The following is a 57671-nucleotide window of genomic DNA, read 5'->3' on the forward strand; positions in this document are numbered from 1 at the left end:
TAAAATCTAAAATCTAAAATCTAAAATCTAAAATCTAAAACCTAAAATCTAAAATCTAAAATCTAAAATCTAAAATCTAAAATCTAAAACCTAAAATCTAAAATCTAAAATCTAAAATCTAAAATCGATTGAGTGTGTTAGCTTAAAGTCATTACAGCCAATATTAGCCACAGTCGCCCCCAAACAATCATGCTGCCCCACGAGTTGCAAAACATTGCCCCAGAACCGACTCCCGCGGCCGAAATTTTTCAGAGACACCAAATTGTCCGCGAGTTTTACGACGAAATTAAGTACCGTCAAGAACTAGAACTTCACTGCCAGTGGTATTACGCTACAGCCAAGCAGCATCAGCAGGAATTGCAGAAAATGCAGGGAGATTGGAATATTTTAGGTTGGTTCAGCCGCAGACGGTCGAAAAATTAAGGAGTGAAAACAAAAAATGGTTTGTAGTAAGGACTTTAGTCCCGTCGATCGACTAAAAGCCACAGAAAAAACTGAACTCCTCACTACAAACTCTACAACTGTTATATGACCAAGAATTTCTTCATGTGGTACCCGCCACGTGATTTATCTCGCGCAAGTCAATCGAAAGCATCTCAAATCTAAAATCCTTGCGTCCCCCGAATTTATCTCGCGCAAGTCAATCCAAAATCTAAAATCTAAAATCTAAAATCGAATGACCCCCGCCCAAAAACGGATAATTGCTTTCCGACAGGAGTCGCGACGATCACAAAATTTTAGATATTAGTTCAAGCTTCCAGATTCATCTGTGGAGTAAATCTAAAATCTAAAATCTAAAATCGACTGACGGGATTTGATTTTGTCTTTGGGCTGCTTCAACTTTTGAGACAGCTAGACTTCCGAAGATATCAATTCGACCTCATCCTCTTTGAAGTGAGCTCGAAATTTTTTGTCAAATTGTACTAGAACCGGCCAATTAGCACTGACCGGTCTGCCGTGCCATTCGTGAACGATCGCCACGACTTCTCCTTCCATACCCTTAATATCAAATGGTTGACTGCGATTTTCAGGGTGGTGGTAGACAACAACAGAGTTTTTAATGCAAACGCGATCGCCAACTTTCATAAATTTAAACTTAGTGTTCTTTCTTCCCAACTATACAAAGCGTGCAAGTGCAGAACACCTGTACGCTTTGGCGACAGTCTTTTTATCTTCCCACAAGTAGAGCGAAAACTTAAACAAACTTGGCGGTTATCTGTCGGTGCTTTGATCGCCCGCCGCGATCCCGGGAAGCCACAACACAGATATATTCTCGGTGGAACCCGTAGGCCCGATAGGCCTTTAAAGCTTGATCGGGCGGATTCTCAAGGGCGGGAATTGATGCAGGCTAATCACGAAACGATTAACTTAACTGATTTAACCAACACTCAACATCAACAGCCAAGGTTTGACCCAACTCCAGCAACTGCCGGATCGAAGACAACTCCCAGCCGCCGCCTGAACCCGCAATCTCCAAGGCAACAGCAGCCACCGCATTTTCGCCCGCCGAGGCCTCTTGCCGTTGCAGCCAGCCCAAACACAGAGGCACAATTTGACTGTACAGAGAATCGAAATACAGTTCCTGCGATTTGTCCAAGCACAAACCCAGACTCAGCCGATCGCCCACAGCAATCAAACGCTCGATCGTGCGGATCTCAGCTTCCAACTGGACAGGCGAGCGATCTTCCACACCCGATCCTGCTTGCAGCAGCCTGTCTAGCGATCGCCAAACCATCTTTTCCAAAATTTCCTTGACTTCGGGAACGTTCAACCGACAGCGGAGATGGCCGGCTTCAGTGGCGATCGCCTCAATTTCGGCCAGCAGCGGTTCCACATCCTCGGTTTCCAATTCCAGGGCCTTGGCCGCCGTCAAACAGCGATGTCCCAAAGCCACCTCAGCAGCCACCTGCAACTCTACCGGCACCGGCAACTCGTCGCGGTGGAACGCCATCATCACCCCGTAATTTTCGCGGTAAACCTGAGTGTAAAGCTGATCCAACCGAGTCAAATTTTCCTGACTCAGCAACTGCACGATCCGGTGGCGTTCCTCAGCGAATAAATCCCGCAAGCTAAAGGACTGATCCCCAAACAGCCGCACCATTTCCAGAATCGCGTGGGCTGCCGAAGCTTCTTGCATAACTCCAAACAGCCGCTCTTTGAGCATAGTGTACGATCGGCGGCTGCCAAAAGGCTGAATGCAGCAGTGGAAGTCCCAGCCGCCGAGGTGCAACGCAGCAAACACAAAAACCTCTGTTTCCCGCGTAATTTCCGAGGTTAACTGCAATTGACCCACAGCCAGAGTCATCGAGCCCATGCGCTGAATTTGGAAATCTTCCTGCTGGGCCTGATAGCAGTAAACTCGCTGTTCGCGGGGATATTTGGCAAACAGAGAACTGATCGCGTAGTGGGCGGCCACCTGTTTGAGACTAATTTGGGCTGTTACCACGAGTTTGCGGTAAACTTCGGCCCCTGTTTGGAAATACTCAACGTTGCTGGGTACGAGGGCTAGTCGATCGACAAAATCCTTTTCTAGCTGCACCCCGGTAACTTCCCCCGCCAATTCGAGCGCCCGGGCCGCGTAGCGCAGAATTTGCACGCCTTCTGGCCGCGAGATTTCTTCAAAAAACCAGCCGCAGCTAGTGAACATTAACAGGGTGTGGCGCTGCATTTCCAGCAGTCGCAGGGCGTCCACCTGTTCTCCGGCATCGAGGGGGCGCACTTGATGGCGTTGGAGGAAACTGTCAACATTACTGGGGGATCGATCCCGGATCACCTCAATATATTCATCTCTGGCTTTCCAGGGATCGCACAACAGCTTGCGCCCTGCTTCTTCGTAAATCGGAATCAGTCGATCGCGCAGCCAATTGAGAGTATCCCGCAGAGGGCGGCGCCATTTGAGGTGCCATCCGCCGCCACCACCGCAGCCGCAATCATCTTGCCAGCGATCGACCCCGTGAGAGCAACTCCAGGCCGTCACAGGTTTGAGTTCAACTTCCCAAGCGCTCGGATTTTGACTTAAATAATGAGCAAAATTCGTCACCGTCCAACCGCGGCGGGGAAACTCTTCTGTGAAGGCGTAGGCGAGGCATTTTTCCGTACTGTTTTTGTGGTGGCCGAAAGTTTCGCCGTCCGTCGCCACGCAGATTAATTGAGCCGGTCTGTGGTCTCCCCGCACTGCTTGACCCAAGCGCCCGGCCAAGTGGTGGCTGCTGCTGAGAACGTCATTGAAGCCCATATCCCGCGAGATCGGGCCATCGTAGAAAAAGATATCGATGTAGGGAGTGTTGGTAGTTGGGGCTGCAGAATTTTGGGAGTGCCCGCGCCCAAAATAGTGAGTGCTCAGCGGCGAGAGTTGGTGGTCAGCCATCAACCGCATTTCCGGTTTCAAATAGCAGCGGTACGGGCGAGTCGGATCGATTTGACCCCCGCCGACTTCGTGCCATTCGGAATTTTCCGCTGGTTCCCCTTCTTGGTTTTGCCCGATTAGCGGGCGGCAGCGTTCGGCTTGGGAGGGGGCTAAGACAATGAAGCGGATGCCTTCAGCGACTAAAACTTCGAGGGTGGCGTAGTCTACGGCGGTTTCGGCGAGCCACATTCCTTCGGGATCGCGATCGAACCGGGAGCGAAAATCTGCGATCCCCCAGCGAATTTGGGTGTATTTGTCTCGCTCGTTAGCGAGGGGCATGATGATGTGATTGTAGACTTGGGCGATCGCGTTGCCGTGACCGTTGAGTCGCTGACAGCTTTTGCGATCGGCTTCCAGAATCCGCTGGTAGACTTCCGGGTCGTAGCGTTCCAGCCAGCTCATCAGGGTCGGCCCGATGTTGAAGCTCATATACTCGTAGTTGTTGACGATCCCCGCGACTTCGCCCCGATCGTTGAGTATGCGGGCAAAGGCGTTCGGGCGGTAGCACTCGATGTCAATGCGTTCGTTCCAGTCGTGGGCTGGAGAGGCGCTGGCTTGGCGTTCGATCGCGTCCAGGTAAGGGTTTTCCCGGGGTGGCTGGTAAAAGTGACCGTGAACCGTCACGCACACCCCAGTTGCAGTCGCCGCACTGCTTTGGGTTGCAGCCGTTACGGTTGACGAAGACAAAGGTAGCACATCGGATTGAGTAGTAGAAATCGAAACCATGCGATCGAATCCTCAAGTAGTTAAAGACAATAAAACCAGCCTATTTAGAAACTGAAACCTTACGCAGCAAGAGTTACAGCTAGGCATCTGTTCGGGCTAAATTTTGGCAGATAAGTTTTGATACATTTGTAGTATTGCTAGCAAAGCATTCGTTCCAAGATGCCAACCGTCGATCCCTGGTTTGTTTGCCAATGCTTTGCTGTTGAAAGAGTTAAAAAAGGTAGCTTTTGCTGCTTTTTGGCACTTGCGACCCATTTCGGGTTCGTGCTTGCAGGGCTGCTCATTGAGATTTTGATTTACATTGCTGGATCTTAAAGTCTTATTCATTAAATAGCAAGTTTTCGCCGGAAAAATTTAAAATTTGGCGATAAATCTTGGCGATTGTGGATATCGGTTTAATGCCCGATCGATTTATAGAATAATAGTTTAGCCAGAGTTTCGCATCATACTTTAGGTGCTTTTTACCTAAGTTCTGGAGAAGTTAGGCCAGTTGGGTTAGGGCGGGGCAGATTTCCTGCAAATGTACTTTCCAGAAGAGTTGTAACAATTGTGCGGAGTCAAAAGGCAACAAAAAAGCAAAACGGTAACTGTTATATTTTAACCCCTGAGAGGTATGTGGGGGCGGAGGCGGAGGCATTGGAGGATGAGGAGGGTTTGGACGAGAAGAGGCTGCATTTGACGGCGAAGTTGGAGAGGCAATTTGCCGAGAGTGCCAAGTTAGAGGCGATGATTCTGGAAAATCTACCGGGGTGGAGTTAGGGGAATTGAGGAATTGCTGAAGTCCAAGCCCTCCGATATCCTGAGAATTGCGACTCACCCAGCCGCGTTAAATGTGCGCGTTTTAGGTTCGGTTGCCAGGGGTGAAGCAACAGCAGATCGCGAGGTAGATTTTTTAGTAGAATTGGAACCAAAACGCACGTTTTAAGCAATATTAAAGAATATATTGAGCGGATTTAGTCTTACGAAATTCGGGTAAAAGACGCCGAAATAATTGTATAGGAGACAATCTAATGCCAGAACTCAGCAGATTTTTAGGCATCATCATCACGACGTACTATAACGACCACCCGCCCCCGCAATTTCATGCCCGCTACAATCAACAAAAAACCATCATTGATATCGAAACCCTCTCAATCCTAGAAGGCAAACTTTCCCCTCGCATCTTAGGATTAGTGGTAGAGTGGGCTGCCCTTCATCAAACAGAGCTCATGCAAAATTGGCAACTTGCCAGACTTCAAACACCATTAGAACCTATTGCACCTTTGGAATAAACAATGCTCAAAGATATTAGCTCAGTTCAACCATTAAAAAATTATCAACTTCACATCAAATTTGAAGATAACCAAGAGGGAGTAGTTGACATTAGCCAATTAATCGAATTTACCGGAATCTTCGCCCCCCTGCAAGACTTGACTTACTTTAACCAAGTCAAACTAAATCCAGAATGGGGGACAATTTACTGGGAAAATGGAGCTGATTTAGACCCCGATGTTCTCTACTCCATTGTCACCAACCAACCGATACAAATCAAGGAAACCATAACCAACCTGATGTAATTTTATCTACGAGCTAAAACCAAACAGGTTAACAAGAATAATCGCTACGTAAAAAGTGGACATTAACCAACAAAAAGAACAATTCAGCAACATCTACCTGCAAGCTGTCACCACCGTTGCCGGCTATTCCCTCTACAAACCCTTCGTAGACGATGACAGCGTAGACTGGGGAGTAGCTGCGAAAGGCGGGATAGGCCCCATTAGAGCGCCTCGCTTAGAATTGCAGTTAAAATCTACATCAAGAGACATCCAAGACGATCGCTCCATCCGCTACCCCCTCAAACTCAAAAACTACGACGATTTAAGAATGGATGACTTCGCCATTCCCCGAATTTTAGTTGTCGTTTTAATCCCAGAAACACCCGAAGACTGGTTAACCCAGTCGGAAACAGAACTCTGCATCAGAAACTGCGGATATTGGATCTCGCTGCGGGGAAAGCCAAAAACACAAAACACAAACGCTGTCACCGTTACCATCCCTAGAACCAACCAATTTACAGTCGCCGCCCTTCAGTCAATTATGGAGGGAATTAGCCAAGGAGTTCAACCATGAAAGTCACCGTACAAGATAGCCAAACTCTCGAAACAATCGAGCTAAATCAACTGAGAAATTACTTACAAACTCACGGCTGGCATGAAGACCAACCTTTCTTAGATAATGCCACACTTTGGCACAAACCAACAGCCGATGCAGAAGACTTTGAAATATTGCTGCCTAACCGGGAAAACCTGGGAGATTATGCAGCCCGCATCCGGGAGGCAATCCAAACGCTAGAAAACGCAGAAAATCGCCCAAAAATTGAAATTTTAAGCGAACTGCTTACCAGCATTCCCAACATGACTATTCAGGGAATTGTTATGCAAATTCACACCCCCAACACAGACCAATTAAGCGGCGAAATAACCTTAATAGGGGTCATTGCTGACAAATTGCGGAAAATTCAAACTTCTCTCGCAGACAAAGATTATATCTTGGCGATTAAAGCTTATCAAGAACGCTTACCGATTCTCTGTAGCGGTGACTTAATCAAAGACAACAACGCCTTCATCCTCAAAAACCCCCACAACTTAACTCTCGATGAATTGTGGTAAGACTAACAGATTTTGTCGAAATCTATATTAAACACCTTCCAAACAAATATCAAGTTCCCTAGCAAAGGCCTCTGGCGCATCCAGCATCAGCCAGTGTCCAGTATCGGGGATCGTAGTTGTCGTCAGTGTGGGACGGAGGATGTGGAGGCTGAAGGGAAAAGTGTTTGAGGGAGCAATAATCGCGTGGGCCCGTGTTCCAGGGGCTGCTAGGTAGCGATCGAGAGCATTAACTGCTTCAAAGGCAAACATCCCGCGAGACATTCCAGACAGACAATCCTGTGGAGTCGCCGCCAAGCAAGCGAGAATCCGATCGCGCGTATCGGCCCTGCTTCCTGTCAGCGCCTCATTGAAGCTGGTTTCCACAGCAGCCCGCCAATCCTCCGTCTCCAGAGCCCTCTGGTAGGGAACGATGCGTTCCTCGTGCACATCTGCAGGCACCTTGGTAAAGTCTCCAGGTGGGTCTGCCAGAATCAACTGCGCGATGCGGTGCGGTGCGGCTGCTGCTGTGGCGAGGGCAATACAAGCACCGAAACTGTGCCCGACGATCGCCACTCGATCGAGTCCCAGCCCATCCAGTACCGCCAAAACATCCGCTGCACAGGAGGCGGGCGCATAGTTGCCGTCCTCCGGCGGTGCAGAATCACCGTGTCCCCGCATATCAAGGGCGATCGCCCGTCGGGTACGGGCGACACGGGCAAGCTGCGCCTCCCAGATGCTCGCAGAAACCGTCATACCGTGCACGAACACCACCGGCAGCGCCTCGGATTCCCCAGCGGTGACAGGGGGGCTGGCTTCGATGATGTGAATAGTGCCGATCGGTCCTTTGATATTTGTCGATCGCATAAAAACTTCTCCTAAGTTTTATAGTCCTAGACGCACGGGTAGTCAGAAACCGGATTTTTCGCAAAAATACTCGGTTATATCAAATCCGTTAACATCGGAATTATTATCTCACTCTTCTCTTTCTCTGTGTCCTCTGTGCCCTCTGTGGTTTAATCATTCCGATACAACCGGAATTGATATTAGACATCGCAGAAAAGGTAAAAACCCGGTTTCTTGGGTTTGGACGGGTAAGTCAGGTTCCAATTTCCTCATTTTACACAACCAATTTTACCTCTGTTACTCCTTGACGCAATTCATACTGTCCTTTTACCCAAAATTGTTTAATTTTTTCACCCAAAAACGGAGCAGCTTGCATCATCAATAAACGCAATAATCCATTTTTTCGTAGTTGTTCGCCTTTCCACGCTTCTTGTGCTTGAAGTTGTTGGGCGCGAATAATTTCGGGTTCGCGTTCTGCCTGAATCCGCGATAATGCTAAGTCAATATCCTCAGAATTAGCCCCTGCTTTCAATAAAGGTACAAGGTGATTGGCCGCAACAATTACATCGCGCAAAGCCATGTTAATTCCTTGAGCGCGAACCGGAGACATGGGATGTGCCGCATCCCCCAAAAGTATGATTCCTGGTCGATGCCAGCGCGGACAGCGACCAACCACAACAGATAATCGCATCGGAGATTCGATCGTATCGGCACAGTTGCGGAAATGTTCTGCCATCCACGCAGGCGATCGCGATGCGAAAGTTTCTGCCCAGTCTGTGTGTTTCCGATCCGTTTTGTCATCTGCCGATAACACCCAAGCCAGATGAAGTTTTCCTGATTCTGCCCCATGAAAGACACTGAATCCGCTACCGCCATTCAGGATAGAATAAAATACATTATCCGCCACAAACCGAGGATGAGCGGCAAGTTTAAACCACAGAACATCTATACTATTCTGCTGTTTTACTAACTCTAATTCTGCACGCTGTCGTACAACCGAGTTTCTACCATCTGTACCAATCACAAGTGCTGCAGGAATTTCTCGCCCATCTCCTAGCTTTACACCCGCAATGCGATCGTTTTTGTACAGTAAATCTTTTACGGGAACACCTGGGATAAATTCAAACTCTGGATGCAACTGAGCTTCTGAAATTAGTGTTTCTAACAAAGGCGGTTGCGATACCAGTGTACAAGGTCGATTTGACCCCATTGGCTCATCAACTCGAAATAGTTGCCGATCGCCCACAATGAACTCCCAGGCATCAATTTGTCGGTGTGGAACACCTTCTAGGATTGTGGATAAGCCCATTTGGGCGATCGCATCCAATCCGCTGGGCATTAAGCCTTCACCGCGAAACACTCGGTAGGAATCTTTTGCCGCCTCAACCAAGGTAACAGCAATACCTCGTTTCACCAGCAGTAAGGCAAGTGCCGCACCAGTTGGCCCCGCTCCGACAATTACAACTTGTGTCATTTGGTATTTTCCATTGCTTGTTGCGGATATTGAGATGCAAACAGAGGTGGTTAAAGGGTGCGCGATGATCTATTAGACATCTCCCATAATTATTATCGTGGAACAGGCATCCTGCCTGTTCAAAACCTGCTTTTTTGGAGAAGTCTCTTAATCCCAGCTATTTTTGGAGTGCCTGTTGAAAAGTCTTAACTGCATCAACATGATTCACCATATTGATGCAGCGCAACAACAAATCCAAATCGATCCCTTTCACCTCCTCACTACTGGAAACCTTTTCATAATGAAGTGTATTGCCCTCTCCCCGCAGGTGATAAACCTCTAACAATCCATCTTCCCAGAACCACACTTCCTTTATCTTCAGCCGCTTGTATGCCTCCAGTTGGTTGATGCCACCACTGGAAAACACGACCTCGATCGCCAAATCGGGTAGCCTGCGACCAGGAGCAAGTTTATAAGATTCATCCGCCTCTCGCTTGACTTTTCCCGTTTCACTTTCCAGAGTCATTGAACCAGTTGGAGTAAAGTCAAACCCCGCCATCAGCAGGTACAGTTCCACCAATGCACCAATTCTTGCTTTAACGGTTTCGTGGGGTTCTCCAGGCATTAGTTTAATCTCCAGAATTCCATCCAGGAAAGAAAGTCGATATCCTGGACGGTCTAACAATTGCTCAACTGCTTTGAACTCTCTCCAAGTGAGTCCCTCAAACAGAAGGGGCGATTCTTTTCTGGGTGGTGCGATGATTGCTGCAGTCATTTGATTCTCCAGTCTATTTCCAGATGAGAAACGATCGGGTTTGCAGGGCGATTTGTTTATTATAACTTTAAGTAGCATCCTCCACTGTAAATCCGATTTCTTGCCCGTAGGATAGTTCCAGCGTGTGACAAGCGAATTTCTTCATGTGGTACCCGCCACGTGATTTATCTCGCGCAAATCAATCCCAAATCGAAAATCGAAAATCACTTATTGCCCCCGCATTTATCTCGCGCAAGTAAATCTAAAATCTAAAATCTAAAATCTAAAATCGATTGACCGTCCGGGTCTCGCAAAAAAGCCCAGTAGCCGATCGGATATCCAGAATCTTTTGGTTCTTCAAGCAATACGCCTTCTTGACGTGCTTTGTCGCAGAGTTCGTCCATATATTCGCGGCTTTTGCAACCTACTCCGAGGTGTGCAAAGGGAGACAGAACGGGATGTACGGAGTCTGTTTGAATTAGCACAATTACAAAAGGGCGAGTGCGATCGGAGAGCCAGACCACAGCAACACCAGTTTCTGCATCGATGCGGCGGTGAACGACCTGCATTCCAGCATACTTGGAGTAGAATTCGATAGTGCGATCGACATCAGAAACGGGCAGTGCGATGTGTGTGAGACCGATATCACTCATATGTTATGTTGCTCCCGTCATATTAGGTTTAAAATCAAGAATTGCCAGTTCCAATATCATAATTTTAATGAGATGCTCGCCACTTTGCCGCTTTCATATCGATTTGTTTTTTGAAAAAATCTAGTTTTTTTGATAGGGCTGATAATTATTGGCTCCTGTTGTCATTATCTAAGGTGAATCCCGCCTAAATTTTTTCTGAATAGCAGCATTTTCTATATCGGTACGAAATATATCGAGCATTCCTATAATTTCTCTGTGTAGCTCTAGATATTCATCCCTATCAAACACCGAATCCTCACCGTGGGCAATTTCGTTCCTTGTCTTTAAAAGCTGGGTATCAATTAATGGCGATTTAGTAGAGTATATTGAAAAGTCAATTCCTAGAGTATAAGTTATTTCTTTTAAAACCTCAGAGTTTAAATTCGATCCAGTAGATATTGCATCTTTAGGTTTAGGTAGGATAGATCTCTGATTTAATTCGGAAAGAAAAAATTCACAAACAGGTATATACAATGATGGCTTATGTGTCTCTTTTGCCTTTTTAAGTTTTTCTTTCATAGCCAAAGCTAAAAAATTACTAGAAAGCTTTTGATACGTAAGCTTTTGTGAGATAACATATTCTAGATAAGAGTTTGCTGCTAACTTGACAAAACCTTCCCAATGGGAATAGAGAATACATACTCCACTCCGAACTAATACTTTATGTCTTTGGTCAGAAACATTTTTCGCTTCTATCAAAGATTTCATTTCTGACAGTTCCTTCTTTCGCCAAGCAAGATCCGTTGCCAATCTATCGATTAATTGTTCCGGTGTTTGGATGCTCATGAAGGGGAAAAGACCTCTCTACCAAGCGGAATAAGATACGGTAAGCGTCTTGCTGCATTCACTCCAGCTCCCGACCATTGTTTATAAGTTGGATGTGACCAAATACTTTTTATACGATTAGGTAATTGGTCTGTTGGAACCGGATTTTGATAGTTGTATCCAATTCCTAATGCTATTACCTCATATGCCGATAAGAGAAAGCCTCCCAGGAATTTATCATTCTCCGATTTATATCGCTTGAAGCTGTCCTCTCCCATAGCTTCATTAAGCATACTGAATGCCACATCAAACGCTGTCTCTATGTGGGTGCTGTCCAAATCTTTTTTAATAGCCATTTCATACATTCTAGCCGTTAGAAACTCGCTAACATCACCGCCCAGCGTTAGAAGACTTGCATAATCTATATCGAAGAAAAGAATAAAACGCAATACTAATTCCATATCATACTGTTCTTCATAAAGTCTATCGCTCAAAGCAATGCAGCTTTTAAATGAATGGCGATTCGCAAGTGAACGCATTAAATTATATAAATCTTTATTCAACATTAAAAGAATGCAATTTCTTACTTCTTGCGGTGTAGCAATCGATCCTCCTGTATTCAGCCGCTGAAAAAGCTCATATTTAATCATTTCATCACTTTCTTTTGCAACAATATTGACGGATATTTTGGTTCTTTTTATCAATAAACGCTGCGCCTGAGTTAAAGAGTTATCTTTATCGTCAGGATCGTTCCATTTTTTACCTTTTAACGAAGGTAAGTAAGTTGTTTCTTGTAAGGCGATAGCAGAAAATGTATCTTGCTCTTGATTGTCTGGTTTCAAAATACCTACAAATTCATATATGGTTGAGAGTCTCTGCAAACCATCGATCACATCCCAAATCCCATCATCTCTTTGACTGACAAAAATTGGTGGGATCGGTATACCTAAAAGAATTGATTCTATAAACCTGGATTTTTGAAAATCCGACCAACGAAAAAGCCTTTGAAATTCTGGGTGAATATCGATTTCCTTACTCTCATAAAGACTGATCCACTCGCCAATAGACATTGAGTAGCTATCTGTCCGAATTTCTTGCCTTGTTCTTTCAATCTCTTCTTGTAGAGGCATGGCTGAAGCAGTCCTAAGTATTATGTATAGCTATACTTGCAGAATGGCAATATTTAAAGATTATATCACGCTTACGAACATCTGAAAAAACGATCGCCCAGAAATAGTCAACTTTGCTCTCAAGACAATGCGGAAGCTGATGCGATCGATCGGGTAGAATACAAAAATCCATTGAACCGATCGGCTAAACAAATCGCTCTCTTAGTTTGTCACATCCGTGAAAGCCGCAATGCAGCGATCGCCCGTTAGCGAAGCTTGCAGAAGAGGATCGCCCACCCCCAGCTTTAAGCGAACACCCAAATCCCTCACCCTCACCCTTTTTTTCATTTGGTCACAGGCTATGATTGACGGTTGGCAGCTTTTGAGAATCTAAATGCTAAACACAAATACAATTATTTCCAGCCTGCTGTTATTTATCCCAGTTTCCATCGCCGGACACTTTCTCGGCTGGGAATCCTCCACCATCTTTATCACCTCGGCTTTAGCCATCATCCCTCTAGCCGCGTGGATGGGGACGGCCACCGAAGAAATCGCCGTCGTCCTCGGTGCCAATTTGGGGGGTTTGCTGAACGCTACCTTCGGAAATGCCACGGAACTGATTATCGGCATCGTCGCCCTCAACGCCGGACTAATAGATGTTGTCAAAGCCAGCATCACCGGTTCAATTATGAGCAACCTGCTGCTGGTGATGGGATTGGCGATGCTGCTGGGCGGCTTGCGCTACAAAGAACAAGAATTTCAGCCGACAGTCGCCCGGTTGAATGCTTCAGCGATGAACTTAGCCGTGATTGCCATTTTGGTGCCAACTGCAGTTAATGCCACCTCTATTGGCATCCCTCCGCAAACTATGCAGAACCTCTCTAGCGCTGTTGCTATAGTCCTGATTGTCGTCTACGTGCTGACGCTGCTGTTTTCGATGAAAACCCACAGTTATCTGTACGATGCAGGGGTGGCAGAAATAGAAATGCTGGAAGATTTAGCCGAAAATAACTTAGCACCAGAGGGTCCTGACCACAAAGTCAATCTGCCGCTGTGGATTGGGGTGCTGTTGGCCTGTACCCTGATGGTAGCTGTCGAGTCGGAACTGTTGGTGGGTACTCTGGAAGAAGCGACGGCGCGTTTGGGGCTGACATCACTGTTTACCGGGGTGATTTTAGTGCCGATTATTGGCAATGCAGCCGAACATACGACGGCGGTGACGGTGGCGATGAAAAATAAAATGGATTTGTCGGTTTCTGTGGCCGTGGGTTCGAGTTTGCAAATTGCTTTGTTTGTTGCGCCGGTGTTGGTTTTGGCAGGTTTTGTCTTGGGCCAACCGATGGACTTGAATTTCAACCCGTTTGAACTTGTAGCGGTTGCGGTGTCGGTGCTGATCGCCAATTCTATCAGTTCTGATGGCAATTCTAACTGGCTAGAAGGTACTTTGCTCTTGGCAGCTTATACGGTTTTGGCGCTGGCGTTCTACTTCCATCCGGTAATTGAGGGACTTGTTTAAAAGGCTTTCTTGTGCTGAAGGAAGAGGGAAGAGGTTCGAGGGAAGAAGGCAGATTTTTTCACTCCCTCACTCGTTCACTCTCCCACTCTCACTTCTTTCTTCGAGAGTGGTGGTTGCGATCGTACAATTGAAATGTGGATGCTCTCTCGTTATTATTTCTGGTCTGTTTGTACATTATGTGCTGCGATCGGGGATTTGTGACCTCGATCGGCTGTGACAAATAACAAAACCTTTGGCCTCAAGCCGATCGTTCGATCGCACTGCCCCGGTTATACAAAAACACGGGATGCTGAAGTCAAGCAAGACTAAAGCCTCCCTCGACTTCAGAGACGTTGGAAGATTTCAATCAAGGGTGCTCATGAGTCTTTTACTAGGTGTGCTACGATCGTCATAAGTTGAAAATTGAGTTGGACTCAGTAAACGACGGTCGATTTAAAACTGACCAGCCTATAAAAAGGTCGAACGGGATACCACGATTCGTTAAATTGGTTGAAAATAATGGTTAAACAATGGCTAAAAGCTTCGACAATAATAAATAGTTGTAGAGACTTCAAAAATAGGGTGCTGCTCCACCCGAATTTACGCCTGTGGACAAGTAAGAGCCGACTCTCTTGGCAGAAGCAGGAATCAGACCCTCTAGAAAATACTTCTAGTTGAATGGTGAAACTTAGATAAGTTTAGCCAACTTTTGTAGAGCAGTGTCAAAGTAAAACTTGATAGAGCAACCTCAATCAGGGTTATGTGGCTTCTGTGAGTTATTGCCTCAATCCCAAATGCCCGAATCCCTCCGATCCAGCCAACTCTGGCAAATCCGCGTGTATCCACTGCGGGTCAGAACTTTTGTTGCAAGGTCGATATCGGCTAGTCGCGCCTCTCGGAGGCGGCGGCTTTGGCAGAACATTTGAAGTGGACGACAACGGCGCCCGAAGAGTGCTCAAAGTCCTGCTCAAAGAACATCCCAAAGCTGTAGAACTGTTTAAGCAAGAAGCTGACGTATTGGTCAGGCTCAGACATCCAGGTATTCCAAAAGTCGATCGCGACGGTTATTTTATATTTACGCCAGCTCACAGCACAGAGTCTTTTCACTGTCTGGTGATGGAGAAAATTGCTGGGGCCAATTTGCAAGACTGGCTGAAACATCGGGGCCGCCCGATCAGTCAAGAACAAGCTGTAAACTGGCTCAAACAACTGTCGGAAATTTTAGACCAAGTTCACCGCCTCAACTATTTCCATCGGGATATCAAGCCGCACAATATTATGTGCAAGCCAAACGGGCAGTTAGTGCTGATTGACTTCGGGACTGCTCGGGAAGTTTCGGCGACTTATTTCGCTAAGGTGGGCCAGGGGCAAAATGTGACTGGTATTGTTTCCCCAGGCTACACGCCGCCGGAACAAACAAATGGCAAGGCTGTTCCGCAGTCGGATTTTTTTGCTCTGGGGCGCACTTTTGTTTATTTGCTGACTGGAAAGCCGCCGACTGCGTTTCCAGAGAACCCGCGCACGGGCAGATTAATGTGGCGCAAAGGAGCTCCTCAAGTTTCCGACTCCGTGGCTAATGTGATCGATTATCTGATGGCGCCTTTTCCGGGGAATCGACCTCAAAGTCCCCAGATGGTTTTGCAGTGCTTGGAGGAAATTAATCTCGACGGCGCAGAAACTCAGGTGCCGACTCAGTTGCCGACGACGGGGCAAACTAAAATTCGCACAACTGCCGGGGAGGGTGGGGCGAAGAAACAGAGCTCCATAAACCGCCTCAGACCTCTGAATTCGGGATTGAACAAGACCCAGAAAGATGTTTTTGATTGGAAAAAGAAGTTGCTGGCGGGCACGGCTGTTTTGATGGTGAGTATTGGCGCGTCTCAAATTTACGGTTCGCTGCGTTACGGGGTGTTTCCGGCAAACCCCGTGTGGCTGCTTTCGACTTTACCTACCACTCATTTTTTGCAAAGAAGTTTGGATAATGTCGGGAGTGTAAATGCGATCGCCCTGTCGCCTGACGGTCAAACTTTGGTAAGCGCAAGCTTTGGGACGATTAGAATTTGGAATGTGAGGACGGGACGCCTGGTGCGGACTCTTAATTCGGTGCATTCTAAAAAATCGGTCAACACGCTGGCGGTGAGCCCGAACAGCTCGATTTTGGCCAGCGGCGGCGGCGATAATAATGTGATTCTCTGGGATTTGAAGACGGGGCGACGGATGCGGACGATTGCCGCTCACAAAGCAGCCGTCAATGCGATCGCTTTTAGCAGGGACGGTCAAACTCTCGCTAGCGGCAGCGATGACAAAACTGTTCGCTTGTGGAATGTCAGAACCGGCAGCAGGTTGCGGACTTTGAGCGGCCACGCGGGGGGAGTAAACGCGATCGCTTTGAGCCGGGATGGTAAAACTCTCGCTAGCGGCAGCCAGGACAAGACTGTGCGTTTGTGGAATCTCGGTACCGGAGAAGTCAGAAGAATTATCACAGGTCACGGGGGCCCGGTTAATGCTGTGGCTTTTAGCCCCAACGGGCAAATTGTGGCTAGTGCTAGCACCGACAATACGATCCGTTTGTCGAACGTACAAGACGGGAAGCGCACCCGCACTTTTAAAGGGCATTCGAGCTGGGTGAGGACGATCGCCTTTAGCCCGGACAGCCGCACTTTGATCAGCGGGGGCGGAGATATTATAGTTTGGGATTTGAAGACGGGAAAAGAAAGAAGCAGTCTTTCGGGTCACAGTCAGTTTGTGAGTTCGGTTGCTATTTCCAGAGATAGCAAGACTTTTGTGAGCGCCAGTCCCGATCGCACTATTAAGATTTGGCGAATGCCATAGTCCTACTATTTTAGATTTTAGATTTTAGATTTTAGATTTGAGATTTGGTAATGACTGATTTTGTAAGGTTTGAAGTAATGGCTTATAGTTGCATTGTTTTTTTGAGTGGTATCAATAGTCATTAGGAATGAGAATTAAATAACTTCCACTCTTGAAAGTGGGATGGGCTCTTATAGCCCATCCAAAAAAGACGGGCTATAAGAGCCCATCCCACAATAACAATTAAAATTGTAAGTTATTTAATTCGCGCTCCTTAGTTAGTATTCCTCACTCATCAGTCTTATCAAATAGGGTGACTCGGAATTTACCCTGCAAGCTAGAGTCCCGCTCGTGAGCTCTCATCGAGAGCAGGACGCTCGCACGATCGGCATCATTCGGATGTTAGCCTATTTGATATTAGTGATTCAAAACCCATACCAATTACCCACTAGGAATTCGCAATTTGCACTTTTCACATAAATTTGGTATTATCCCAAAATTCCCCGCCCGTTTTGGGCAAATTCATCAACTGTTTGCTGGGATAATTCGTGAACTGCGATCGCCTGCAACACATCAAAAGGCAATGTTAAATGATGGGCGCCAGCTAATAATGTCTTCACCGCTTCTTCCGGCGATTTAATGCTAGCTGCCAAAATCTCAGTATTACTTCTGTGCAACACATTTGCCATATCCCGCACTAAGGCAAAACCGTCTCCCAACAATCTGGTGGCGCGATTCACGTAGGCGATCGCATATTTAGCCCCCGCTTCTGCTGAAACAACGGCCTGGGCCGCACTGTAAATAGCTGTCACCGCGCAAGGAATGGACGGTGACAAATGCGCGACTGCTTGAAAACCAGCCGCCGTTGCGGGAACTTTCAACACTGTTTGCTGTCCAATTAATTCAAAAGCCGCTTTTCCTTCTGCTACCATGCCATCAACATCAGATGCCATTAGCTGATAATACACTTCCCCTGGAATCAGTTGTGCCAGTTGTTTAAGGGTTTGCTCAGGAGATAACTCACTTTTTGCCAAAAGTGTCGGATTAGTAGTAATTCCCGCTATCCATCCGAACTTGCTCGCCCGTGCGGCTTCCGCTACAATTGCAGTATCAACATAAATTGCCATCGGCTCTACACCTTCAGTTTGTTAATAATTTCCAGACACTTGCTTGCAGATTGAGATAAATCCGAGCAAAATTAATTGTTAAGCTTTAACAATATCAGAATCTTGGAAATATTACTGTTAAGTAAATATAACAATTCAGTGATGTGCATCATCAGTAGTAGTGTGTGAGTTTTGAATTTAACAGGACTTAGGCTCAGAAATCCCGTTTCTTACAAAAAATTCGTTGACGACGACATATCTGTGAACAAATCGGCTTTCTGAGGAAAATTGGCTAAGTGCTATTTAAGATAGCTAACAACTGACATCCCAATTTTTAAGTCAGTTGGTAACTGCGATTGTCGGGTACGGAAAACTTGACAATTCCCGCATCCAGGATACCCGCCACGTGATTCATCCGTGGAGAAATCAAAAACCTGTATCCGAGAAACTTGCCGAACGTATTTATCTCGCGCAAGTCAATGCTTCAATCTAAAATCTAAAATCTAAAATCTAAAATCGATTGACTCGCCAAATCCCGGATACAAATAAATTACATTTGTATTAAGGGTTATGTATGCAATAACTCCAGGATGTGACTCAGAAAATGACCGAAGAAAAAAATCAGCAGCCACAAGTCAGCCTTGAGACATCTTCTGAACAACCTCAGTTGGAAAAACCAGCAGAAACTGCTGAAGAATTGTCGAAAAATCTTAAGTCTGAAACTCTGTCTCAATTGGTTGAAAATAACGCCGAAGAGCGTTTGAAGGCTCTAGGCCGCTTAATGATGGTGAGCCTAACTTGGTCGCTGGCGGGGCTTTCCAAACGCGAGTAAGTTATGGAACACTACCGGAACGAGCGAGTTATGATTGATGAGTTGTGTCGGGACTTTGGTTTAACTCAAAACTTACAACTCCCGGACTTAGGAATGAGAATTAAATAACTTCCACTCTTGAAAGTGGGATGGGCTCTTATAGCCCATCCAAAAAGGACGGGCGGGACGCCCATCCCACAATAACAATTAAAATTGTAAGTTATTTAATTCGGGATCCTTACCTGATGTCCGGTTAGTTGTAATAAAATTTGTTTTTAGTCAAGACTTTAGTTTTTGTTTTAAGGACTAAAGTCTTCAACATATCACTCATATCATGTCCGCTCGATTAACCATAATATCCTGGTCTGGGCGGGTTTTTGAGATTGTCCTTTGTTGGCAGGTATTGTTGGCTCACGGGCCCCTACAAAAATCACGGTCGCTCGACTGGACATGATATCATAACTTTTCTTGAATTCCTTCAAACGGCCCCAAAAAAGTCGGTTCGGGACGGGTAACGCGCACTTCCCAAAGCGCTTTGATGACTGCCAAAAATTCGCGGAAAGTGTAGCGAATCATGCCCTTTTGGCGAAATTTGCCCCAATCGGGCGTTCCTAAGCCGATCGCCTTTATGCCCAACCGGCGACAGGTATAAACAGCGCGGGCTAAGTGAAAGTTTTGGGTAACTAAAACAGCCTGCGTTATGCCAAAAATCTCTTTCGCCCGGTAGCAACTTTCATAGGTACTAAATCCGGCATAATCGAGAACGATATTATTAATCGGTACGCCCTGGGCTTCGGCGAAGTCCTGCATTGCTTGGACTTCGTTGTAATCGACGGTGCTATTGTCTCCTGTCATCAAAAGTTTGTCCACTCGCCCCGCTTTGTACAAATCGACGGCTGCTTGCACTCGATCGGCTAACATGGGGCTTGGAGTGCCATCTTCCCAAAGTCCGGCACCAAAAACTATAGCAATGGGTTCAGCAGGCACGTTAGCTATATCGCTGTGGCGGTAGTTGCGGGTAACAAATCGGACGTAGTAGTTGAGCGCTAGGGGTGTGAGCACTGAGGTTAATATTAACAGCCCGATGGCAAGGCGCCATTGAAATATAAAGGATTTAGGCAACATAAATTCAAGTTAACTTCCTATATAATTACACGAACAGGCCGCTTCGCGGGTCTAATAATTGTCTTGTTCCCGAATTTACATTATATTATATTGACAAAAATATGATTCAACACCAGCCAAACTTTGAATTGCTGGAATCACTTTTATGGGAACCCAAAAACGGCTATTTTTTGCTAGACAGACATCTTCAAAGATTAGAGCGATCGGCTGATTATTTTAATTTTCCCCTATCGCTAACAGAAACAAGCAAAGCTTTACAAGCATTAAGTATGACTTGCGGGTCAGTCAAACACAAAATACGGTTAACAATATCTTGTGAGGGAAACATAACGTTACAAGCTCAGACACTAGATAGCGGTATCTTAAAAATCGGTGCATCTGTGGGAATTGCCCGCCAACCGATCGATTCTCAAAACCCATTTCTTTACCACAAGACAACTTACCGAGTACCTTATACAATGGCTTTGGAGTCGCAGCCCCAATATCAGGATGTCTTTCTGTGGAATCAAGATGGAGTTATCACCGAATCCACGATCGCCAATATCGCGATCGATACACCCGCAGGTTTAATCACACCTCCCCTCAAGTGCGGTTTATTACCGGGGACGTTTCGTTCTCAACTTTTAGAGGAGGGAAAAATCAGAGAAGAATTAATTACCTTAGATGATTTGCAAAGAACCAAAACTATATTTCTCATTAACTCCGTTAGGGGTTGGATACGCCTCAAAAAAGAGGCAAGCGGAGATATTTGGAAAGTTGTAAATAATGGCTGAGATAACGCTTTAAATCGATTTTAGGAGGGGGCCAATTGTGCACCTTACTACAGAATTGACATTGTGCGTAATTCCTGAAAGTGTTAACCAGAGTGCAATCTATTATGAAACAAATACAACCTTGGCATTGGCGACAGCTTCCCCTAAATCAGCGCAGCGGATCGGAGATTTTTCAAATTTTATTTCTCGGTAAAACCGCCGGTGCAGGCTCAATATCGGAGTGTTTCCCCCGCGAGATGGCTGTTCTGCTAGAAAGTCCAGTTACATCTTCTACTAACTTGGCACGATATTCTATTTGTGCAGGTTCTCCCCGGATAATTGACGGTCAATCTCAGCTATGGACACCGCCAGTCGGGGAAATTTTACCTTTTTTGCGCGCTCTTTTGGACTCTCAAGAGCAAAATTTAGCAGTGAATGTACCGCCGGAAATTCCTTTTACGGGGGGTTGGTTGGGATGGCTAGGTTATGATTTAGCATGGGAAATCGAACACCTGCCCCAACTCAATACCGATCCGCTTCCTTTCCCGGTTAGCTGTTGGTACGAACCAGAATCTTTTGCGGTTTTAGACCATCAAACGCAAATTCTCTGGTTGGCTGCGAGTCAACCTTCTCAACTCGATGTTATGCAGCATCAATTAGAGCAAGCCAAGGGAGAAATAATCCAGAATAATTTACCGGAAAATTATCAACAAAATTCCGCTACTCCTATTTTCCAATTATCTCAGAGTGAGTATAAAGAAATAGTGCGAAAAGCTCAGAAGTATATTCAGGCGGGCGATATTTTTCAGGCTAATTTATCTTTGCGGTTTGAAGCCAGTACAGATTGCAGTAGTTGGTCAATTTACCGCGCTTTGCAACGGATAAATCCTTCGCCTTTTGCAAGTTATTGGCAAACTCCGTGGGGGGCGATAGTTAGTTGTTCGCCGGAAAGACTCGTTCAATTATTAGGAAATAAAGTGGATACTAGACCGATCGCGGGAACGAGACGGCGAGGTTTAACCTGCATTGAAGATGAGCAGTTAGCACGGGAATTAATAGAGAATATCAAAGAAAGAGCAGAACATATTATGTTAGTTGACTTAGAGCGCAACGATATCGGGAGGGTGTGTGAATGGGGTTCGGTAAAAGTTAACGAATTTCTGACTATTGAACGCTACAGTCACGTGATGCACCTCGTCAGTAATGTTATCGGTACATTAAGACGAGATTGCGACGCGATCGACTTAATTCGAGGGGTATTTCCGGGCGGTACGATTACAGGTTGCCCGAAAGTGCGCTGTCTGGAAATCATCGAAGAATTGGAACCCGTGAAGCGCAATTTATTTTACGGTTCCTGCGGTTATTTGGACTGGCGCGGGAACCTGGATTTAAATATTTTGATTCGCACCCTTTTATATGCACCAAAAAGTGACGGTACAACCGGGGGAGTTGTTTGGGGACAGGTGGGTGCGGGGATTGTTGCTGATAGCGATCCAGAAAGGGAATGGCAGGAGTCGCTGCAGAAAGCTCAAGCTCAAGTTAATGCTTTGAAATTAGCGGAAATATTTGATTAGATGCGTGTTAGATAAATCGAGTTGTTAAGATTGTTGAAGATTTTGAACGCCGATTTACTTTTGATGCAATACTAATTAAAATCGATCGAAACCAAAAGATTTTTTGTAGTATTAATGTTAGGGAACTGTTGGTATGGTGTTGCCTGATACTTTTTTTAGCGATCGCACTGTGAGTCAGATTCTGGGTGAACTCATGGATATTAGACGAGACTGCCAAAGCTGGTTAGCTGTTGGAGAAGCTCACTATCACGATCGCAAAGGAAAAGCAGAAGCAATTAACAAAGCCCCTGAATGGCTGATTCCTGTGTATCATCCTCAACGAGGCACAATCAACTGCTATAAAGACTGTCTAAACATCAGCAAGTTGTATGAAGCTGGCTGGACATATATAGACGGTAAATTGATAGTGGCAGTTTATTCAACCGTTGACCTTTGTCGAGGCTATCCGGTAGATATTTCCTTACTTGAAAACTACTTGCCTCCCCTGCAAAAATACGGTGTTCCTATGATGATTTTTCCCTTCAAGCGAGAGATAATTCTCCAGGAAAAAATCATCTATGAAACGGAATCTGCCTACGGAACGAAAAGCCAGCTTGTTGATGTCGCTCAAGTTCAAGATATGATACCTAGGGCGTGGTACGATCGAGATTATAAAGTTTTGATCAAATACAGCGATCGGCTAGTGCCTTTATAGGGAAATTTGAAGAGTTAATCAGATGCTAAAGGTGGCGGCGATTATTTCCGGGAGTGGATGGCTGCTCAATGCACTGATCGAGGGGTGCAACAAGGGTAATATTGATCGGGCTTCCTGCCCAAGACTTGCTTTTCACTCCTATGTGTATTGATTGTCCGAACCTACTGCCTCAGAAATAGAACTAAATCCGCGTTTTTCTAACTTTTGCAGCAAACCTTGGAGAATCCGACGCACCATCCAAGGCCCTTCGTAAACCCAACCGGTGTAAACTTGAATTAAACTCGCACCGGCGGCTATTTTTTCCCAAGCATCTTCGGCGGTGAAAATGCCACCAACTCCAATTATGGGTAATTCGCCTTTTGTATATTGCCAGATAAATCGGATTACTTCTGTCGATCGCTCCCGCACAGGAAGCCCGCTAATTCCCCCGGCTTCTTCGGCGATTGGTTTGCCTGTTTCTGGCAATATTTGTGTTTTCAATCCGTCGCGGCGGATGGTGGTATTGGTGGCGATAATTCCTGCTAATTGGTAGGTTTTTGCTAAGTCGAGGATAGATACGAGATCCTCGGACTCCAAATCCGGCGCAATCTTGACTAAAATGGGCTTGATTCCCTGATTTTCTTGTTGCAAGATTTCCAAAATTGTGCTAAGCCCAGCAGCATCTTGGAGCGATCGCAACCCAGGCGTATTCGGAGAGGAAACGTTGACTACAAAATAGTCGCCCCAATCTTTCAGCAGCTTAAAACTCTCCAAATAGTCGGCTGCTGCCTGCTCTAACGGTGTTACCTTAGATTTACCGAGATTGATGCCCAAGGGGAACGGAGACTGAGGCATGGGGCCCTGGGCATCGAGTGGGGACTTTTTCTGTGCTGCCTGAAACCGGGCTGCCATTGCCGCGGCTCCTTGATTGTTAAATCCCATGCGGTTGAGGGCTGCACTGTCCTCCGTCAAGCGAAACAAGCGAGGTTGGGGGTTTCCCGGCTGTGGTTGACAAGTGACAGTGCCAAGTTCGGCAAAGCCAAAGCCAAAATTTGCCCAAATATCGGCAGCTACGCCGTTTTTATCAAATCCGGCGGCCAAGCCGACAGGATTGTTAAAGCTCAGTCCCCACAAAGATTGTTCGAGGCGAGAATCTTGGACTCCCAAAGATTTCTGCAATCGAGAGAGCATTTGGCTGGTGGCGGGGTTTGACTGGGTTCTGGCTGCAAGTTCAAGAACTTGGAGAGTGCGGTTGTGCAGCCACTCGGCATCGGTTTTCAATACGGAAAACAACAGCGGGCGTACACTTGATTGATAAATATCCAATGATTTGTACTGGGGCAATTTACAAATGAGAAAGGAGAAGGAAAATAAAAATATTCACGAGCAGGCAGGGAAGGCGAAGTTTTTACTTCAACCTCGATCGACTTTATCCAATGTTTGAGACTGAAGGATAAGTGAGACGATTATATTATAAGTTGACTCTTTGGCATTTTAATTTTTTGAATCTTTAAGTTAGTAATTTTAAATTAGACAAGGTGCGGGGAAGCTTGGAAATGGGGCAGCAGCAAAGACCAAAGGATTTAGACGAACAAATCGCGACCCTAGAACGCGTTCTCCAGACTCTCCGAGAAGAGGAGAATGTGGAAGTGCTACTTTCGACCACACTCGGTTACTTGCAAGCGGAATTTGACTGGGGTTTGATTTGGATCGGGTTGTACGATCGACAGGCCCACAGATTGTTCGGGAAAGGCGGCATAACTCCTAACGGCGACCAGTCTTTTCTCAAACAGCGGTTTGCCCTCAGCCCAGGGGATTTGCTGGAACAAGTGGTGATTCAGCTCCGGCCGGTGGGAGTCCCGGATTTGCGATCGGAAAACCGAGCCGGAGAATGGCGCAAAGCAGCTCAAACTTTCAATATTCAAGGCACGACTCTGTTTCCGCTGCGCTACAAAGACCGCTGCTACGGCGTGATTTTGCTCGGAACTGAGGTATGGGGAGCGTCGCCCAAGTCGGGGGAAAAAACCCAGTTGGCGATCGTATTTGGAGCGCTGGCAACTGCTCTTTACCAAATAGAAAAAGACTGGCAGCGACAACAAGTTAAACACCCAGATGAGTCTCTTTTAGCGCTGATTTCGCAGTTGGGGGAATTGCGATCGCTCGACCAATACTTGCAAGCTGTTGTCGAACAAACTCATGAATTTATCGAGCCGACACGCACCAATGTTTATTGGTTCGAGCGAGAGCGACGCTATTTTTGGCGCCGAGTCAGCAACCGCGAAGTTACTCCGGGTTTGGGCGGGCCGGCCCGACCGGCTTCGGGCATCACCGTCCAAGACTTGGGAGAATTTTATCAGGCTTTGGGCAGGGAAGAAATGGTTTGGATCGGTGAATCTCAAAGTTCTCTGAAAACTGAGCTAACGGGGCGGTTGATGCAGCAAATCCGCGCTCGCTCTCTGTTGGCGGCGCCGATTGTTTCGGAAGGGGAATTGTTGGGATTTTTGGCAGTCGAAGCCGGCGAACCCCGGATTTGGCAAGACAATGAAAAGCATTATCTGCGGGGAGTGGCGCAGTTAGTGGCTCTGACGGCTCCTGTCTCGGAGATGGAGGAGAAAATTCAGCAAATTGAGATTGATCGAGATTTAACTGCCGGAATAGCTCACGCCATCTACAGCGATGCTGACTGGGAGGCGACTTTGAAAAATACCGCCGAACAGTTGTGCGATCGGCTCAAATGCGAATACTTTTTGCTGCTGCTGTACGGCGAAGAACAAAATCGCTTTGAAATTGTCTGCCAAAATCTGCCCCGCAACCGCAGGTCAGTGCCGTCGCCACTCAACGCCCTCGATGTGGCTGACGTGGGGCTGTTGGAAGAAAGTGCACCTCTAGCTATTGAAAATTGGGAGGAAGACGAGCGGTTGGGCGCTTGGCGGGATGTGTTGGGGGAAGCGGGGGTGCGATCGCTTTTGGCATCGAGCACGAGGGGGAAAAAGAAAGACGGAGAAAACCCCAATCTAAAATCGAAAATCGCCAATGGCAAATCGATCGAGGGTTTGCTGGTTGTCGGACACAATGCAACTCGCACTTGGAGGCGATCTGAGCAAGAATTAGTTCGGCTAGTGGGCGAACAACTCGGATTGATCCTGCACTCGTGGCAGCAGAGTTCGGCAATCGACAAATATCAGCAATTTGAGCGATCTCTCAAATCGGGTTTGGCGGTTTTGCACCATTATCCTGATGAGCAATCTGAGCAAGAGATAGCTGCTGCTTCACCGACGATGTTCCCAGAGTTGCCGCTACAAAAGCTCGATCGTAATTTTGCTCAACACGTTTCCCAGACCATTTCCTGTCCTTTAGTAGCCGTAATTACTTGGAATCCCGGTGAGGAGGAAGGTTCCATCGTAGCGACGGTAGCTGCCAATCCCGTATTTGCCCTCAATCCCGAGGCGGTGATTCCTGTCAAAACAGATGCTTTGATCCAACAAACCCTGGCTGCTAGCGGGGTGGTGCAACAGAGCACGAGCCAACTGCAACTGGCGACGAAGCGGTGGCTCCGCAGTCCGGGAATTGGCGAGATTCTGACGGTGGCGCTGCGGACGGCCCCAGAACACGCTCCGGCGGGCATTGTGGTGGCTGCGGACGCTCCGGGCCGCCAGTGGTCGGAGTTGTCGGTGAGTTTACTCAGCTCGATGGCGTCTCAGTTGGCTTGGTGGCGCAGGTATTTGGCGGTGCAATCGATCCAGGAGTCGCAGCGATTGGATCTGGAGTTGCTCAACTGGTACAAACAGCGCCGTTTTGAGGAGTTTTACCGCACGGTGGGAGCGGGGGTGAAGGAGTTGGGGGAGTTGAGTCAGTCGATTTTGCAGTCGGCGAAGGAACAAAAGGATGCTCTGAAAATTTTGCGCTACCAACAGGTTTTGCGGCAAATGGGCAATGCTTTGGGGTCAACTCATTTGCTGCTGAAACAGGAACATTGGCGGCTGCAATTCGGACAAGATGCGGTGCCTGTGAGCGCTTGGCTGAGGCGATCGCTCGATCGAACGGCCTCCCTGGTCAAACAGTCGAAAGTCTTGCTGGATGTGCACAGAGAAACTGCTGTGTCGATGCCTGCGGGTCAGACTTTGAGCGTTCGCGGGGACAGTATCAAGCTGGATTTGATCCTGTGCGAATTGCTGGCGACGGCTTGCAGGCGCTCTGCTGTTGGCGCCAAGATTGAGATTCGCTCTCAGTTGTTGGGGGAAGATTTGTTAGAATTGTCTGTGATCGATAGCGGCGCGTGCGATCGACAGTTAATTGCTGCCTTCAACGGCGGTTCCGAACCCGATATATTAGCGGTTTCTAGTTCCCATAGGTCGATCGTGCAAAATCTTTTAATTTGTCAGCGAGCAGTACGCTTAATGGGGGGAAACTTTTCTATAGAAATGTTAGAAAACAATTTAATTGTGGCTCGTTTAGTGCTGCCCCTAGCCAATTCTTAAAATTCTGTACGGGCGAGTTCGCCCGTACTTATAGTTATTGTAGGGTGCGTCAGGGGAAAATTTTTTAGTCTTTAGTGGTCACATTCAGCCCTGACGCACCCTACTAACTAAAGGGACTGTGTTTCCCACTTACCGAATTTTTTTATGAATGATTAACATCCAAGGTATTAAAAACCCTCTGCCTAAACCGATGAAGTAACAGTTTCCGCCGCCTCAGAACTGGGGAAAAACCTTTGAGTAATCCAAGCAGTTACAATATGAGAAAGCAATCCCATCGGCCCAGCAAAAAAACACAAAGCCAAAGAGTGAACAGTCCAAACTCCTGTCCGCTGTCCTTCCCAATAAATCCAGCGCCCGACAAACAAGTCCATCACTAAAAAATGTATCCATCCCGTAGCCGCCGCCGTTTCTTCCCCCAGAAACTTAGCAATATCTGCTAACTTGGGATTGGACAAAGCAGCCGCATTTTCCGCAGTTAGACTGCTACCAAACAAATATATGTACAAAACGGCGAGCACTGCAAACGGAATAAAGGAATTCATCACTTTTCGGGTAATTCCCCAGTTGGGTAATAAAATCATAATTGCCCAGAAAGGCACAACGAACAGATTACCGACATTAAAAATTAGTTCTGGTGTCATAGTTGGCTCTTGGCTCCTGCGAAGGCAATGCAATTAAGGATGTTAAGATTACTTTACACAATTTTTGCGGAAATTTCTCAAAATCCGAAAAAAATCTCATTCACAAATGAAATAGAATTGCTATACTTATCTAAAATTTCAAATCTCGCATCTAAAATCGATTAAGGCAGCACAGCCCATGACAAATTATAATAACTTTGCCGAGTGGTGCAAGCACAAAGAAAATATCTCTCCCGGCGCCAAAGATACGGTAGAAATACTGTTGCAAATATCAGATACTTCAGATTGCGATCGAGCCAACGAACTGCTTTCTAATACAACAGAACTTAACCTCAAAAACCTTCAACTTACTGATATCAGCCCCCTCTCATCTTTCACTCAACTTACTAATCTCATCCTCGGTAGTAATCAAATATCTGACATCGCTCCCCTGCAAGCTTTAACTAACCTGAAAACTCTGGTTATAGATGTCAATCAAATATCAGATATCAGCCCGCTTTCATATCTAATAAATCTGACTCAACTCGTTCTCGATACCAATCAAATCTCAGATATCAGTCCCCTAGCAGGTCTAACTAATATTACCGCACTTGTCTTGTTTGACAACAAAATTTCCGACATCACTCCGGTGAAAAATTTAACTAACTTAAATGCGCTGATTCTCTACAAAAATCAAATCTCCGATCTCGCTCCTCTGGCAAATTTAACTGAACTCCAGACACTCTACCTTTACAATAATAAAATATCGGATATCACCCCGCTGGCTTCCTTGAAAAATCTCAAAACGCTGTTTCTCTTCGGAAATGAAATATCTGACCTTACTCCGCTGGAATCTCTAACAAACTTAAATAAATTGGTTTTATTCCAAAATCAAATATCCGATATTAGTCCTTTGAAATCGCTCACTAATTTAATTGAACTAAACCTGGGTAACAATCAAATATCAGATATCAGTCCGTTGAAATCGTTAACTAATTTGACTGAACTTTATTTGTTCAACAATCCGATTTCGGATAGCAGCGCGCTACAAGCTTTAAATAATTTATTTTTACTAGACTTGTACAACAATCAAATCTCTGATATCAGTTCCCTGCAATCTTTGCAAAAGTTAACTACGCTGGACTTGCGCGGGAATCCCATTGTTAATAAAATTTGTCCTGTCAATCCTGAATCTATATGTAGGTTTTAATTAATTATTAAGGTCGAGGCAAGATTGCGGTTTATAGAGTATAATGTCAAAGGTCAATATCAGGAGAAAGTGATGAGCGGACACGATGCTTTAATGTTAGGATTGCTACTGTTGCCAGGTTTGGCTTTATCGATCGCAATTATGGGCGCTTTTGCCGCTGGTGGATAATCAGTTTTGGCAGCAGGCAGATTTTGTAAAAAGTAGTCTTTTCCTCGTGCCCTGGCTCTGGCTGGGAACGCATTTCACTATTGCTTTGCCTCCTGTTTTTTTGCCAGCGAGGCAGAGCCTCTGGATCTCGGTTCCCCGCCAGAGGCAGGGAACCACTTAATTTCCCTTCTTCCTTCTTCCTTTTTCCTTCTCCCTTCTTCCTTCTTCCTTCTTCCTTCTTCCTTCTTCCTTCTTCCTTCTTTCTTCTTCCTTCGCTTACCAAAAAATCGGGTCTAAAGCCCCCTCCTTCTAGGACGGCTTTAATTCCCACAATGTGTGAATAATTGTTAAACATACAGATTTGCAAGTAAAAGTCTTTGTAGAAGTGGTAGGCTATTCCAATGATAGTTTTAGAGTTTAAGTTAAAGGGCAAAACGGAGCAGTATCGGATCATCGACGACATGATTCGGACGGCTCAATTTGTCCGAAACAAAACTCTTAGGTATTGGATAGAAAATCAAGGAGTTAAGTTAGTAGACCTGTACAAACAATGCGCCATCATGGCAAAAGAGTTTGAATGGGCAGGCAAGCTTAATTCGATGGCACGTCAGGCTTCGGCAGAACGTGCCATTTTTGCTATCCAACGTTTCTTTGCTAATTGCAAAGCCAAGAAACCAGGGAAAAAGGGATACCCGCAGTTCAAGAAACATACTCGATCCGTTGAGTATAAAACTTCGGGTTGGGAATTTTCTACCGACAAAAGATGCTTGACACTTAAGGATGGTTTTGCTGCTGGAAGGTTTAAGTTAATCGGTAGTCGGGACTTGCATTTTTATGCACCCAGTGAGATAAAGCGAATCAGAATTGTGCGTCGTGCCGATGGCTACTACGCACAATTTTGTATCAATGCGGAACGAAAAGAGGAATTCGTTTCTACTGGTGAAATTATTGGAATAGACGTTGGACTAAACCATTTCTATACTGATAGCGATGGCGAAACAGTTGCCAACCCTCGATATCTCCGTAAAAGTGAAAAAGCTTTGAAGAGATTGCAGAAGCGAGTTTCTCGAAAAAAGAAAGGCTCGGGTAATCGGAAGAAAGCGATCAACAAGTTAGGAAGAAAACATCTGAAGGTCACTCGGCAGCGTAAAGACTTCGCCATAAAGACGGCGTTGTGCGCGGTAAAATCTAACGATTTTGTAGCCTACGAAGACCTTCATGTGCGGAATATGGTCAAAAATCACAAGCTTGCTAAATCTATTAGCGATGCAGCGTGGTCACAAACTTGATCATTATTTGGAGTATTTTGGAAGAGTGTACAGCAAAACAATAATTGCTGTGGCTCCTCAGTATACTTCTCAAACCTGTTCAAATTGTGGAAATCTTGTTAAGAAAACGCTGTCAACTCGAACCCACATTTGTGGTTGCGGTACGATATTGGATCGCGATCACAACGCCGCGAATAACATTTTGGCGAAAGGGTTGAAGCAGGCAGGAGTTGGCTTTAATTTAAATACGGTGGGGCACACCGAAATCAAAGCTTGGGGACAGACCGATCTCTACTCAATGGTGGCAGCAAAACAGAGATAAGTTCGACTGATTGATCCAAGAATCCCCGCGCCTTCAGGTCGGGGAGTGTCAAAAAAATTGTGCTGTCACATCGGAATTTACCAAAGTATTCGCGCACAAAATACCCGATGCTGCGACAGCGGGCACGCCAATTCCCGGCATGGTGCTGTCTCCCACGCGATACAAGCCTTTGACTGGTGTTTGCGGCCCGGGAAATGTGCCTTTTCCGGCGGCAATTGCAGGCCCGTAAGTTCCTTGATATCGATGCAAAAATCGGGCGTGGGTTAGCGGTGTGCCGATCGACTCTAAGACTATCCGCGATCGCAAATCCGGTATAATTTTTTCTAAAGCTTGAAACAGAGATTGCGATCGCTCTTGCTTTTTCTGCTGATACAATTCGCCATATTCCCAACCTTCGTAAGGTTCCAATGTATAAGCGTGAATGGCGTGATGTCCGGGCGGCGCCAGAGTTTCATCCCACACTGTAGGAATCGAAATCATGCAAGTATTTCCGGGTACTGTAATGTCAATCTTGCTGTCGTGAACGACGACGTGGTGGCCGGTCAAACCTTCGAGTCCTTCGGCTTTAATTCCTAAATGCAGGTGCATGAAACTGTCTACTGCTGGCATCGACAAAGCGTTTTTTCGGTAGCTTTTCGGCAAATCTTCAGGCCGCAGTAATTTTGTATAAGTATCCCAGATTGTGGCATTGGAAATGACAATTGGGGCGCGGATAATTTCGCCATTTTTCAAGCGAACGCCAGTGGTTTTGCCGGATTCAACTAATATTTGCTCGACGGGAGCTCCCAGGCGCAATTTTCCTCCCCAGCGCTGCAAGCCTCTGACTAAAGCATCGACGATCGCACCGCTGCCACCTACAGGATATTCGATCGCACAGCGCGATCGTTCGCCAATCATAAAAGCTATTTCCGGCGCGACAGTTCCGTGCGCTTTCAAACCAGACAGCAAAAAGCACTCCAAATCGATCAAACGCCGCACCCAAGGGTCACGCACGTCCCGATCCATCAAGGAACCTGCTGAACCCGCGATCGCACCTACTAGCGGCAACAGCTTCAGCAAAGCAGGCGAGTACCGAGACAGCAAAACAGGTATCAACTGCCAGTCGGATCTCAGCGCTAAAGCCGGAATTCCACGCAAAGCTTCATACAAAACTAATAAATTTTGTTGAAATTGCTGTAATTCTACAGCACCTTGCGGTGCGAATTTAGCTACAGCATCTAAGTAACTTCTCGCATCAGCATAAATCGGTAAACTTCCCTCTGGAAAATGGTAATGCCCCAGCGGATCGTAAGAAATTGCAGCGATCGATTCCTCCAAAACATCAAAAACTTGCCGCAAAGGATTGAACGAGCGGGAGTCAGTCAAACCGCAATAAAAAGAAGGCCCCGAATCAAAGTGAAATCCCCGGCGCGAAAAGCTGTGAGCTGCCCCGCCCGCTATGATGTGGCTCTCGCAGACGAGCACCTGCTTCCCGTAGCGAGCTAGCATCGAGCCTGCGACTAAGCCCCCAATACCGCTCCCAATTACGATCGCATCAAAGTCTTGCATTTATCAAATGTGGTATAATTGTATTATTTCTTGCTAAGTGTTGACCCGCCCAAAAACGGGTACCGTGCCACCTACGCTCCTGAGTGGAGATACTAAAATTTTAGACTCAAGTTCTGGTTCCCAGATTCACGGCGCTGCAAGTAAATCTCAAATCTAAAATCTCAAATCTCAAATCGACTGACAGGGTATTTTTATGGGAGGAAAACTATGAAAGCTTTATCTATTTTAGATGAAGTTGTTCGCGAATTAGAACAAGACGTGAATCTCTCGCGCATTAAAAAAATAATATTTTTTGCTTGTAAAGAGTTCTGGGAAAACGACCCTGCCCAACTCGCCAGCGCCGATGTAAGGATTTTAATCGAAGAACTGTGCGCCAAATACAGCCGGTTAGAAGATATTGAAGCAGTTTTAAATAGTATAGTCTCTAAGGTTAATAAAAAAACCGAGTATGCTTTAGTAGCCGACCTCATAGTCTGTCAACTTAGCAGGCTGTATGAATTTGAAGACTTCACCAAATTAGAAGTAAACATATCTAGTTTTGGCGGTCAGGAATCTCCCGCATTTGAAGAACACTTTAGTTCGGAAGTACCCAGCAGCGAAGAAAGGGCAAGAAACCCCGGCACTTTATTTGATGTGCGACAAAAAATTTTGCAGCAAACAAATCCGCTGAGGGCGAAAATCCTCATTTTTTCTACTCTTTATCACCAGTTTACTTTTAGCGATCGCGACTGGCTACTTCTGAAAACTCAAGAACTTGACAATCTACTGCGACAACTGTTTAATGTCTGTACCACCCTAGCCGAACTGGAATCTCAGTTGTACAGAACTGCTAGCAATCTCGACAACAGAGATGAAAACGACCAAGCAGCGAGCGTAATCATCAAAGCGATGAATCCTTGTTACGCAAAAATGCAACAGGAAGAACCCCATGAAGCCGAATCTTCGGCTAGTGAAGATTACGATCAGACACATTTAAACAACAGTGTTTATCAAGAGATCGAGCTGGTGGACAAAGGCAGCGATTATTTTGATCCAGGCGAGATTACCCACATCCTTCAAGCTGCTCCACCTCACTATCATTATGACCCTCAAAAGAGTTACTTAGTGCCGGACACGGCAGAAAATCTACCGTTTCAAGAACCAGAAACCAGCAATAATTATCCTACTGAGTTCAGACAGGAAATGGTAGAAACATTCCCAGTTGCAGAAATGCCGACTATTATCGAAATTTTAGAACCTGCTGCTCCTGTTATTATAAATATTAGCGATTCCATCAAACGCAAGTTGGGATTGGAAGAAGAAATGACAGAATTAGTCAGTCAAAGTGCTAACTCCGCCACAGCGCAAATAGAAAATATATTCACCCAGTTAGAATCAGCCTTAAATGGAAAGTTTTCAACCGGAAGTGCAGAGGATCGTTTGTACTGGAAATATAAAAATCTCAGAGAGTATGTAGGCAAAGTTCAGAAGTTTACCGATAAATTGCTGGAAATTTTGATTGAATTGGAGTCAAAAGAAAGCGGAAAAAATCTTTCTAAAATCCCAGAAAATATGGCAGACAATATTTCCGAAATCCCGCCGGAAAACTCTAGCCCTAAAGCAAATCAGTATCAGCTTCTGGAAATGGCAAAACAAGGCAAACCAAAGGCGATCGCCCAATTGATTAATCAATTGCTACAGCCTAAAGGAATTGCTGCTACAGTAGGATTTAAAGACGGTTGGCTCCATGTGATTCTGGAGTCTGCTGAAGTACCAAACCAACAGAGTACAGCTACATACATTCACAAAAAACTGTGTACTTTAAAATCAAAATATCTTACTCATGTGAAAATTCACGGGCGACAGTTAGGCAGCAAAACAGTTTCTTGGACTCAAGAATTTGTCAATCAAAATCATTAAATATCCCGACTTAAGTCAGGGGCTAGACAAACTAATTCCGCCTGCGCGAACAGAAGAATTTTAACAATTCTAGAAATAGCAGATTGTACCTAATTAACAACAAAAACAAATATGAATGCCAGCGAAATTTTAAGGCGATATACATCAGGAGAACTAGATTTTCAAGGTATGAATCTCAGAGGGGTATACCTGAGCGGTGCCGATTTAATTGGCGTCAATTTAAGTAATGCTGACCTCTGGGGTGCAAACTTAGCGATGTCGTACCTGAGCAGAATTAACCTTCAGCGCGCCAATTTAACTAATGCAAAGCTGTGCGGTGCTAACTTAAATCAAGCAAACTTGAGCGGAGCAAATTTGTCCGATGCAGACTTCCACGGAGCGACTTTGCAAGGTGCAGACTTTCGCAGAGCCAATATCTCTTTGGCAGTTTTTATTGATGCAAATTTGAGCGATGCAGATATGCGAGGTGTGAATTTGCAAGGTGCAGATTTGCGCGGGGCGTGCTTGCGGGGTGCAAATTTGCGGAAGGAGGTGCGGATTTTTGAGGGTGCAAATTTGCGGGGTGCAAATTTGCAAGGTGCCGATTTGCGGGGCGTCAATTTGCAAGGTGCCGATTTGACTAAAGCTAATCTCAGTCACGCGAATTTGACAGAAGCATCTCTGGGGGAAGCAAATCTGACTCAGGCGAATTTGAGCGAAGCTATTTTAGATGGCATATATTTGACTGAAGCAACTTTGGTAGAAACAAATTTTTCCTGGGCTGTAATGACAAATGCTAAGTTGGAAAGAGCTGTGTTAATTGATGCTGAATTTGCTGGCGCTAACTTGCGGGGTGCATTTCTTCCTGATGTTAAGTTGAGCAATGCTAATTTAGTTATGGCTGACTTGAGTCGAGCTAATTTAGTGAGGGCTGATTTAAGTCGAGCTAATTTGAATCAGGCAAATTTGAGTGAAGCTGATTTGACTGATGCTTACCTGGCTAGAACAGATTTGCGGGAGGCAATTTTGCACCGCACAACTTTGATTAGGGCAGATTTGAGCACTGCTAATTTAGCGGGGGCTCAGTGGCGCGGTACAATTATGCCGAATGGAGAAATGCACGGATAATTACTTGTACTAGCAATTTAACGCTCTCGGGAAAATAGTTAATTTAATAGTTAAGGAAATTTCATATAATTAAAAAAAATAGTGCAATGCTGTGTTAAATCCAGGAAAAATTTTACAAGAACGTTATCAATTGCAACAGCGTTTAGGGCGCACAGCGACCGGTCATCAAACTTGGCGAGCAGTAGATTTAGAGTTTCAAGAACAGGTGACACTAAAAATGTTAGCTTTTAGCCCGGAAATGCAGTGGGAAGAACTCAAGCTCTTTGAAAGAGAAGCACAAGTTTTGCAGGCGCTAAATCATCCCCGCATTCCTTGCTATCGAGATTATTTTTCCCTGGAGAGGGAAGCCGGATCGGGATTGCCTTGGTTTGGGTTAGTGCAAGATTATATTCCGGGGTTTTCGCTTCAGGAATTGTTAGAAAATGGTCAGCATTTTTCCGAAAAACAAGTACGAAAAATTGCCACTGAAGTTCTGGAAATTTTAATTTATTTGCATGAATTAAGTCCCCCGGTTTTGCACCGAGATATTAAGCCGAGTAATTTAATTTTGGGGGAAGATCAGCAGGTTTATCTAGTAGATTTTGGTGCGGTACAAGCTCAAGCGGCGGTGACAGGTGTAACGTTTACAGTGGTAGGAACGAGTGGCTATGCACCCTTAGAACAGTTTTGGGGGCGGGCGGTGGCGGCTTCGGATTTGTATGCTTTGGGAGCTACTTTAATTCATTTGTTAACGGGGGCGACTCCTGCGGATTTGCCACAGAAAGATTCTCGGATTCAGTTTAGCGATCGCGTGAGTGTCAATCCTACTTTGGTAAGCTGGATTGAGAAGATGACGGAAATCGGGTTAGAAAAGCGTTTCCCCCTGGCTAGAGAGGCTTTAGCCGCTTTGAAATCGGGCAACATACAAGGAGCTAATCTTCAAATTGCGACTGTTCGGAAAATTGCTAAACCGCCTCACAGTCTCATTCAAGTTAGCAAATCAGCGACGGAGTTACACATTAAAATTCCGGCTCTCTTAGTCAGAAAGCCTTTATTCTCTGCTTATCTAGGAACAGTAATGCTAATGATATTCATCCCGACAATTATCCCCTTTTTAACAGGAGAATTGAGCATAGGGGTAGTAATTTCGGTACTTATAATAGGTTTCTTAGTTAAGGTTATTTTTGAGATAAAGCAAGTTAAATTTAATCGCAAATATTTTAAAATAACACATCTGGTATTGGGGTGTAAATACTTACAAGAAACAGGAGAAATGTCAGAAATCTTGGGTGCTTTCATTCACAATAACTCTCTTTCGGGAAATCAAATCAAGATTCGTGCCGGTAACGATATGGGAACTTACTTTTATGTTGTAGCAAAAAATTTGAAAGAGGTTGAGGCGGCTTGGTTAGCGCAAGAAATTCAAGATTGGTTAAATTTAAGATAAATTTTTGTAGGGCGAAGCCTTGGTGATTAATTTTTTTTGTATAATAGACATCTCCCAACTCAAAATGGGTGACGCGCTTACTTATAGGGTGTCTAAAATACAACTTTAAAAGAGTTATGCTAAGGCTTTCAAGAAAAGACCCGAATTAAAGTCAGTATATGTTATTACCCGATCGCCCAAAAAACATTAAATTTTAATTCAATTTTCTCCCTTCACAGGCAAAACGATCGCAAACTCAGTGCCAACTCCCGGCTCGCCATTCACCTCGATGCTTCCGCCATGTTTCTCTACCGCAATCTGGTGGACAATTGCCAACCCCAATCCAGTTCCTTTTCCGACACCTTTCGTCGTGAACAAATGGTCGAATATCTGCTGTTTAATTTCCTCTTTGATTCCGGTGCCGTTATCAGCTATTTTAATTTTAATGTACCCTTCGCCAACTATATCAGTGCATATCGTGATGCGGTTGGGATTGGCGGTAATTTCGCTAAAAGTGCGTCCTATATTTGACTCTTCTAAGGCATCGATCGCATTGGCAAGGATGTTCATGAAAACTTGATTTAATTGACCGGGAAAACATTCTATTTTAGGGAGATTGCCGTATTTAGTGATAACTTCGATCTGCGGGCGGTGTTCGTTTGCTTTGAGGCGGTGTTTCAAAATTAAAATAGCGCTATCAATGCCTTCGTGAATATTAAAAGGAACTTTGTAGTCTTTGTCGCCTCGCGAGAAGGTACGCAAACTGTTGCTGATGCTGCAAATGCGTTCGCATCCGAGTTGCATTGAATCAATCATCTTTGGTAAATCTTCCAAAAGATAATCGATGTCTATCTCTTCGGCGTGGTCGGCAATTTCCGATGGCGAGGCAGCGGAGCGATACAATTCTAAGTGTTCGATTACATCTTCCAAACTCCTTTTACCTTCGCTTAAATTGCCAGAAATAAACCCAATCGGATTGTTGATTTCGTGGGCGACTCCGGCGACTAAATTGCCCAAAGCTGACATTTTCTCGCTTTGGACGATTTGCAGTTGCGCTTGCTGTAAATTTTTTAAAGTTTGTTCGAGCTGTTGATTTTGCTCTTGCAAAAGTTCTGCGGCTCGCTTGCGCTCGGTGGCATCCACGCCCAAACCGATAATCCCGATTGTCTCGCCCTGGGAATTTTTTAACTGCACTTTGGTGACTTCTAAATAGTGCAGTTTGCCGTCAACAAGTCTGAGAGTTTCGTTGGAGTAATGCGGCGAATCTTGGGCAAGGCAGGCCGCATCTGAAACCAGACAGTTCGCTGCATTCTCTCCGAGTATATCTTTGTAATGATCGACAGCTAAAAACTCGCTCAGGGGCACGCCCACATCTTCACAAAATGTCTTGTTGAAAAACTGTACTTTACCTCTAGGATTAACCATCCAAATCCAAATCGGAGCGACATCAAGAATTGCTTGCAGCATTTGTTTCTGCTCCGCAAGCTGAGCTTCGGTTCGGCTAATTTTTACTAGCGATCGCTCTAATTGTTGGTTATAATCCTGATATTTTTTATAGAGCAGAGCATTTTGCAAACAGATGGCTGCCTGGGAAGACAGGAGATTGAGAAGTTGCAGTCGATCGCGGGTAAAAACTTTTGCGGTTAAGCGATTTTCCAGATACAAAATGCCGACTAAGCTGCCTCGATCGAGAATCGGCCAACACAGCAGGCTCTGCGGTTGATATTTGAGGATGTAGGAGTCGGAATCCCAATCACGTTGTTGAGTGAGATCCCGAACAATCACAGGTTTCAATAAATTTTTAACGCAGTCAACAATTTTGAGGGGCAAGATATCGCTGTTGTCATCGAGTTTTGCGGATGATAAGTCGATCGCCCACTCGACTCCCGAATTGTCGAGCGTGCTGGTAGCCGCGATTTCCCATTGATTGCCGTTTGGTAAAATCAGCGCTCCTTTGTCAGCTCCTGTATTTTTCATCGCCAGTTGCATGAGTTTGGCAATCAGTCGATCGAGTTCTCTTTCACTAGAGAGCGCTTGACAAGCTTTGAGCAGTGTTGAAAAATTCCCGAAATCTGAGACACTCGCCGAAACAGACGGATGAATGGATGGATGAATGGATGGATGAATGGATGGATGAAGCGATTGATTTTGCCCAGCAGGTGTTGGAAAATTTGCTAATGAATTTGCAGGGAGTTTTGCCTGTTCTAAAATCGGTTTTAATAATTGAGGATAACGTTTTTCTAAGTCATCAATTTTTGCTCTGTCTCCCCAGCGGACATAGCAATCATAGGCATCTATCATGTAGATTCTGGCAATTTTTTCCCTTCCTAATGACAGGTAAAATTTAGCAGCGAGTTCGCAGGCAAGAGCTTCTTCATTGACATATTCGTTAGCTTTAGCTCCGGTAATAGCTCGATCGTACAATTCCATTGCTTCTGCTGTCTGTCCCAAAACGCCCAGCAATTCTGCCTCAACCAGATCGAACTTGTGTTGGTAATTGATCGGCGTATGGTGCGCGAATTCTTTGAGTTTTTTCTGACTAGCCCCAACGCGATCAAGGATTTGTTGGCGCTCCGCCGGTGGGGCCTCTGCATAGATTGCCAAATCTGCCAGCGCATCATAAAAGTCGTGCATCATCGTTACTAGCATCAAAACACAATTCCCAAGATAAGGTTTACCTCCATTTCCCCTGTCGATTGGCTGCGGATTACTGCTCTAATATATCCTGAATCCGTGGCCTCTTTTTGCTAAATTTTATACACCTCTATATAGCAGGTAACAGTCAAGATTAATTGAAAGATTGGAAGGTTTAATGTATTTGTAAATAACCGGTCTGCATTTCAGTCTGTCGAAAATTTTTCTTCTGTTTAGGACTATTTCTACCGATGCAATTAACGGTCGCTAATGCAACTTTTGGAGATTTGGGCAGCACCGCCTCTCGGAAATCCTCCGCCACAATAGCGTAGGTTTGAGAATTTTAGCGGCGGGTTGTCGGTCTTTCTCCCCCATGAATCGATCGATAGCCGATCGAGAATCTGTGTACGATTGCGCGATTGCGCGATCGAGCGATACCCCGGTATTACCCTAGTCAAATATACTCCATTTATTATTGTGTCCATATTGGCTGACCTCAACCCAGACATTAACTTGACAAAACTTGGTCTATCTATCTTAGGGCATAAACACCATAATTTTCGAGCTGTAGATCAAAAAATCAAATTATCTATTAAAAAATAATGTTTTATACTTGAGCGATCGCGATTAAAGCTGTTTACTTACGTATAAGTTTCTGCTCTTAATCTCAAAGGCGATTAAATAAACGCAAAATTCCGTATAAACACTGCCTTGTCATGTATTGAAAAATACACACCTTAATTAATTGAATTTAATATAGCTCGATCGCCCAAATTTCCGCAAAGCCGATCGAAAAGTTATTACCTTAAAAAGTCCAAATACAATCTATATATATTATAAAGAATCCGTCGTGAGAGCAGTGGCATTCCAGTCCCCCGAATTTATCTCGCGCAAGTCAATGCTTCAATTCTTTAATCTTTAATCTAAAATCGATTTACCGAAAGCATCCAGGATACAGGCCCCGAATTTATCTCGCGCAAGTCAATGCTAAAATCTAAAATCTAAAATCTAAAATCTAAAATTGATTGACTTTACCTACATTCCGACAGAGGTTAAAACCCCTGTCGGAATGTAGCTTCCAGAAAAGGAAACAGCGTTATTTGAGATTAGTAGTCTGTCGCTCTTTGGGCCTATCGTTGAGTTCAGTCAATATCTCGATTCACTTTCGAGCAAATATCGTCTGAGGCATCTTGAGCCTTCTATCTTGCATCTCGTGCTGCATCATTGATATTTTCTTGGCCGCCGGCGGTATTATATCTCAGAGACTCAGTACCCTCTGATACTCTTTCTTTTGCTCCCTCGGTGGCTTCTTTAACAATATCTTTTGCTCCCTTCAAGCCTTCGCGAGTGTTTTCTTTAAGATTAGCAAAGCCTTGTTTGGTTTTGTCGCCAAAGTCATCAGCTTTCTGCTGGGCGGTGCGAGCATCCTCCTTGATCTTTTCGCCAATTTGGTCGAGTTTTTCAGGCGCATCATCCGCTACCCGCCGCACATTTTCACCTACATTGTTGCTAGATTTCGTGTCAATGCGGCGCTGCGCTTGATCTTTGAGAAGCTGAGCTTTTGCTTCTGTTGTTGTCATCTTTTTGTTTCTAGGATCGACATCGCTGTAATCGTTCATGCCGCCTTTGAATTCGGACGTTACAGCGCCGCTCGGCACTTCTTCTCTAATTTGGTCGGCAGTTTTTCCTTTTCCTGTCATCACATCAGTTTTTCCTGCCATAATATCAGGGGCGCTGCTGCAGGCCGTACTCACAAATACTAAAATGCCAGCCAGAAAAACTGTTAAAATTTGTACAGCTCGAATTTTTTTCAGAAATGCAGTTAGTGTCTTCATAAAAATGCTCGGTAAGTGGGAAACAAGCGTGGCTTGAGCCCTGAGAAGGAAACGACGCGGCGGTTTCAACCGCTTTGAATCGCCTTTCGGGGTTGGAGAGGTATGGTTGCCCCTCCGATGGAGATATGGTTGTCTCCTTTCTCCCTTGCGGGGTAATGTTCGTGCAGACCTGGTTATAAAGGCTTGTTAGACCTGCAACACTGTTTCAGTGACTTTAAAACTGTTTAATTGCAGATGACAGAGCGGAAAACTGGCGTCGCATTCACCGGTGTCGTGACCTAAATAACGTCTCCGCCATGCGGGGGTCTGGTCAGAACAGCTTGCAATTTCTTACAAGCTCAGTGGCACTTAGCCCTGAGTTCCTGACAAAAATGCTCCTTTCTATTGTGAGATGCTCAAATGCCTGGTGGTTTTGTAGATGGCTAGCCTTACCAAATTAGGCACTTAAACACTTTTTTAAGTATACGAATAGAAACCGTAGCTTTTCATCTATCCCAAGTTACATTCCTCAAGTTATAGTAGGAGGAAGAAGGAAGAAGGAAGAAGGAAGAAGGAAGAAATAAGAAGGAAGAAGGCTCTTCAGCTTGGCGAGCGGAGAGAAATCACCAATCAGGAAGAAGGAATGAATAATCCTCAATCTTTTACCCATTATTAAAAGTCGCAGCACAGCCCACCGGAGAAGGCAAAGTCGTTTGCATACATAGCTGTTTGGTTCTCCATGCCTCCACTATGTTGAAATGTTGTGCGTGTTCGGCTCAAAAAAAACCTTCTAGTCAGGAACTAGAAGGAATGTGGTGTATTATCTCAAGTACAACAAGGTCTTTAATCGCAATTGTGATGGCACATCCCGATCGCACACATCTGTCTAATGGCTGAAAGTATTGTACAGTTACTAAGGATTTTGAATCGCTGTTTTTAGACTTTTGCAGAATTCGCCGATCGCCTCTAAACCCTGTTCTGGAGTACCTTCTGCCAACCGTTTGACAAAAGCACTACCAACAATCGCAGCATCTGCACCCCATTCTTTCACTTGGCGAGCGTGTTCGGGTTGCGAGATACCAAACCCGACGCCGATGGGTTTGTCGGTGACGGCGCGAAGTTCTTGCAGCAACTCTTTTGCTCTCGTTTCTAAGCCTTCGCGTACTCCCGTCACCCCCGTCACACTGACTAAGTAAATAAATCCTTGAGACTGACGAGCGATCGCTTCTATACGACTTTTGGGACTTGTCGGCGCAACTAATAATGTTAGTTCAATCCCTAATTTGTTGGCAGGTTGGATGAGACTGTCTGCTTCTTCTAAGGGCAAGTCTGGTACAACCAATCCCTGAACTCCAGCACTTTTGATTTGCTGCAAGAAGGTTTCTATACCTCGGTACAAAATCGGGTTGTAGTATGTGAAGAGAATGATGGGCGATCGCAAATTCGGACTAACTTTCGCTACCATTTCCAGCACCGAATCTAACCGCGTCCCCCGCTGTAGAGCCCTTGTAGCAGCAGCTTGAATCACCGGCCCGTCAGCTAGCGGGTCAGAATAGGGAACGCCAAGCTCGATCGCATCTGCACCATTGTCATCCAAAATTTGCAGTGCTTTAGCCGTTGTCTCCAAGTCTGGGTCGCCAGCAGTAATAAAAGGAATCAATGCACATTGGTGGTTCTTGCGTAACGTTTCAAAACAATTAGAAATAGTCATTAGTTATTAGTCATCAGTCATTGGTTGTTGGCAGTTGGTTGTTGGCAGTTGGTTGTTGGCAGTTGGTTGTTGGCAGTTGGCAGTTGGTTGTTGGCAGTTGGTATTAGCTAATAACAACTAATATCATGTCCGAGCGATTAACCATAATAGCCCGGTCGGGGCGGGTTTTTGAGATTGTCAATTATGGGCGGTATTGTTTGTGAACCCGCCCCTACAAAAATCGCGATCGCTCGACCGGACATGATATAACAACTAACCACTGACAACTAACAACTAACCACTGACAATTGACAACTAACCACTGACTAACTATCTTTTTCCTGCTCAATTTCGGCTTGAAGTTTGGCTAATTCTTCAGGAGTGAGTGCATCCAGTTGCTTCTGCAAGACAGCTTCTTTGTAGTCTTGCAATTGCTGGCTGTAGGTCATATTTTGAGTCAGTGCTCGAAATAAATAAGTCACCAGCCAGCCAATCAAGCCAGCAACCAAAAACAACTGACTCCAAATCCCGGCATTCATACTGTCGAGTCCGGCAAATTGCAGTAGCAAGTAGACAAACCCACCTGCTACAAAAAAGCCGACACTGATTCCAATTACGTCAATACGTCGCATTTAGGCTTCTATCTGCCGCCGTTTGGGCCGAAAATTCAAAAATGGAGCTAGGAGAAACATACCTGGGAAGAAGAAGAACATCAAGAAGTACATGAAGCCGCGCTCAAAAGAGGTAGCGACGTACCAGCGGCTGTTCAGGTAAGCGTAGGTGGCCGCGGGTACTACCAGGAGGTAGGCTCCTGCCAAGACGGCGTAAAGCAGTAAGGTAATATACATAGATTTGCTTTAGGGGAATAATAACACCGGTAAGTCAGTTGACACGCTCCGTTAGCTGGTTAACTATTGTACCGCTTGCGGAGATCCAGCGCGACTTTTGGGAATTTTTTGATTAGGGGTTGCGTAAATCGGGGTTTTGCCTGTAGAATAAAAGGCTGTTGCTGTTAATCGCTCAAAACCACAGCAGCTTGACCAAAGGGGGGCGTGGCGGAATGGTAGACGCTACGGACTTAAAATCCGTTGACCCGAAACGGTCGTGTGGGTTCAAGTCCCTCCGCCCCCATCCATTTCAATCGTTAGTGATTCAACGGTTTCAGATTTCTTGTCACCAAGAGTTCTGTTTTCCGCTCAATTTTCGCGCTAATGGTTTTTTACTAAGTCCAAAAGCGCCTCTATATCTGCCCAGTTCGCCCCGACTTTTTACGTCGGGCTGTCAACTGGTTGAGCAAATCGGCTGGTTTGGGAAATTGGGCGGCTGTCGGAGCTGAGTTTAAATAGTCGAATAACAAATTATGTGCCGTCGTTAACACATTAATGTCCTCAAAATAGACAATATCTAGCTTCAAGTTTGAGATGAGGCGGGGAGTGCGATCGCAAACTCTGCTCCCCCTCCCAAAGATGAAATTACCTCTATTTTTCCCCGATGTTTTTCCACAATTTGGTAGCAAATTGCGAGTCCGATACCAGTGCCTTTTCCTGGTTCTTTAGTTGTAAAAAATGGGTCAAATAGCTTGTTTTGGATTGCGGATGGAATGCCAGGGCCGTTATCGCAAATTCGCACCAGAATTTGGCTACTGTCCAACTTTTGCGTCTGAATTAAAATCTGAGGATTTTTCCCTTTTTTAGAGTCATGGGATGACTCTTCTAGTGCATCTATCGCATTTGCTATAATATTCATAAAGACTTGATTGAGCTGGGCTGGGTAACACTCTATTTCTGGCAATTCTCCATAGTTTTTGACAACTTCAATTCCCTGCTTGAGCCGACTGTTCAAAATCAACAGTGTATTGTCAATGCCTTCATGAATATCAACTAATTTCATTTGAGATTCATCTAAGCGAGAGAAATTTCGCAAAGACAAAACTATTTGCCGGATGCGTTCTGAACCTATTTTCATAGATTCAAGCAGTTTTAGTAAATCTTCTGTGATAAATTCTAGTTCTATTTCTGCGATTTCTTGTGCGATCGCCTCTGTGGGTTGCGGGTATTCCTGCTGATATAGACGAAGTAAATGCAGCAAGTTTATAATATACTCGTTGGCATATTCTAGGTTGCCGTGAATAAAGTTAATAGGGTTGTTGATTTCATGGGCTACCCCTGCCACCATCTGCCCTAAACTCGACATTTTTTCGGTTTGGATTAACTGGGTTTGGGTGTGTTTTAGTTGGTGAAGCGCTGCTGTAAGCTCTTCTGTTCTTTCTTCTACTCGCTCTTCCAAAGTTTGGCGAGCCAGCTCTAATTCATGGGTGTATTCTGCTACCCATTGAACTAATTGATTGATGGATTTTGCTAAGGTTCCCACTTCATCTTCTGTGGTGACAGGCGCTTGCAAATCAAAGTTTGCTTGTTGAGTAATAGTTTTAGCCACGCTGGTTACAGCTTGGATAGGGATGGCGATCGCGCGACTGGTACAAATGGCTAGAAAAGTAGCGATCACAACTGAAACTAACATACTCACTACGATGATTTGCACTCGCAATTTCTCAGCTCTCTTAAAATTAACAGAAGCTTGTCTCTGCTGTGCCTTAGCTACTTCTGTCATCAAGCTTAAACTCTCTGACAGTCGCTCAAACTTAACATCGAGCTTAACAGCTCTATCCCCTCTGATTAAATCCAATACTTGCTGCTGCGCCTGTTTAACGTCCTCTAGTTTTAGTGAGGAGGGAGCTATTTCTTGCCAAAAAGATTTGAGCAATTTAGAATACGAATCTGTCGCAGTTGTGTAACCGTCTAATAATTCCTTTAATTCAGCATAATTTACTGCTAATTCTTCCGAGTATTCTTCACTAAAAGTGTCTATTTCTGCAATATTTTTTTTAACTGCCTTAACATCTTTCGAGAACTTAGCAGTTTCATATTCAAACCAGATTGAATCTCCCAAGATAGATATTAGTCGTTTGGGATGTGACTGGACTACCTGCACGGAATATTCTAAATCCCTGAGCAAATCTTGTTGATCGTCGGCGAAGGTTAAAGCTTTGAAAGCTTGCTTTTGGTAATAGTCTCCACAGATCATTCCCCCTGTGGTTCCTAGTACGGCTATTCCAATTGCTAGGGAGTAGCCATAATTAATTTTTTGGGCAATGCTCAAACGAGAAATGAAACGGTTAATTGCAATGAAGGGAGTTTTTTTGAGATAATTTTTAATTTCGCGAGATCCTTCACTGACAGGGACATTATTTTTACCTCTATTTAGGATAAGGTTTTTGAACCTCACAGCCCTATTCTCTCCCTGTTCAAACTTTTGCATACTGGCAACCTGAGCTAAATTTTAACAACTTTATCAATTAGTAAATGCACGTAAATAAACTTTCTGATTCCTAGTACCAAATCTTCTCTATAGTTTATGGATTAAGGGCTAACGCCCTACTACAAAGTCGGCATTAGATAAAACTTAACCTTACAAAACATTCCCCTGACCAATAGCTTTATAAACTTCACGAATCATGTTATAATCACTGTCGTTTGCTGGGACCAGTTTAGCTCCTTGATACTTATCATTATCTTTCCCAACTAAAATTGCTTCAATTAGCTTATCTTGATTTTCGACCAGGCGATCGCGAATTTCTTCAACAAGAGTATTAGGCAGATTACTACTAGCAACAAACAAATCATTAGGTAAGGGTTGCCCTGTGGCAATAATCCGAAAATCCTTGGTTGATAAACTGTCTGTTTTGAGTAAATCTTTGTATCTATTCACACCAATTGCTAAGGCATCAACTTGGTCTTTTTTGAGAGCCTGCAAACCCTTGATTCCCAACATTGAGATTTTGAAGTCGGATTGGGGATTTAAGCCAGCATCCAGGAGAATTTTAATCGGGCTTAGATGACCACCAGTTGCACCTATTTCCCACATAGCTATTGTTTTACCTTTCAATTGTGCTGCGGACTTAATTTCGCTATTGGCACGAACAAGAATAATTGAGTGATAGTCGGGGCGGGTGATGGCAATGATGGGAACAGCATTTGTCCGGGCCCGCATAATCACATATTCAGATGGCCCTGTTAGAGCTAGTTTTAGCTGACCAGACTGGAGAGCTACTGCTGCTTCTATATAGTTATCGACAGGGAACAATTCAATTTTTTTCTCCAAAACTTCCCCAAGAACACTGCGAAAGGTTTGATAATTTTGCTGCAAATCTTCTGCACCATGAACATCAGTCACAGCAAATTCAAGGGTTTCAGGTTCACTTACGGCCAAACTGGAAGAAGTGCGATTAGATTGATTTACTGTTGTAGAACAGCTTGCTACAAACAATAGGGATAACCCAACAAAATGCCGCCGCTTCATAATTTTTAGGAGTTTGAGTGGCAGTTGAAAATTGCATAACTATTATAAGCTATTTGGAAGAAACTTTCATTAAAATAGATTATCCGTTGGTTAAGCTTCAGTCAAGTGTTGTGGCAAAATTATTAAGAAAATTTTTATCGAGGGGTTTTATGGTTGCGAGTATCAGGCTGCGGATCTTGTAAACTTAACTCATGAAACGCTGCCAGCTTTAACTCAGGAGCGCTAATTAAATAACTTACAATTTTAATTGTTATTGTGGGATGGGCGTCCCGCCCATCATGAGTGGACGGGCGGGACGCCCATCCCACTTTCAAGAGTGGAAGTTATTTAATTCTCATTCCTCACAGGAATTGCCAACGCCGTCAGCAACTTTACCGCCGCCGTAACAAAACCAAGTTTTTTTGCAAGGCACTCCCCCATTATTGCCTAATTTAATGATTGCTGTCTTTTTTAGCTCAATCAGAGGTATTAAGATAGAGAGTGCATCGCCTTCTCTCTCCTATTATGCCCCGATCCGAAATACTTCTTGCATGGCTTGAATATAATGGGGGCGACAGTGCCGATAGCCGGAATAATCTAAAGCGTTGACACTAATGTAAACGCGATCGGCGTTGAGAGTTTCGGCCCCGGAGATGCCAAAACTTAGAAAAATTGTATTGCGATCGATAACGTAGGTGATGGGCAGGCTTTCGGAGATTGGATCGAGGGTGCGATCGCGCTTAAGCGTCTGGCTATCCTGCAACCGCTTTGAAGGGAGCGATCGCCTCAACGGATCTCTGATGGTGTACAATCCCGTATCACCAGCACGCCTCAAGAGGACTTTGATTGTCTAATTTTTGCACGTCCAAACAAAAACGAAGTCGCCCCGCGAATATTACACAGCAACTGGCAAAGTAATCACAAATTCCGTACCTTGTCCTATTTGAGAATTCACCTCTATTTTGCCTTGATGCTTGGCAAGGATTTGATAGGAAATAGCCAATCCTAATCCAGTACCTTTGCCGATCGACTTTGTAGTAAAAAATGGGTCAAAAATCTGTTGGACACAGGCTGCTGCAATTCCCGGCCCGTTATCCCGAATCTTGACGGTGACAGTATTGTCGGCTGTAATTTCCGTGCTCACCCAAATCGTTGGCGAATAGCCTTTGTCTTCCTTTTTCACCTCCTCCAGCGCATCTATTGCATTGCTAATAATATTCATAAATACTTGATTCAGTTGCGCGGGATAGCACTCAACCGCAGGCAAATTGCCGTATTGTTTAATAACTTGAATACCTTGTTTGATCCGATGATTGAGAATTACGAGGGTGCTATCAATTCCTTCGTGAATGTCGGCTGATTTCATTTTTCCGTCGTCCGATCGCGAAAAATTCCGCATGGATACGACAATTTCGCGAATGCGATCGGCTCCCATTTTCATCGAAGAGAGGGTTTTTGGCAAATCTTCTCTGAGAAATTCGAGTTCAATGTCTTCGATGCGCTCTAGAATGGCATCTGGTGGGTTGGGATAGTATTCTTGATAGAGAGTTACCAAACCTGCCAAATCTTCGATGTATTGGTTGGCATAGTCAATGTTGCCCCCGATGAAGTTGACAGGATTGTTAATTTCGTGGGCTATCCCTGCCACCATTTGACCGAGAGACGACATTTTTTCGGTTTGAATTAATTGGGATTGAGTTTCTTTGAGTTCTTTTGTATACTCACTAACTCGCTGAATCAATTGATTGAAAGAGACAGCTAAAACTCCTATTTCGTCGTCGGTTGTGACTGGTACTTGCAGGTTAAAATTCGATTCGCGAGCAACTTGCTGAGCGACATTAGTGACTGTTTCGAGGGGTTGGGCGATCGCGCGGCTGGTTTTGTCCGCTAGCGCCGCGGCGATGAGTGCTGAAATTAGCATACTTCCGAGAATAATTCGGTTTCGCAAATTTTCAGATTCTTCTAATGCTTGGGTTCCTTCCTGTTTGTGAATTTCTACTTGAGAAATTAGCTCAGTTAAACGTTGAGCGAGGTTATCTAGTACGATCGCCTCTTGGCCGCTGCTAGTCCTCAACATTTGTAGCTGTGCGGACTCGATGCTGTTGGGGGGCAAATTCCAAACTTCCGCTTCTTTTAACTGCAATTTAATTAGCTGACCGTAGTAATCAATGACGAGGGCAGATTTCTTCAATATAGCGTGCAATGCTGCCTCTTCTGTTGCTAGTCTCTTGGGATGTTCTCGTGCGAAAGATTCAAGTTCTGAAATCAGGATTTTGGCCTGATTGATTTGCCCGACAAAGCGATCGTGTTCGTATTGCAGCCACACGGCGTTTCCCAAAACGACTGGCAATCTCGCCGCGTGCGATCGGGCTTCAAATACGGTATTTTGCAAATTTTGCAGCAGTTGCTGCTGCTGCCCAGCAACATTTACCTGAACTAAAGCTTGCTGGTGAAAGTAGTCTCCCAATCTCAGTCCCGCACCAGTTCCCAAAATCGCTATGCCGATAGCTAAAGCATAGCCATAGCTGATTTTTTGACCGATCCGCAAATAGTTGAATCGTCCTTTTAGCCAACTTATATTAATGTTTGAATGGTGTAACAAGGTTTTTTTAGCAGAGTGTTCTTGCTCTACTTTGCTATCTTGGGGCTGAGTGTGGGTAAATAATAACATTGAAAGCTCCTCCCAAAACAATCAGGAGTAATTGAGCGAATAAATGCAGAAGGCACTTATGCTGAAAGCAGAAAGCTGTTTTGAGTGTTTAATTTTTAAATTTTAAATTTTTAACTCAAAAATCACAACTCAAGACTCAAGGCTTCCCCTAGTATCTCTCTTTTTCGACTAGAGTGTTTGTGATCTATATCAACAATCTATGTGATTATACGCAAATTTACAAAAGTTATGATAAGAGCGATTAGTATTTGTAGTCAGTTGGAACACAAGCCCCAACTACCGGCTCTCCCCGTTTTTCTTTTTCTGCCAGTTCTAGGTTTAATTCCAGCACTTTTGCTAAAATATCGTCGCTGTCAGTAAATCCATAAGCTGCATTACATTCGCGATCGAGCGCTTCATGAAGTTTATAAAGTTGACTTGTGGGTTCTTCAAAAAACTTATTGTAAACTTGAGTAATTCCCCACTGCTTTGCGGACATTTGTTGAGTGCGGTATTGATGCAATTCGACCGCCGTTGCCCGAATTTGCTCTACTGATTTACGAGTCGGTGTCTGGGGAAATGGGAAAGTTTCAAAGCAGGTATTGTGGGTGTATGCGATATCTCCTTTGAGAGTTGATTTTTGAGCGTGCATCCAAATTCGGTGAATGTTAGATGAGAGAATGCCGAGAATATAAAAGTCTTCTGAGGCAACAACTACTGATTTGTCTCCCGGCAGCCAACTAACGGGGGCGGGAATGAAGACAGCCCACTTTGAGACTCTCGGTACAGTGAAGTAGTCAGATAAGGGGGCGATCGCCTTTCTCATTCCTTGATTAGTACGCTTAAATCTCCACCACTTTTCTCGCAGAATAGCTTCGCGGTTTTGCTCGCGTTCAGGTTTAACATGAATCCTAATATGCTCTAATGGTAGTTCGTAATTGCTAGCTTCTTCAATACTCATATCATTAAAATCAATAATCCAGCGTTCAGGCGTACAATTAGGATTTTTTGCGAGATTTGCCCCCATTGAAAAAAGTTTAAGAACCTCTTGATTTTTCGCATCAGCTTTAATCCAATCATTAACCTGCTGTTGAGTAACAATAAACCCCATTCCCACTGGAATTACACCTTGAAAGCATTTGTTTGAGTTCGCTGACAACCGGGCAGATTGAGAAACATCAATCGTAGCTTGTAGCGAAGAGTTAATACTTGAAACCACGAGGTTATCTAAATAGTAAACTTTCTGCTTTTCCTTGCTCCAGTTAATCAAACTAACATGAACCTTAGCTTCCCCAGACCAAGGCTGAGTAGAAACGGCTGCATAAATGTAACCGCCATTTTGCGCGACATAATCTAAAGCAGCAGCACGACTTTTACCTTGACTAATTGAATTAGTAGCAACTAAACCAGCCCTGCCATTTAGTTCTAAATTGTTGTGAGCAATGCGAAACCAATAAGCACAAAAATCAACAGAATCTTTCACATCAGGGAAGCGTTTAAACACGCGGTCAATATATTCATCTCCCAGGGCCATCCTCATGTGCTTTCCGCCTAAAAACGGAGGATTCCCGATAATCGCGTCAGCCTTTACCCAATCAGTAAATAAAGCATCAGCACAGACAATATTTTTATCCAAAGTATCCAAAGGCAGAGAAGGTTCTTTCAATCCCAAATTGTCGATCGCCACCTTGCGGCCAATCATCAACGTCACTCGCGCCAACTCCACCGCAAACGAGTTAATATCCATGCCGTAAAATTGCAGCGGCGTGACTAAATTCATATAACCTCTTGTACCGTCGAACTCGTTTAGCTTATCTAAAAGTAACTTTTCAACTTGCTTGAGTTCCTGATAAGCTACATACAGAAAATTACCCGAACCACAAGCCGGATCTAGGACGCGATAGCGACCTAATTCTTGGTGCAGATTTTGCAGTTTGGCTACGGTATTTGCAGCGTTAATTCGCTCTTCCCAGTAATAGCTAATTGTGGGCAAAACAATGCGACGAATGTCTCCCTCAGTAGTAAAGTGAATCCCGTAAGCGCGGCGCTGTTTTTTATCTGTTTTCAAAGCGGATTCAAAGATATTGCCAAAAATAGAAGGGCGTACCTGACTCCAATTTTGTTCGGCACAAACTTCTAATATTTTCAACTCTCCCTGTTGCAGTTCAATGGGGTGTATTTCCGAAAATAATCCGCCGTTGAAATACTCGACTCCTTCATAACGTCCTGCGGGCGTGACTCCCTGCTGATTCATTGCTTGAAATAAGCCGCCCAAGACATCGTAAGAACTTGCTCCTTCTAGGCAATCTTTGACGCAGCGAGTAAAGAATGCCGGCGGCAAAAGTCCTCTATCTTCGGCAAACATTGCTAAGACGCACTGCAACACAAATCGCTGGGCCTGAAACTGATTAAATTTAGCAAATTTGCGCTCTTGGCCGCGATCGATTAGCATTTCCAGTAGCATCCCCATTCTGCTAGCAGCTTTTTCGGTAATCTCGACTTGGTTGTTTTTGAATATGGGGCGGCGGCTGGTAGATTCCATGAAGGCAAAAGCGGGCGATCGCGCGGGCAATTGCTTTAGGGATATAATGTCTACAGGCTGATCCGGCTGAAGGTCGAAATCGTAAATGTGAAACTCGTCAAAATTGCACATCATCACGTAGCGCGGGCGATCGTCTTTTTTGAGGCGAATATAATAGCGTTCTGTTTGGGTGCGGTGTTCTCTTTTAGTCAAATCTTCACCGCGCTTTTTCATTTCAATCAAAACGTGCTTTTTCCACACCAAATCAGCAAATCCGAGTTGACCTTTTTTGCTGCTTTTTTCTATGCGTTCCTCATAGGTTGCGCCGGCTTCTAATGCCCCCTCGTGGCCGAAAGCCCGAAAGAAGCGGTCTAAAAATACCTGTGCTTGTCCTTTTTCATCGCCTGTAATGTGTTGTTGGCAGTAGGTGACGAATTTTTGGAGGCTTTCAGGGGTGGCTGGCATGGGAGGATAATTTAAAACGCATATTAATTAGTATAATCTGGTTAGAAGTTACGCAGCGATCGCTTAAAATTTCGATACTCCCTAGCCTTTTTTAAAGAGAGTAGAATTGATTCATACTTCCTTGGCCCGCCATGCCCGCCATGCCCGCCATGCCCGCCAGGGACTGAAGTCCCTGTCTAATAGCAAAAGTCGGTTGAAACCGACTGAAATACAGGACTTACGCACAGCAAGCAAATACTAACTTTACAGTCCTCATAGCGAGGACTTTCGCTTTGAGGCAGGGAATTCATTCCCTGCCGGACTATCGGACTGTCGGAATATCAAACTACATCAGTGACCGATCATCCAAGGCCGTCCCCCTCGGTGTTCGCGATTCCGCTGCGGTTTAGGTTCCTCAGAACGCTTAACTACCTCCGGTTCCCGATTTTCTTGACCTTTCAACCGCAGCTTTCCAGTTAGAATCATCGGCGGCGAAAAGATGCGTTTAGCAACAGTTTCGCAACTCGGACAAAGCACCGGTGTATCTGCTTCTGCAAGAGGGCGCCACTTATCAAAAGTGCCGCAAGTTTCACACTTAAAATCGTAGAGAGGCATATCAATTTTTGATTGCTGATACTAACAGGACTTAGGCAAAGAAACCGGGTTTCTCTGCAAAATCGTTGGTTGATAACTAGAGATTTACGAAGAAACCCGGTTTCTGACCTCGACGTGCGTCCAGGACTGTAATTAAGACGGCAGAATATCCATCTGGAAAATTTCTGTCGGTAAAGCAATCGTGCAGCAAGCATTAGGAATATCCACAATGCCGCTGATGCGACCCTCAACCGGAGCACAGCTTAACAGTAAATACGCTTGTTCTCCGGTAAAACCAAACTTTTTCAAATATTCGATCGCATTCAAACAAGCTCGGCGATAAGCAACGTGGGCATCCATATAATACTGCTGACCCGTAAATTCATCAACAGAAATCCCTTCAAAAACGAGGTACTCAGAATAGCGGGGTTCCACCGGCCCGGGTTTGAAAATCGGGTTGACCATCGCGTATTTATCCATGCCACCTTTGATAATATCAACGTGGAGGTCGATGTAACCCGACATTTCAATTGCCCCGCAGAATGAAATTTCCCCGTCTCCTTGAGAAAAGTGAATATCTCCCATCGAAAGTTTCGCGCCTTCGACATAAACCGGGAAATAAATCCTCGAACCCCGCGACAGGTTTTTAATATCGCAATTGCCGCCGTGTTCGCGGGGAGGAACAGTGCGCGCCGCTTCTGCCGCCACTCGCTCGAATTCTGCCCCTTGCAGCGACCCCAAAACAGCATTTTTGGGGTTCGGCAGTGCTGCTAAAGGCGGCACTCTATCGGGATTTGTGGCTACTAATTCCGCTTCCCGTTTGTTCCATTTATTCAACAATTCCTGAGAAGGAGCGCAGCCGATTAAACCCGGATGAGTAATCCCAGCAAACCTGACTTTTGGTATGTGTCGGGAAGCGGTATAAATTCCCTGAAAATCCCAAATTGCTTTAGCAGCAGTCGGAAAATGTTCGGTCAAGAAACCGCCGCCGTTTTCTTTAGCAAAAATTCCCGTAAAACCCCATTCGTCCCCTTGCAAAGCCCCGATATCGAGGATATCGACTACTAAAATATCCCCGGGCTGCGCGCCGTTAACGTAAATTGGCCCGCTCAAAACGTGAACTACTGTTAAGTCTACATCGCGAATGTCGTCGGGATTGTCGTCATTTTTAATTTGTCCGTCTGTCCAGTCTTTGCACTCGATGCGAAATACATCGCCGGGATTGACGGAAACTACTGCTGGAATATCTGGATGCCAGCGATTGTGACCGACTAATTCCTGTTCGGACATCGGTTTGGTCAAATCAACTTTGAAGAGAACTTGAGGCATATTCTGCACTCCTCTAGTTACTGATTTTTACATGGTACGCGCATCTTCGCCGATCTGATGGTTGATAAATGTAAATTCTTATACTAATAAGTGCAGAAACCAAAAATATTTCCGATAACGATTATCATTATTTAACTAATTGGAGGGAAGCGCCGCAGTCGTGGTATGTTTTTGATAGTGAATGTTTTTAAATTAAAAAATTAGTGACTGAAAATTTGACCAAACAACATATAGATCAAGTTGAAACTGGATGGCACGGCCACCTCAATTTAGTCTACGCTAACCGCAGCGGTGCAACTCAAATCATTCACAATCAAATGCAAGCACCCCTCAAGGTGCAGCGCCCGTTTTATCCTGAAGGGAAAGAGATTTGCCACAGCGTCATCTTGCACACGGCTGGGGGAGTTGTCGGGGGCGATCGACTTTCGGGCCATTTTCACCTCCAAGCCAACGCCAAAGCCTTGATTACCACGGCCGCCGCTGGTAAAATCTATCGCAGCAGCGGACTAGAATCACAACAAAATATTGACATTAAACTAGAATCTGGTGCTAATTTAGAATGGCTGCCCCAAGAAACTATAGTTTTTGATGGCGCCATATATCGGCAAAATTTGCGGGTAGAATTAGCACCAACAGCGAAGATTTTACTGTGGGAAATTACCAGATTTGGACGCAGTGCTAGGGGCGAAAAGTTCTTGTCGGGAGAATGGATCTCGCACACCGAAGTCTGGCAACAAAACAGTCCTTTATGGATTGATAGACAATTGCTAAAAGGTGGAGAAAAAATGCTCGAAAGTCCTCACGGCCTCGCAGGAAAACCCGTAGTCGCCACCCTCGCTTGGGTAGGCGAACCCGTAACCACAGAAGTCGTCGAAAAAGTGCGAGATTTGCCATCTGAGGCAACAATTTATCCTGGTAATTCCACCGTCGGCGTGACTCGTATTCCTAACGGTTTGCTGTGCCGATATCGCGGTACATCCACAACTGCAGCGAGAGACTGGTTTGTCAGCATTTGGCACTTGCTGCGCTTGTCTTTTTCAGAACGCCCTTGCTGTTTGCCCAGAGTTTGGATAAAATAGGATGATATTTGAGTTTCAATCTATAGTTGCCCTCCTAACTAGATTATTCATCTCTCTCTTCTGGAGACTCTGCGCCCTCTGCGCCCTCTGCGGTTTAATCATTCTTAATCATTCAGCAACAACCGTAAACGATATCATAACCAAATAATGCGATCGCACTTACAAGAATAAAAATGCAACTCACCCCCCAAGAAAAAGACAAACTGCTGATTTTCACCGCCGCCCTGGTAGCAGAGCGCCGCAAACAAAGAGGTTTAAAATTAAACTATCCAGAAGCACTAGCCTACATTTCCGCCGCCATTTTAGAAGGAGCCAGAGATGGCCTCACCGTCGCCGATTTAATGAGTTACGGAACAACTCTCCTGACGCGGGAAGATGTGATGGAAGGGATAGCAGAAATGGTGCATGAAGTCCAGGTTGAGGCGACTTTTCCCGATGGAACTAAGTTGGTAACAGTCCACGATCCGATACGTTAAAAAATCAACCACATAGACTCAGAGGAGGAAAAGATGATTCCCGGAGAAATGATTGTTTCAGCAGGCGAAATAGAATTAAATGCAGGGCGTAAAATACTACGGTTGCTGGTAGGAAATAAAGGCGATCGACCCATTCAAATCGGTTCCCACTATCACTTTTATGAAGCCAACGAAGCCTTAGAATTTAATCGAGAACAAACAAAAGGAATGCGGTTGGATATCCCCGCAGGTACAGCAGTCAGGTTTGAACCGGGAGATGAAAGGGAAGTGCAATTAGTGCCGTTTGTTGGTAGTCGTCAAGTCTACGGCTTCAATGGAAAAGTGAATGGTGAGTTAGATGGATGAGATTTTTAGAGGGACGAGACTTTTTGGCCGAACTTAAAAAGAATAATTAGTAGGAGGATAATTCGATATGCCCGATCAAATTAGATTGTGGGAAATATCAAAGGATAAATTGAATGAAATTACCGAATCTAAGTTAGACTTAGAATTTCGTTTGGAAACCTGGCTAGATAATGATATTTCCCTCCTAGCAGATGATCTCTTAGTAATTGGTCGGCAAGTGATTACTGATTATGGTGGAAAACTTGACCTTTTATGTATAGATAGGTACGGAGATTTAGTCATTGTTGAGTTAAAGAAGGACAAAACATCAAGAGAAGTAACAGCACAAGCCTTGGATTACGCCTCATGGGTTAAGGATTTGTCAAAGGAGAGAGTTACAGAAATTGCCAATGCTTATTTACTGACTAAAAATGGCAGTAACTTAGAAGATGCTTTCTGTGATAAATTTAGCTCAGAATTCCCTGATATTTTGAATTATCAGCACAACATTATAATTGTAGCTGCACAGATAGATATTATTTCTGAAAGGATTATTAAATACTTGTCAGAAACTTATGGTGTGAGAATCAATGTCGCAACATTCCAGTATTTCCGTGACTCAAGCGGTAGAGAGTTACTAGCAAGAAAAATGTTTATCGAGCCTGAAATAAAACCTGTAAATATATCAAAAAAAAATCCCACTTTGACCCTGGAACAATTACTTGAAATAGCAGATAGCAATGAATTTGGAAAAGTCTATAGACTACTTTATGACGAAGTTGTACCAGATATATTTTGGATAAATACAACAACAAAAGGTCTGGCATTGAGAGAAAGAAGTCAAAATGGCAAACTTATCTTAAATCTTTTGTTAACTGAAAGCACGCCTAGGAATGGTCTAAAAGTTAAGGTATACATAGATAGAATTTCAAACTATTTAAACATTGATGCAGAAGAGTTTGCTAATTTGTTGCCTAACTATCAAGAAATAGAACAAAATGATTCCTTTGGTTTAATTGCTGAAGGATTCTTTAAAACAGAAGAACAGGTGA

Annotated in this window: 49 protein-coding genes, 1 tRNA gene and 2 pseudogenes (1 of these 52 running past the window's edge); 24 read left to right on the top strand and 28 right to left on the bottom strand. The window is 44.8% G+C overall.

Annotated elements, in window-relative coordinates; translation table 11 throughout:
* The first annotated feature begins 189 nt into the window (after positions 1-189).
* Positions 190-423 (top strand): hypothetical protein, encoded by a 234-nt coding sequence (locus tag QUA88_RS13400; protein ID WP_333035767.1) that lies wholly within the window; start codon positions 190-192, stop codon positions 421-423.
* A gap of 429 nt (positions 424-852) precedes the next feature.
* Here the strand turns inward: QUA88_RS13400 and QUA88_RS13405 are convergent, their stop codons facing one another.
* The 3 genes from QUA88_RS13405 to QUA88_RS13415 form a co-directional block, all read right to left on the bottom strand.
* Positions 853-1086: a ferredoxin-thioredoxin reductase variable chain gene (locus QUA88_RS13405; RefSeq protein ID WP_333057518.1), complete on the bottom strand. Its 234-nt coding sequence runs from the start codon at positions 1084-1086 to the stop codon at positions 853-855.
* A 277-nt stretch (positions 1087-1363) separates the two neighbouring features.
* Complete coding sequence (locus QUA88_RS13410; protein WP_333272106.1) at positions 1364-4132, bottom strand: DUF3536 domain-containing protein; 2769 nt, start codon at positions 4130-4132, stop codon at positions 1364-1366.
* 96 nt (positions 4133-4228) lie between these two features.
* Complete coding sequence (locus tag QUA88_RS13415) at positions 4229-4459, bottom strand: hypothetical protein (protein ID WP_333057522.1); 231 nt, start codon at positions 4457-4459, stop codon at positions 4229-4231.
* Between the two features lie 222 nt (positions 4460-4681).
* On the opposite strand from QUA88_RS13415, the gene QUA88_RS13420 reads away from it, so the two are divergent.
* The 6 genes from QUA88_RS13420 to QUA88_RS13445 all read left to right on the top strand — a co-directional run bounded on the left by QUA88_RS13420 (position 4682) and on the right by QUA88_RS13445 (position 6780).
* Entirely contained in the window at positions 4682-4891 is a 210-nt protein-coding gene (locus tag QUA88_RS13420; RefSeq protein WP_333211313.1) for a hypothetical protein, read from the top strand.
* A gap of 13 nt (positions 4892-4904) precedes the next feature.
* Positions 4905-5057, top strand: a complete 153-nt coding sequence (locus QUA88_RS13425; RefSeq protein WP_333211311.1) for a nucleotidyltransferase domain-containing protein — start codon at positions 4905-4907, stop codon at positions 5055-5057.
* An 85-nt stretch (positions 5058-5142) separates the two neighbouring features.
* A complete protein-coding gene (locus QUA88_RS13430) occupies positions 5143-5403 on the top strand; it encodes a DUF4160 domain-containing protein (RefSeq protein WP_333211310.1) in 261 nt (86 codons plus the stop codon).
* Between the two features lie 3 nt (positions 5404-5406).
* Positions 5407-5688: a DUF2442 domain-containing protein gene (locus QUA88_RS13435; protein WP_333211308.1), complete on the top strand. Its 282-nt coding sequence runs from the start codon at positions 5407-5409 to the stop codon at positions 5686-5688.
* Between the two features lie 55 nt (positions 5689-5743).
* Positions 5744-6241 (top strand): DUF4365 domain-containing protein, encoded by a 498-nt coding sequence (locus QUA88_RS13440; protein ID WP_333211306.1) that lies wholly within the window; start codon positions 5744-5746, stop codon positions 6239-6241.
* Positions 6238-6780 carry a hypothetical protein gene (locus tag QUA88_RS13445; RefSeq protein ID WP_333272111.1) on the top strand — a complete coding sequence of 181 codons (543 nt, stop codon included), beginning with the start codon at positions 6238-6240 and terminating at the stop codon, positions 6778-6780. The genes QUA88_RS13440 and QUA88_RS13445 overlap by 4 nt, the downstream gene beginning before the upstream one ends.
* 27 nt (positions 6781-6807) lie before the next feature.
* Here QUA88_RS13445 and QUA88_RS13450 read toward each other — a convergent pair whose 3' ends face one another.
* The 7 genes from QUA88_RS13450 to QUA88_RS13480 all read right to left on the bottom strand — a co-directional run bounded on the left by QUA88_RS13450 (position 6808) and on the right by QUA88_RS13480 (position 12723).
* Positions 6808-7623 carry an alpha/beta hydrolase gene (locus QUA88_RS13450; RefSeq protein ID WP_333233921.1) on the bottom strand — a complete coding sequence of 272 codons (816 nt, stop codon included), beginning with the start codon at positions 7621-7623 and terminating at the stop codon, positions 6808-6810.
* Between the two features lie 253 nt (positions 7624-7876).
* On the bottom strand, positions 7877-9076 hold the full coding sequence (locus QUA88_RS13455; RefSeq protein WP_333262340.1) for an FAD-dependent monooxygenase: 1200 nt from the start codon (positions 9074-9076) through the stop codon (positions 7877-7879).
* 157 nt (positions 9077-9233) lie between these two features.
* Positions 9234-9830, bottom strand: coding sequence for a Uma2 family endonuclease (locus tag QUA88_RS13460; protein ID WP_333272115.1), 597 nt, complete (start codon positions 9828-9830; stop codon positions 9234-9236).
* A 248-nt stretch (positions 9831-10078) separates the two neighbouring features.
* Positions 10079-10462, bottom strand: coding sequence for a VOC family protein (locus QUA88_RS13465; RefSeq protein WP_333272118.1), 384 nt, complete (start codon positions 10460-10462; stop codon positions 10079-10081).
* Positions 10463-10630: 168 nt separating this feature from the next.
* Positions 10631-11287 carry an MAE_28990/MAE_18760 family HEPN-like nuclease gene (locus tag QUA88_RS13470; RefSeq protein ID WP_333057535.1) on the bottom strand — a complete coding sequence of 219 codons (657 nt, stop codon included), beginning with the start codon at positions 11285-11287 and terminating at the stop codon, positions 10631-10633.
* Positions 11284-12396 carry a DUF262 domain-containing protein gene (locus QUA88_RS13475; RefSeq protein ID WP_333057537.1) on the bottom strand — a complete coding sequence of 371 codons (1113 nt, stop codon included), beginning with the start codon at positions 12394-12396 and terminating at the stop codon, positions 11284-11286. The genes QUA88_RS13470 and QUA88_RS13475 overlap by 4 nt, the downstream gene beginning before the upstream one ends.
* Positions 12397-12597: 201 nt before the next feature.
* A complete protein-coding gene (locus tag QUA88_RS13480; RefSeq protein ID WP_333233918.1) occupies positions 12598-12723 on the bottom strand; it encodes a hypothetical protein in 126 nt (41 codons plus the stop codon).
* A 46-nt stretch (positions 12724-12769) separates the two neighbouring features.
* Between QUA88_RS13480 and cax the strand changes: the two genes are divergently transcribed.
* Together cax and QUA88_RS13490 are read left to right on the top strand one after the other, a co-directional pair.
* Positions 12770-13891 carry a calcium/proton exchanger gene (cax, locus tag QUA88_RS13485; protein WP_333057539.1) on the top strand — a complete coding sequence of 374 codons (1122 nt, stop codon included), beginning with the start codon at positions 12770-12772 and terminating at the stop codon, positions 13889-13891.
* A gap of 741 nt (positions 13892-14632) precedes the next feature.
* Positions 14633-16702: a serine/threonine-protein kinase gene (locus QUA88_RS13490; protein ID WP_333211286.1), complete on the top strand. Its 2070-nt coding sequence runs from the start codon at positions 14633-14635 to the stop codon at positions 16700-16702.
* Positions 16703-17169: 467 nt separating this feature from the next.
* Here QUA88_RS13490 and QUA88_RS13495 read toward each other — a convergent pair whose 3' ends face one another.
* A complete protein-coding gene (locus tag QUA88_RS13495) occupies positions 17170-17808 on the bottom strand; it encodes a transaldolase family protein (RefSeq protein WP_333057543.1) in 639 nt (212 codons plus the stop codon).
* Positions 17809-18391: 583 nt separating this feature from the next.
* Here QUA88_RS13495 and QUA88_RS13500 point away from each other — a divergent pair.
* Positions 18392-18619, top strand: a complete 228-nt coding sequence (locus tag QUA88_RS13500) for a hypothetical protein (RefSeq protein WP_333057544.1) — start codon at positions 18392-18394, stop codon at positions 18617-18619.
* 435 nt (positions 18620-19054) lie between these two features.
* Here QUA88_RS13500 and QUA88_RS13505 read toward each other — a convergent pair whose 3' ends face one another.
* A complete protein-coding gene (locus tag QUA88_RS13505; RefSeq protein ID WP_333233916.1) occupies positions 19055-19723 on the bottom strand; it encodes an ElyC/SanA/YdcF family protein in 669 nt (222 codons plus the stop codon).
* Between the two features lie 101 nt (positions 19724-19824).
* Between QUA88_RS13505 and QUA88_RS13510 the strand changes: the two genes are divergently transcribed.
* The 3 genes from QUA88_RS13510 (at position 19825) to QUA88_RS13520 (ending at position 22743) form a co-directional block, all read left to right on the top strand.
* Positions 19825-20496: an aminotransferase class IV gene (locus QUA88_RS13510; RefSeq protein WP_333272125.1), complete on the top strand. Its 672-nt coding sequence runs from the start codon at positions 19825-19827 to the stop codon at positions 20494-20496.
* Positions 20497-20600: 104 nt separating this feature from the next.
* A complete protein-coding gene (locus QUA88_RS13515) occupies positions 20601-22049 on the top strand; it encodes an anthranilate synthase component I (protein WP_333057547.1) in 1449 nt (482 codons plus the stop codon).
* 133 nt (positions 22050-22182) lie between these two features.
* Positions 22183-22743 (top strand): hypothetical protein, encoded by a 561-nt coding sequence (locus QUA88_RS13520; protein WP_333057548.1) that lies wholly within the window; start codon positions 22183-22185, stop codon positions 22741-22743.
* 138 nt (positions 22744-22881) lie between these two features.
* Here the strand turns inward: QUA88_RS13520 and QUA88_RS13525 are convergent, their stop codons facing one another.
* Complete coding sequence (locus QUA88_RS13525) at positions 22882-24048, bottom strand: quinone-dependent dihydroorotate dehydrogenase (RefSeq protein ID WP_333057550.1); 1167 nt, start codon at positions 24046-24048, stop codon at positions 22882-22884.
* A 230-nt stretch (positions 24049-24278) separates the two neighbouring features.
* Here QUA88_RS13525 and QUA88_RS13530 point away from each other — a divergent pair, with 230 nt between their 5' ends.
* Positions 24279-27200 carry a GAF domain-containing protein gene (locus QUA88_RS13530; protein ID WP_333272130.1) on the top strand — a complete coding sequence of 974 codons (2922 nt, stop codon included), beginning with the start codon at positions 24279-24281 and terminating at the stop codon, positions 27198-27200.
* A gap of 182 nt (positions 27201-27382) precedes the next feature.
* On the opposite strand, the gene QUA88_RS13535 is transcribed toward QUA88_RS13530, so the two are convergent.
* On the bottom strand, positions 27383-27841 hold the full coding sequence (locus QUA88_RS13535; RefSeq protein WP_333272134.1) for an ABA4-like family protein: 459 nt from the start codon (positions 27839-27841) through the stop codon (positions 27383-27385).
* A gap of 178 nt (positions 27842-28019) precedes the next feature.
* On the opposite strand from QUA88_RS13535, the gene QUA88_RS13540 reads away from it, so the two are divergent.
* A complete protein-coding gene (locus QUA88_RS13540) occupies positions 28020-29030 on the top strand; it encodes a leucine-rich repeat domain-containing protein (protein WP_333272137.1) in 1011 nt (336 codons plus the stop codon).
* Between the two features lie 139 nt (positions 29031-29169).
* On the opposite strand, the gene QUA88_RS13545 is transcribed toward QUA88_RS13540, so the two are convergent.
* The gene (locus QUA88_RS13545; RefSeq protein WP_333272140.1) at positions 29170-29532 is read right to left on the bottom strand and encodes a hypothetical protein; all 363 of its coding nucleotides are present in this window, start codon (positions 29530-29532) and stop codon (positions 29170-29172) included.
* Positions 29533-29578: 46 nt separating this feature from the next.
* Here QUA88_RS13545 and QUA88_RS13550 point away from each other — a divergent pair.
* A pseudogene (locus QUA88_RS13550) lies at positions 29579-30767 on the top strand (RNA-guided endonuclease InsQ/TnpB family protein).
* 48 nt (positions 30768-30815) lie between these two features.
* On the opposite strand, the gene QUA88_RS13555 reads toward QUA88_RS13550, so the two are convergent.
* A complete protein-coding gene (locus tag QUA88_RS13555) occupies positions 30816-32315 on the bottom strand; it encodes an NAD(P)/FAD-dependent oxidoreductase (RefSeq protein WP_333056358.1) in 1500 nt (499 codons plus the stop codon).
* 207 nt (positions 32316-32522) lie between these two features.
* Here QUA88_RS13555 and QUA88_RS13560 point away from each other — a divergent pair, with 207 nt between their 5' ends.
* The 3 genes from QUA88_RS13560 to QUA88_RS13570 all read left to right on the top strand — a co-directional run bounded on the left by QUA88_RS13560 (position 32523) and on the right by QUA88_RS13570 (position 36747).
* Positions 32523-34214 carry a hypothetical protein gene (locus tag QUA88_RS13560; RefSeq protein ID WP_333211272.1) on the top strand — a complete coding sequence of 564 codons (1692 nt, stop codon included), beginning with the start codon at positions 32523-32525 and terminating at the stop codon, positions 34212-34214.
* A 111-nt stretch (positions 34215-34325) separates the two neighbouring features.
* Positions 34326-35321, top strand: coding sequence for a pentapeptide repeat-containing protein (locus QUA88_RS13565; protein ID WP_333056353.1), 996 nt, complete (start codon positions 34326-34328; stop codon positions 35319-35321).
* 91 nt (positions 35322-35412) lie between these two features.
* Positions 35413-36747, top strand: coding sequence for a serine/threonine-protein kinase (locus QUA88_RS13570; protein ID WP_333056351.1), 1335 nt, complete (start codon positions 35413-35415; stop codon positions 36745-36747).
* Between the two features lie 198 nt (positions 36748-36945).
* Here QUA88_RS13570 and QUA88_RS13575 read toward each other — a convergent pair whose 3' ends face one another.
* The 5 genes from QUA88_RS13575 to ndhL form a co-directional block, all read right to left on the bottom strand.
* Entirely contained in the window at positions 36946-39375 is a 2430-nt protein-coding gene (locus QUA88_RS13575; RefSeq protein ID WP_333233531.1) for an ATP-binding protein, read from the bottom strand.
* Between the two features lie 1184 nt (positions 39376-40559).
* The gene (locus QUA88_RS13580) at positions 40560-41195 is read right to left on the bottom strand and encodes a DUF6658 family protein (protein ID WP_333056350.1); all 636 of its coding nucleotides are present in this window, start codon (positions 41193-41195) and stop codon (positions 40560-40562) included.
* Between the two features lie 892 nt (positions 41196-42087).
* A complete protein-coding gene (gene trpA, locus QUA88_RS13585; protein WP_333211268.1) occupies positions 42088-42885 on the bottom strand; it encodes a tryptophan synthase subunit alpha in 798 nt (265 codons plus the stop codon).
* A 305-nt stretch (positions 42886-43190) separates the two neighbouring features.
* Complete coding sequence (locus QUA88_RS13590; protein ID WP_333056347.1) at positions 43191-43496, bottom strand: DUF3007 family protein; 306 nt, start codon at positions 43494-43496, stop codon at positions 43191-43193.
* Positions 43497-43712 carry an NAD(P)H-quinone oxidoreductase subunit L gene (ndhL, locus tag QUA88_RS13595; protein WP_193972727.1) on the bottom strand — a complete coding sequence of 72 codons (216 nt, stop codon included), beginning with the start codon at positions 43710-43712 and terminating at the stop codon, positions 43497-43499.
* A 198-nt stretch (positions 43713-43910) separates the two neighbouring features.
* On the opposite strand from ndhL, the gene QUA88_RS13600 reads away from it, so the two are divergent.
* A tRNA-Leu gene (locus QUA88_RS13600) sits at positions 43911-43995 on the top strand.
* A gap of 279 nt (positions 43996-44274) precedes the next feature.
* On the opposite strand, the gene QUA88_RS13605 is transcribed toward QUA88_RS13600, so the two are convergent.
* The 7 genes and pseudogenes from QUA88_RS13605 to fmdA all read right to left on the bottom strand — a co-directional run bounded on the left by QUA88_RS13605 (position 44275) and on the right by fmdA (position 54740).
* Positions 44275-46182 carry an ATP-binding protein gene (locus QUA88_RS13605; protein ID WP_333272145.1) on the bottom strand — a complete coding sequence of 636 codons (1908 nt, stop codon included), beginning with the start codon at positions 46180-46182 and terminating at the stop codon, positions 44275-44277.
* 150 nt (positions 46183-46332) lie between these two features.
* A complete protein-coding gene (phnD, locus tag QUA88_RS13610) occupies positions 46333-47223 on the bottom strand; it encodes a phosphate/phosphite/phosphonate ABC transporter substrate-binding protein (RefSeq protein ID WP_333056345.1) in 891 nt (296 codons plus the stop codon).
* A 334-nt stretch (positions 47224-47557) separates the two neighbouring features.
* Positions 47558-48037 (bottom strand): annotated as a pseudogene (locus QUA88_RS13615) (7-cyano-7-deazaguanine synthase).
* 60 nt (positions 48038-48097) lie between these two features.
* A complete protein-coding gene (locus QUA88_RS13620; protein ID WP_333211437.1) occupies positions 48098-49873 on the bottom strand; it encodes an ATP-binding protein in 1776 nt (591 codons plus the stop codon).
* Positions 49874-50114: 241 nt separating this feature from the next.
* Positions 50115-52838 carry a DNA methyltransferase gene (locus QUA88_RS13625; protein WP_333272149.1) on the bottom strand — a complete coding sequence of 908 codons (2724 nt, stop codon included), beginning with the start codon at positions 52836-52838 and terminating at the stop codon, positions 50115-50117.
* Positions 52839-53168: 330 nt separating this feature from the next.
* The gene (locus tag QUA88_RS13630; protein WP_333211433.1) at positions 53169-53432 is read right to left on the bottom strand and encodes a zinc ribbon domain-containing protein; all 264 of its coding nucleotides are present in this window, start codon (positions 53430-53432) and stop codon (positions 53169-53171) included.
* A 132-nt stretch (positions 53433-53564) separates the two neighbouring features.
* Positions 53565-54740, bottom strand: coding sequence for a formamidase (gene fmdA, locus QUA88_RS13635; RefSeq protein WP_333211431.1), 1176 nt, complete (start codon positions 54738-54740; stop codon positions 53565-53567).
* Positions 54741-54943: 203 nt separating this feature from the next.
* Here fmdA and QUA88_RS13640 point away from each other — a divergent pair, with 203 nt between their 5' ends.
* The 4 genes from QUA88_RS13640 to QUA88_RS13655 all read left to right on the top strand — a co-directional run.
* On the top strand, positions 54944-55819 hold the full coding sequence (locus QUA88_RS13640) for an urease accessory protein UreD (protein WP_333211429.1): 876 nt from the start codon (positions 54944-54946) through the stop codon (positions 55817-55819).
* A 173-nt stretch (positions 55820-55992) separates the two neighbouring features.
* Complete coding sequence (gene ureA / locus QUA88_RS13645; RefSeq protein WP_006635319.1) at positions 55993-56295, top strand: urease subunit gamma; 303 nt, start codon at positions 55993-55995, stop codon at positions 56293-56295.
* Between the two features lie 33 nt (positions 56296-56328).
* Entirely contained in the window at positions 56329-56640 is a 312-nt protein-coding gene (locus QUA88_RS13650) for an urease subunit beta (protein WP_333056340.1), read from the top strand.
* Positions 56641-56707: 67 nt separating this feature from the next.
* Positions 56708-57671, top strand: the 5' portion of a protein-coding gene (locus tag QUA88_RS13655; RefSeq protein WP_333056339.1) for a DUF91 domain-containing protein. Its footprint extends 38 nt past the window's final position; the window shows 964 of its 1002 coding nt (coding positions 1-964); its start codon is at positions 56708-56710; its stop codon lies off the right edge, out of view.

The organism is Microcoleus sp. D3_18_C2 (assembly GCF_036702395.1).
Taxonomy (GTDB): domain Bacteria; phylum Cyanobacteriota; class Cyanobacteriia; order Cyanobacteriales; family Microcoleaceae; genus Microcoleus.

Excerpts from the sequence above, each read along its gene's own strand:
- QUA88_RS13400 (WP_333035767.1), top strand. The coding sequence starts at position 190 with ATGCTGCCCCACGAGTTGCAAAACATTGCCCCAGAACCGACTCCCGCG.
- QUA88_RS13405 (WP_333057518.1), bottom strand. The coding sequence starts at position 1,086 with ATGAAAGTTGGCGATCGCGTTTGCATTAAAAACTCTGTTGTTGTCTAC.
- QUA88_RS13410 (WP_333272106.1), bottom strand. The coding sequence starts at position 4,132 with ATGGTTTCGATTTCTACTACTCAATCCGATGTGCTACCTTTGTCTTCG.
- QUA88_RS13415 (WP_333057522.1), bottom strand. The coding sequence starts at position 4,459 with ATGAATAAGACTTTAAGATCCAGCAATGTAAATCAAAATCTCAATGAG.
- QUA88_RS13430 (WP_333211310.1), top strand. The coding sequence starts at position 5,143 with ATGCCAGAACTCAGCAGATTTTTAGGCATCATCATCACGACGTACTAT.
- QUA88_RS13435 (WP_333211308.1), top strand. The coding sequence starts at position 5,407 with ATGCTCAAAGATATTAGCTCAGTTCAACCATTAAAAAATTATCAACTT.
- QUA88_RS13445 (WP_333272111.1), top strand. The coding sequence starts at position 6,238 with ATGAAAGTCACCGTACAAGATAGCCAAACTCTCGAAACAATCGAGCTA.
- QUA88_RS13450 (WP_333233921.1), bottom strand. The coding sequence starts at position 7,623 with ATGCGATCGACAAATATCAAAGGACCGATCGGCACTATTCACATCATC.
- QUA88_RS13455 (WP_333262340.1), bottom strand. The coding sequence starts at position 9,076 with ATGACACAAGTTGTAATTGTCGGAGCGGGGCCAACTGGTGCGGCACTT.
- QUA88_RS13460 (WP_333272115.1), bottom strand. The coding sequence starts at position 9,830 with ATGACTGCAGCAATCATCGCACCACCCAGAAAAGAATCGCCCCTTCTG.
- QUA88_RS13465 (WP_333272118.1), bottom strand. The coding sequence starts at position 10,462 with ATGAGTGATATCGGTCTCACACACATCGCACTGCCCGTTTCTGATGTC.
- QUA88_RS13470 (WP_333057535.1), bottom strand. The coding sequence starts at position 11,287 with ATGAGCATCCAAACACCGGAACAATTAATCGATAGATTGGCAACGGAT.
- QUA88_RS13475 (WP_333057537.1), bottom strand. The coding sequence starts at position 12,396 with ATGCCTCTACAAGAAGAGATTGAAAGAACAAGGCAAGAAATTCGGACA.
- QUA88_RS13480 (WP_333233918.1), bottom strand. The coding sequence starts at position 12,723 with ATGAAAAAAAGGGTGAGGGTGAGGGATTTGGGTGTTCGCTTAAAGCTG.
- cax (WP_333057539.1), top strand. The coding sequence starts at position 12,770 with ATGCTAAACACAAATACAATTATTTCCAGCCTGCTGTTATTTATCCCA.
- QUA88_RS13495 (WP_333057543.1), bottom strand. The coding sequence starts at position 17,808 with ATGGCAATTTATGTTGATACTGCAATTGTAGCGGAAGCCGCACGGGCG.
- QUA88_RS13500 (WP_333057544.1), top strand. The coding sequence starts at position 18,392 with ATGACCGAAGAAAAAAATCAGCAGCCACAAGTCAGCCTTGAGACATCT.
- QUA88_RS13505 (WP_333233916.1), bottom strand. The coding sequence starts at position 19,723 with ATGTTGCCTAAATCCTTTATATTTCAATGGCGCCTTGCCATCGGGCTG.
- QUA88_RS13510 (WP_333272125.1), top strand. The coding sequence starts at position 19,825 with ATGATTCAACACCAGCCAAACTTTGAATTGCTGGAATCACTTTTATGG.
- QUA88_RS13515 (WP_333057547.1), top strand. The coding sequence starts at position 20,601 with ATGAAACAAATACAACCTTGGCATTGGCGACAGCTTCCCCTAAATCAG.
- QUA88_RS13520 (WP_333057548.1), top strand. The coding sequence starts at position 22,183 with ATGGTGTTGCCTGATACTTTTTTTAGCGATCGCACTGTGAGTCAGATT.
- QUA88_RS13530 (WP_333272130.1), top strand. The coding sequence starts at position 24,279 with ATGGGGCAGCAGCAAAGACCAAAGGATTTAGACGAACAAATCGCGACC.
- QUA88_RS13535 (WP_333272134.1), bottom strand. The coding sequence starts at position 27,841 with ATGACACCAGAACTAATTTTTAATGTCGGTAATCTGTTCGTTGTGCCT.
- QUA88_RS13540 (WP_333272137.1), top strand. The coding sequence starts at position 28,020 with ATGACAAATTATAATAACTTTGCCGAGTGGTGCAAGCACAAAGAAAAT.
- QUA88_RS13545 (WP_333272140.1), bottom strand. The coding sequence starts at position 29,532 with ATGTTTAACAATTATTCACACATTGTGGGAATTAAAGCCGTCCTAGAA.
- QUA88_RS13555 (WP_333056358.1), bottom strand. The coding sequence starts at position 32,315 with ATGCAAGACTTTGATGCGATCGTAATTGGGAGCGGTATTGGGGGCTTA.
- QUA88_RS13560 (WP_333211272.1), top strand. The coding sequence starts at position 32,523 with ATGAAAGCTTTATCTATTTTAGATGAAGTTGTTCGCGAATTAGAACAA.
- QUA88_RS13565 (WP_333056353.1), top strand. The coding sequence starts at position 34,326 with ATGAATGCCAGCGAAATTTTAAGGCGATATACATCAGGAGAACTAGAT.
- QUA88_RS13575 (WP_333233531.1), bottom strand. The coding sequence starts at position 39,375 with ATGCTAGTAACGATGATGCACGACTTTTATGATGCGCTGGCAGATTTG.
- QUA88_RS13580 (WP_333056350.1), bottom strand. The coding sequence starts at position 41,195 with ATGAAGACACTAACTGCATTTCTGAAAAAAATTCGAGCTGTACAAATT.
- trpA (WP_333211268.1), bottom strand. The coding sequence starts at position 42,885 with ATGACTATTTCTAATTGTTTTGAAACGTTACGCAAGAACCACCAATGT.
- QUA88_RS13590 (WP_333056347.1), bottom strand. The coding sequence starts at position 43,496 with ATGCGACGTATTGACGTAATTGGAATCAGTGTCGGCTTTTTTGTAGCA.
- ndhL (WP_193972727.1), bottom strand. The coding sequence starts at position 43,712 with ATGTATATTACCTTACTGCTTTACGCCGTCTTGGCAGGAGCCTACCTC.
- QUA88_RS13605 (WP_333272145.1), bottom strand. The coding sequence starts at position 46,182 with ATGCAAAAGTTTGAACAGGGAGAGAATAGGGCTGTGAGGTTCAAAAAC.
- phnD (WP_333056345.1), bottom strand. The coding sequence starts at position 47,223 with ATGAAGCGGCGGCATTTTGTTGGGTTATCCCTATTGTTTGTAGCAAGC.
- QUA88_RS13620 (WP_333211437.1), bottom strand. The coding sequence starts at position 49,873 with ATGTTATTATTTACCCACACTCAGCCCCAAGATAGCAAAGTAGAGCAA.
- QUA88_RS13625 (WP_333272149.1), bottom strand. The coding sequence starts at position 52,838 with ATGCCAGCCACCCCTGAAAGCCTCCAAAAATTCGTCACCTACTGCCAA.
- QUA88_RS13630 (WP_333211433.1), bottom strand. The coding sequence starts at position 53,432 with ATGCCTCTCTACGATTTTAAGTGTGAAACTTGCGGCACTTTTGATAAG.
- fmdA (WP_333211431.1), bottom strand. The coding sequence starts at position 54,740 with ATGCCTCAAGTTCTCTTCAAAGTTGATTTGACCAAACCGATGTCCGAA.
- ureA (WP_006635319.1), top strand. The coding sequence starts at position 55,993 with ATGCAACTCACCCCCCAAGAAAAAGACAAACTGCTGATTTTCACCGCC.
- QUA88_RS13650 (WP_333056340.1), top strand. The coding sequence starts at position 56,329 with ATGATTCCCGGAGAAATGATTGTTTCAGCAGGCGAAATAGAATTAAAT.